Annotated in this window: 44 protein-coding genes (2 of these 44 cut by a window edge); 11 read left to right on the top strand and 33 right to left on the bottom strand. The window is 42.2% G+C overall.

The window, feature by feature from the left end; translation table 11 throughout:
- Both B2746_RS08570 and B2746_RS08565 read left to right on the top strand, forming a co-directional pair.
- A protein-coding gene (locus B2746_RS08570) for a S8 family serine peptidase (protein WP_290792438.1) crosses the window boundary here: on the top strand, positions 1-5,008 show its 3' portion. Its footprint begins 590 nt before the window's first position; 5,008 of the gene's 5,598 nt are visible here — the last part of the coding sequence; its start codon lies off the left edge, out of view; its stop codon occupies positions 5,006-5,008.
- A 180-nt stretch (positions 5,009-5,188) separates the two neighbouring features.
- On the top strand, positions 5,189-7,012 hold the full coding sequence (locus B2746_RS08565) for an adenylate/guanylate cyclase domain-containing protein (protein WP_290792437.1): 1,824 nt from the start codon (positions 5,189-5,191) through the stop codon (positions 7,010-7,012).
- On the opposite strand, the gene B2746_RS08560 is transcribed toward B2746_RS08565, so the two are convergent.
- The 6 genes from B2746_RS08560 to B2746_RS08535 all read right to left on the bottom strand — a co-directional run bounded on the left by B2746_RS08560 (position 6,967) and on the right by B2746_RS08535 (position 13,403).
- Positions 6,967-8,613: a vWA domain-containing protein gene (locus B2746_RS08560; RefSeq protein WP_290792436.1), complete on the bottom strand. Its 1,647-nt coding sequence runs from the start codon at positions 8,611-8,613 to the stop codon at positions 6,967-6,969. The two genes, B2746_RS08565 and B2746_RS08560, sit on opposite strands and share 46 nt — an antisense overlap.
- A gap of 148 nt (positions 8,614-8,761) precedes the next feature.
- A complete protein-coding gene (gene hpt, locus B2746_RS08555; RefSeq protein WP_290792435.1) occupies positions 8,762-9,307 on the bottom strand; it encodes a hypoxanthine phosphoribosyltransferase in 546 nt (181 codons plus the stop codon).
- A gap of 1 nt (position 9,308) precedes the next feature.
- Positions 9,309-10,517, bottom strand: coding sequence for a glucosaminidase domain-containing protein (locus B2746_RS08550; RefSeq protein WP_290792434.1), 1,209 nt, complete (start codon positions 10,515-10,517; stop codon positions 9,309-9,311).
- Positions 10,518-10,520: 3 nt separating this feature from the next.
- Positions 10,521-11,162 (bottom strand): O-methyltransferase, encoded by a 642-nt coding sequence (locus B2746_RS08545; RefSeq protein WP_290792433.1) that lies wholly within the window; start codon positions 11,160-11,162, stop codon positions 10,521-10,523.
- A gap of 35 nt (positions 11,163-11,197) precedes the next feature.
- Positions 11,198-11,893 carry a TIGR00730 family Rossman fold protein gene (locus B2746_RS08540; protein ID WP_290792432.1) on the bottom strand — a complete coding sequence of 232 codons (696 nt, stop codon included), beginning with the start codon at positions 11,891-11,893 and terminating at the stop codon, positions 11,198-11,200.
- 55 nt (positions 11,894-11,948) lie between these two features.
- Positions 11,949-13,403: a sodium:solute symporter gene (locus B2746_RS08535; protein WP_290792431.1), complete on the bottom strand. Its 1,455-nt coding sequence runs from the start codon at positions 13,401-13,403 to the stop codon at positions 11,949-11,951.
- A gap of 66 nt (positions 13,404-13,469) precedes the next feature.
- Here B2746_RS08535 and B2746_RS08530 point away from each other — a divergent pair, with 66 nt between their 5' ends.
- Complete coding sequence (locus B2746_RS08530) at positions 13,470-14,009, top strand: TIGR00730 family Rossman fold protein (RefSeq protein ID WP_290792430.1); 540 nt, start codon at positions 13,470-13,472, stop codon at positions 14,007-14,009.
- Between the two features lie 2 nt (positions 14,010-14,011).
- On the opposite strand, the gene B2746_RS08525 is transcribed toward B2746_RS08530, so the two are convergent.
- The 15 genes from B2746_RS08525 to B2746_RS08455 form a co-directional block, all read right to left on the bottom strand.
- On the bottom strand, positions 14,012-14,614 hold the full coding sequence (locus B2746_RS08525; protein ID WP_290792429.1) for a hypothetical protein: 603 nt from the start codon (positions 14,612-14,614) through the stop codon (positions 14,012-14,014).
- 14 nt (positions 14,615-14,628) lie between these two features.
- A complete protein-coding gene (locus B2746_RS08520; protein ID WP_290792428.1) occupies positions 14,629-15,672 on the bottom strand; it encodes a PorP/SprF family type IX secretion system membrane protein in 1,044 nt (347 codons plus the stop codon).
- Between the two features lie 17 nt (positions 15,673-15,689).
- Complete coding sequence (locus B2746_RS08515; protein WP_290792427.1) at positions 15,690-19,325, bottom strand: PKD domain-containing protein; 3,636 nt, start codon at positions 19,323-19,325, stop codon at positions 15,690-15,692.
- 74 nt (positions 19,326-19,399) lie between these two features.
- Entirely contained in the window at positions 19,400-21,493 is a 2,094-nt protein-coding gene (recG, locus tag B2746_RS08510; RefSeq protein WP_290794058.1) for an ATP-dependent DNA helicase RecG, read from the bottom strand.
- Between the two features lie 53 nt (positions 21,494-21,546).
- Positions 21,547-22,752, bottom strand: coding sequence for a glycosyltransferase (locus tag B2746_RS08505; RefSeq protein WP_290792426.1), 1,206 nt, complete (start codon positions 22,750-22,752; stop codon positions 21,547-21,549).
- A 98-nt stretch (positions 22,753-22,850) separates the two neighbouring features.
- Positions 22,851-24,014, bottom strand: coding sequence for a sugar transferase (locus B2746_RS08500; RefSeq protein ID WP_290792425.1), 1,164 nt, complete (start codon positions 24,012-24,014; stop codon positions 22,851-22,853).
- A 28-nt stretch (positions 24,015-24,042) separates the two neighbouring features.
- On the bottom strand, positions 24,043-24,447 hold the full coding sequence (locus B2746_RS08495) for a response regulator (RefSeq protein ID WP_290792424.1): 405 nt from the start codon (positions 24,445-24,447) through the stop codon (positions 24,043-24,045).
- 298 nt (positions 24,448-24,745) lie between these two features.
- Positions 24,746-25,933: a glycosyltransferase family 2 protein gene (locus B2746_RS08490; RefSeq protein ID WP_290792423.1), complete on the bottom strand. Its 1,188-nt coding sequence runs from the start codon at positions 25,931-25,933 to the stop codon at positions 24,746-24,748.
- 15 nt (positions 25,934-25,948) lie between these two features.
- Positions 25,949-26,866: an ROK family protein gene (locus B2746_RS08485; RefSeq protein WP_290792422.1), complete on the bottom strand. Its 918-nt coding sequence runs from the start codon at positions 26,864-26,866 to the stop codon at positions 25,949-25,951.
- A gap of 26 nt (positions 26,867-26,892) precedes the next feature.
- Entirely contained in the window at positions 26,893-28,188 is a 1,296-nt protein-coding gene (locus tag B2746_RS08480; protein ID WP_290792421.1) for an MFS transporter, read from the bottom strand.
- Between the two features lie 13 nt (positions 28,189-28,201).
- A complete protein-coding gene (locus B2746_RS08475) occupies positions 28,202-28,861 on the bottom strand; it encodes a bifunctional 4-hydroxy-2-oxoglutarate aldolase/2-dehydro-3-deoxy-phosphogluconate aldolase (RefSeq protein WP_290792420.1) in 660 nt (219 codons plus the stop codon).
- Entirely contained in the window at positions 28,854-29,870 is a 1,017-nt protein-coding gene (locus B2746_RS08470; RefSeq protein WP_290792419.1) for a sugar kinase, read from the bottom strand. The genes B2746_RS08475 and B2746_RS08470 overlap by 8 nt, the downstream gene beginning before the upstream one ends.
- A complete protein-coding gene (locus B2746_RS08465) occupies positions 29,870-31,159 on the bottom strand; it encodes a DUF4861 domain-containing protein (RefSeq protein ID WP_290792418.1) in 1,290 nt (429 codons plus the stop codon). Before B2746_RS08465 ends, B2746_RS08470 begins: the two co-directional genes overlap by 1 nt.
- 15 nt (positions 31,160-31,174) lie before the next feature.
- Complete coding sequence (gene kduI / locus B2746_RS08460; RefSeq protein WP_290792417.1) at positions 31,175-32,005, bottom strand: 5-dehydro-4-deoxy-D-glucuronate isomerase; 831 nt, start codon at positions 32,003-32,005, stop codon at positions 31,175-31,177.
- A 101-nt stretch (positions 32,006-32,106) separates the two neighbouring features.
- The gene (locus B2746_RS08455; protein WP_290792416.1) at positions 32,107-33,516 is read right to left on the bottom strand and encodes a sugar porter family MFS transporter; all 1,410 of its coding nucleotides are present in this window, start codon (positions 33,514-33,516) and stop codon (positions 32,107-32,109) included.
- Between B2746_RS08455 and B2746_RS08450 the strand changes: the two genes are divergently transcribed.
- Complete coding sequence (locus B2746_RS08450; RefSeq protein WP_290792415.1) at positions 33,494-34,525, top strand: LacI family DNA-binding transcriptional regulator; 1,032 nt, start codon at positions 33,494-33,496, stop codon at positions 34,523-34,525. The genes B2746_RS08455 and B2746_RS08450 overlap by 23 nt on opposite strands.
- Here B2746_RS08450 and ygiD read toward each other — a convergent pair.
- Entirely contained in the window at positions 34,522-35,355 is an 834-nt protein-coding gene (gene ygiD / locus B2746_RS08445) for a 4,5-DOPA dioxygenase extradiol (RefSeq protein WP_290792414.1), read from the bottom strand. The genes B2746_RS08450 and ygiD overlap by 4 nt on opposite strands.
- 40 nt (positions 35,356-35,395) lie before the next feature.
- On the opposite strand from ygiD, the gene B2746_RS08440 reads away from it, so the two are divergent.
- Positions 35,396-36,067 carry a class I SAM-dependent methyltransferase gene (locus B2746_RS08440; protein ID WP_290792413.1) on the top strand — a complete coding sequence of 224 codons (672 nt, stop codon included), beginning with the start codon at positions 35,396-35,398 and terminating at the stop codon, positions 36,065-36,067.
- Here the strand turns inward: B2746_RS08440 and B2746_RS08435 are convergent.
- Together B2746_RS08435 and B2746_RS08430 are read right to left on the bottom strand one after the other, a co-directional pair.
- The gene (locus tag B2746_RS08435) at positions 36,042-37,460 is read right to left on the bottom strand and encodes a sialate O-acetylesterase (protein WP_290792412.1); all 1,419 of its coding nucleotides are present in this window, start codon (positions 37,458-37,460) and stop codon (positions 36,042-36,044) included. The two genes, B2746_RS08440 and B2746_RS08435, sit on opposite strands and share 26 nt — an antisense overlap.
- Positions 37,461-37,517: 57 nt before the next feature.
- Positions 37,518-37,937: a hypothetical protein gene (locus B2746_RS08430; RefSeq protein WP_290792411.1), complete on the bottom strand. Its 420-nt coding sequence runs from the start codon at positions 37,935-37,937 to the stop codon at positions 37,518-37,520.
- Positions 37,938-38,284: 347 nt separating this feature from the next.
- Between B2746_RS08430 and B2746_RS08425 the strand changes: the two genes are divergently transcribed.
- The 3 genes from B2746_RS08425 (at position 38,285) to B2746_RS08415 (ending at position 41,303) form a co-directional block, all read left to right on the top strand.
- Positions 38,285-39,772 (top strand): S10 family peptidase, encoded by a 1,488-nt coding sequence (locus B2746_RS08425; RefSeq protein ID WP_290792410.1) that lies wholly within the window; start codon positions 38,285-38,287, stop codon positions 39,770-39,772.
- Between the two features lie 5 nt (positions 39,773-39,777).
- The gene (locus B2746_RS08420) at positions 39,778-40,884 is read left to right on the top strand and encodes a family 20 glycosylhydrolase (RefSeq protein ID WP_290792409.1); all 1,107 of its coding nucleotides are present in this window, start codon (positions 39,778-39,780) and stop codon (positions 40,882-40,884) included.
- A 143-nt stretch (positions 40,885-41,027) separates the two neighbouring features.
- Positions 41,028-41,303: an RNA recognition motif domain-containing protein gene (locus tag B2746_RS08415; protein ID WP_290792408.1), complete on the top strand. Its 276-nt coding sequence runs from the start codon at positions 41,028-41,030 to the stop codon at positions 41,301-41,303.
- Positions 41,304-41,316: 13 nt separating this feature from the next.
- On the opposite strand, the gene B2746_RS08410 is transcribed toward B2746_RS08415, so the two are convergent.
- Genes B2746_RS08410 through B2746_RS08385 form a run of 6 tightly spaced genes read right to left on the bottom strand, consistent with a single transcriptional unit; the run spans position 41,317 to position 48,962 of the window.
- Positions 41,317-42,690 carry an aldehyde dehydrogenase family protein gene (locus B2746_RS08410; protein ID WP_290792407.1) on the bottom strand — a complete coding sequence of 458 codons (1,374 nt, stop codon included), beginning with the start codon at positions 42,688-42,690 and terminating at the stop codon, positions 41,317-41,319.
- Positions 42,687-43,394 (bottom strand): gamma-glutamyl-gamma-aminobutyrate hydrolase family protein, encoded by a 708-nt coding sequence (locus B2746_RS08405; RefSeq protein ID WP_290792406.1) that lies wholly within the window; start codon positions 43,392-43,394, stop codon positions 42,687-42,689. The genes B2746_RS08410 and B2746_RS08405 overlap by 4 nt, the downstream gene beginning before the upstream one ends.
- A 5-nt stretch (positions 43,395-43,399) precedes the next feature.
- Entirely contained in the window at positions 43,400-44,551 is a 1,152-nt protein-coding gene (locus B2746_RS08400; protein WP_290792405.1) for an iron-containing alcohol dehydrogenase, read from the bottom strand.
- A 9-nt stretch (positions 44,552-44,560) separates the two neighbouring features.
- Positions 44,561-45,922 carry a glutamine synthetase family protein gene (locus B2746_RS08395; RefSeq protein ID WP_290792404.1) on the bottom strand — a complete coding sequence of 454 codons (1,362 nt, stop codon included), beginning with the start codon at positions 45,920-45,922 and terminating at the stop codon, positions 44,561-44,563.
- A complete protein-coding gene (gene eat / locus B2746_RS08390; RefSeq protein WP_290792403.1) occupies positions 45,873-47,255 on the bottom strand; it encodes an ethanolamine permease in 1,383 nt (460 codons plus the stop codon). The genes B2746_RS08395 and eat overlap by 50 nt, the downstream gene beginning before the upstream one ends.
- 54 nt (positions 47,256-47,309) lie before the next feature.
- Positions 47,310-48,962 carry a sensor histidine kinase gene (locus tag B2746_RS08385; protein WP_290792402.1) on the bottom strand — a complete coding sequence of 551 codons (1,653 nt, stop codon included), beginning with the start codon at positions 48,960-48,962 and terminating at the stop codon, positions 47,310-47,312.
- A 78-nt stretch (positions 48,963-49,040) separates the two neighbouring features.
- Here B2746_RS08385 and B2746_RS08380 point away from each other — a divergent pair, with 78 nt between their 5' ends.
- The 3 genes from B2746_RS08380 (at position 49,041) to B2746_RS08370 (ending at position 52,453) form a co-directional block, all read left to right on the top strand.
- Positions 49,041-49,415: a hypothetical protein gene (locus tag B2746_RS08380; RefSeq protein ID WP_290792401.1), complete on the top strand. Its 375-nt coding sequence runs from the start codon at positions 49,041-49,043 to the stop codon at positions 49,413-49,415.
- 23 nt (positions 49,416-49,438) lie between these two features.
- Positions 49,439-49,732: a hypothetical protein gene (locus B2746_RS08375; RefSeq protein ID WP_290792400.1), complete on the top strand. Its 294-nt coding sequence runs from the start codon at positions 49,439-49,441 to the stop codon at positions 49,730-49,732.
- 147 nt (positions 49,733-49,879) lie between these two features.
- Positions 49,880-52,453, top strand: a complete 2,574-nt coding sequence (locus tag B2746_RS08370; protein ID WP_290792399.1) for a cation-translocating P-type ATPase — start codon at positions 49,880-49,882, stop codon at positions 52,451-52,453.
- Here B2746_RS08370 and B2746_RS08365 read toward each other — a convergent pair.
- From B2746_RS08365 to B2746_RS08355, 3 genes are all read right to left on the bottom strand, one after another.
- The gene (locus B2746_RS08365) at positions 52,438-53,694 is read right to left on the bottom strand and encodes a DUF819 domain-containing protein (RefSeq protein WP_290792398.1); all 1,257 of its coding nucleotides are present in this window, start codon (positions 53,692-53,694) and stop codon (positions 52,438-52,440) included. The genes B2746_RS08370 and B2746_RS08365 overlap by 16 nt on opposite strands.
- Positions 53,695-54,022: 328 nt before the next feature.
- Positions 54,023-54,409 (bottom strand): DUF1801 domain-containing protein, encoded by a 387-nt coding sequence (locus tag B2746_RS08360; protein WP_290792397.1) that lies wholly within the window; start codon positions 54,407-54,409, stop codon positions 54,023-54,025.
- Between the two features lie 57 nt (positions 54,410-54,466).
- Positions 54,467-57,671, bottom strand: the 3' portion of a protein-coding gene (locus tag B2746_RS08355; protein WP_290792396.1) for a PAS domain S-box protein. The gene runs 89 nt beyond the window's last position; the window shows 3,205 of its 3,294 coding nt (coding positions 90-3,294); its start codon lies off the right edge, out of view; it ends in the stop codon at positions 54,467-54,469.

Below are 57,671 nucleotides of genomic sequence, written 5' to 3'. Positions count from 1 at the left end.
AAAGCTGGAACTCAATGGTAATAAAACCATCACCTTCAGCAGTCCGGGTACTTATTATTTAAAAAATATTCGGAACACCGGCAATTTCAACAAATTCATTTTTGATTTTGGAACAAATGCGACTGGAATTTTCCGCCTGATCATAGAGGGAGATGTGGATCTTGGCAAACTGGCTGTAGAAATTAGAGGAACAGGATCAGCTTCCCGAATATATGCAGAAGCACAGGGAAACGGATCCACCTCAAAAGACCGCAAAACAGCCTGGACCCAAAGTAATGGAAGTACTGGTGGAACCATATCCGAATGGATGGGAACCATTTATGTTCCTAATGGAAATGTAGCGATCGGATCAGGGTCCAGTGTTTCCAAAATTACAGGCGCTGTTTGGTCAGGGAAACAAATATTAATTGGAAGCAGTGTTGAGCTGAATCATGTTGCATTGGAAACCTGCCAGGAGCCGCCACTTGCAAATGCAGGGGCCAATACCACGCTTTCCTGTGCAGGAGCCCCCTCCACTATTTTAAAGGCTACCACTGATATTCAGAATGCTCAATTTTCCTGGACTAATGCAGCTGGTGTAGTACTGGGAAATGAGGCAGAATTATCCGTAAACACCATTGGTACTTATACCGTAACAATTACCAATCCGGCAAGTGGATGCAGCAGTTCGGATGCTGTATTGGTTGAAGACAATTCAGATGTATGTCCTTTGTATCAACCTCCAGCCAGTGGAAAAGTGGAAAAAATAATAGGTGCAGAACTTGATTTTCTTTTCAAAAATCCTGGAGCCGGTCCTAATTCAGATCAAATTTTTCTGATCCAGAACAATGGTGTTTATATTGAGATAATTGTTTACGAAGGTAAACGGGCCTATGTACAGGATTTACTAACGCAGCCGGGAAATCCCTATGGACTGGATGATTTAATTTCCAATGGCGTTAATTCACTCATAATAACGGGTAAACTCCCAATCAACAACCTTCAGAAACTCAACACATTTAATGAAGACAACAGACGTAGTCCGGATGAAAAACTCATTAATTTCTGCAGACCCGTTTATCCGGCTATTACCGGATTTGGACAAACTTCCAGCCAGGGAGATACATCTATTGCAACCAATCAGGTAAGAGAAGCCTACCAATTATCAGGTGCCGGTGTAAAAATCGGAGTTTTATCAGACAGCTATAATACAACCGGCTCTATACCCTTGAATCCTCCTGATGGCGGACCTGCAAAAACAGATGTGCAAAACGGAGATTTACCGGGCGAGGAGAACACGAACTTTCAAACGCCGGTAGAAGTACTTAAAGAATTTCCCTATGGACGAAGATCGGATGAAGGAAGGGCCATGTTGCAGATCATTCATGACCTTGCTCCTGGCGCTTCCCTTGCTTTTAGAACCGGATTTGTTAGTCCGGGTGATTTTGCCCAGGGTATCCTTGAACTACAATCTATTGCACAGTGTGATATAATGGTGGATGATATCACTTTTATTACCGAACCATTTTTTAAGGACGGCAAGGTAGCACAGGCAGTAGATATCGTATCTGCAGCTGGTGTAAGTTATTTTTCAGCAGCGGGCAATTATGGAAACAAATCCTATCAGAAAGAATTCAGACCCGTTGCGGCACCTTTAGGCATTATTGGGGAAGCACATGATTTCAGTGGCTCGGGTGATCAGTTTCAACGTTTGAAACTGATACCGGGAACCTATACCATTGTTTTACAATGGCAGGATGATGTGTATTCTATTGGACCGGAAGCACAGGGAACACAGCATGATTTTGATATTTATCTAACCAATGACAATGGTTCAACGCTCTTTGGATTTAATAGAAACAATATTGGTGGTGATCCAATTGAAGTGATGCCATTTTATACAGAGTCCAATACGTTTACGAATGTTTTGATTGTTAAAGCTGGTTCAGCACCTGGTGCAACAACCACACCTGTAAATCTGAAATATATTATTTTCCGGGGTGAAGCAACCATTGAAGAATATTTGGAAGGGAGTAGTACCATTGTTGGACAGGCGAATGCAGCAAGTGCTATGACGGTAGCTGCTGTACGGTATACAAAACCCGACAATAATAGCATACAGGGCCCAATAAATTCCGAACTATTTTCCTCCCTTGGAGGCACTCCTGTAAATGGAAGTTTACGCTCCAAGCCTGATTTTGGAGCACCAAATGGAGTGAATACTACGGTGCAATTGGGAATCAATGATTTTGACGGAGATGGTTTTATTAATTTCTTTGGAACATCTGCAGCTGCTCCGCATGCAGCTGCCTCTGCTGCCTTAGTGATGGAAGCAAGCAGAAAATTTATCAGTCCGGTTACACTTCAACCCGCAGCTCTAAAACAATTATTATCGAATACAGCATTGGATATTGATGAGGGTGGCTTCGATTCGAGATCAGGATATGGACTTATTCAACCTCTTTCTGCTATTGGAAGTTTTGCAGCACCAGTTCCGGTACTGGAAAGTATTACATATAATCAGGAGCCTGGCGCTCCTCTCCCAACCGAACCGGGATTTGAATTTTCTATTAATGGCACCTTTTTCCGACCTACCTCACAGGTATTATTCAGATCGGAGGAATTGGATGCATCTGCCTATACCATAGTAAACTCAACTACAATTTTAGTGAAGCCAGGCGCAGTTACAGGAAATCCAACAATACAGGTTTATACACCTCCTATAAGCTCCAATGGCACAGATGGTGGATTTTCCGAAATCATTCCGCTTTTCAATCTGGTTAAAAAGAATATCACAATTGAAATAGTAGATACAACAAAAAAATTCGGAGAGCCCGTTCCATTGGACAGGTTTAGGGCTTTGATATTTATTGATGGAACTCCAATAGAACAATTGGGAATTACTGCAGCAGAAATCGGACTGGATAACCTGCAGTTTAGTACCAATGCCACCCAGTTTTCACCCATTAATTCGCCCTATTTCATAAGAACAAAAATGAATCCGTTAAATCCGGAAAACCCGGATGACCTAGCTTTAATGGAACTCTACAATTATCCTTCCACCAATCCGGATGGAACATTTTTATCACCAGAAACCGGCGATGGAACATTAAGGGTTTTAAAACTCCCGGTGACCATACAAGTGCTAAACAAAAACCTGGAATATGGACAAAAAATTGCAGACTTTGAATATACGTACGCGCTGGTTGACGGAACGCATGTTATTCAGGCAAATCAACAACAGGCTGTATTGGATGCAGTTCGCACAACACACCAGGAATTCCTGATAAATGATGCAAGTGCTTTGGTAGATGGACAACAATTAAGCGGCGATGAACTGGCCGGATTGGAGGACCTTGGATTCCTGGTAAGCCTAAGAGGGATCGTCAGCCTGCGGGGAATTGTAAGTCTGCGAGGAATTGTGAGTGGTGTACCGATTTATGAAACAACTCAGGTATTAGACCTTGCACCGGGATCGATTACACAATATCTTGGGAATGAGCCGGAGATTACGATGGAATCAGCGGAGGGCATTTCCAACTTAAGAGGAATTGTAAGCCTACGGGGAATTGTAAGTTTACGTGGAATCGTTAGTCTGAGGGGAATTGTAAGTACCTTAACCAATGCTTCTGCCATTGTTTCCAATGAGGGATCCGGTGATGGAAATAAAAACAATATAGCCGTTATTATAGATGAGTCAGACATTGAGGAAGGGGAAGGAATTTTAGAAGCATATCGATCAATTGCCCTGATAACAGGACTTACTGCTGGCAAACATAAAATCATACCTGCTGCATTATTATCAGAAAATTATGAAGCTACTTATATGCCGGCAGAATTGACTATCAGTAAAGCCAGATTAACTATTGGAGTTTCTGATAAGACCTATCCATATGGCACGGTTGATAACGCCTATGATACTACCGTTCAGTGGTTACAGTTTGACGACCAGCTGTCTGATGTGCTGACTGGTGAACTTGGGTTTACGGTACTGGATGCAAACCAACAAACTATAACAGGTTTGGTACCTGGTGGCAATTTCACCGTTGTACCTTCCGGTATAACAGTAAGGGAGCCTTCCAATTATGAATTGGTGGTTGACCCTGGTAATCTGACTGTACTTGCATTAACTGTTCGTGTTGATCCGGATAGCATTATCATAAAGGAAGGAGCTGCCCTACCCACCTATACATATAAGCTGAAGGGATTAAATGCAAATGATCTTCAAAATCTGCAGAATTTACAAATTCAGCCGCCGGTATTTGGAAGTAGTTACATTGCAGGTGGCACCCCTGGCATTTATAAAATTTCCGTTCTGTCGCCAATGGTCTTATCATCGCCATCGAGTTTCACTGTGCTTTATGAAGAAGATTCGCTTTATGTAAATCCATTCAGTAATTCAACCAAAAAAATCAAACCGATACTTAAATGTGTTGAGTTATTAAGAAATCCGGTAAATGGATTTAATTATAAGGCCAATTTTGCATATGAAAATGCGAACGCCTATCCTATTTATATTCCAATAGGAGAAGATAATACCATACTTGCCACAGGTAATTACAGCGGGCAGCAACCTACTTTGTTCATGCCGGGCGGAGGTAGTTTTGAAATTTACTTTGATGGAACGAAATTAACATGGATCGTTTATAGCTTTGAAGTAAATCAAAAAGCATCCGCTACCAGCGAAGCCAGTTCAAGTTCCTCAAAATGTAATGGGAAGGGTAAATCAGAAACAAATAATGAACTCGGTATGGCACCGGTTGATGACCATTCCGTTTTAGTTAACCGTGTTTATCCTAATCCGGCCACCCAGACATTAAATATTGAACTGGATATTGATGAATCGATAACTGCAAGGCAGGTAATTATCATTCACATGAGTGGTCAAAATCAACCAATCAGTACTCTCCATCAGTTGAGTCAAAACAAATGGCAACTTGGAATTAGTCACCTGCCCCCAGGGCAATATCTGATTAGTATCCAGTTGAAAAACACACGAAAAAATTTCAGATTTACAAAACTAAAATAGTCCTGTGACCAGAAACAAAATTGCATGATAGTAAACGGTAAACTTAGAAAAACAATAAAACTACCATACCTGTTACAACTGCTGCCGCTTCTGCTGATTCTTCAAATAGCAGGAGGGCAGCAGCCTGTTTTATCTGACTCTGGCAAAGTTGAGACATTGTTAAACCAAAGTCGTGAATTCATGAGTACATCAGCAGACTCAGCTTTTGAATATGCTCAACGGGCGGTAGAACATTCTGCTAAGACAGGATACAAAAGCGGACAAGCGCTGTCTGTTAAGACACTGGGGAATATCAGGTATGTACAGGGAAATTATATTGAAGCTATCCAATACTGGCAGGAATCGCTTAACCTGTATGATACTATTGGGGACAAAACAGGTGTATCTACCATTCTAAGCAATATTGGAGTGGTTTATTATAATCAGGGAGATAAAATTAAAGCACTTGATTATTATCTGCGATCATTAAAGGTAGCAGAAGAGAATAAACTAAAACTTCGCGAAGCCATTGCATTGAATAATCTGGGAACAGTATACCACGATAATCCGGAAACACATGACAAAGCGCTTGATTATTTCATTAAAGCGTTGCCCATGTTGGAAGAACTGGGTGACAGGGATGCATTTGGCACAACAGCTACCAATCTGGGTGAAATTTATACCGCTCGAAATGATGAAAAAACCGCGCTGCTTTATTTCGAAAAAGCATTGAAAGCATTTGAAGACAGCATCAGCATGTCTTACACCCTGAACAAAATGGGCAATCTGTATTTTCAGAAAAAAAATCCGGAGAAGGCGATCCAATACCATTTGCAGGCTTATAATATGACGCTTAAGCTGGATGCCAAACTGGAAATGGCGGAATCATTAATTGGTCTGGCAGATGCTTATCGGGAACAGGGATTTTTGAAAACAGCCATTTCAACTTATTTACAGGCTGAAGCATTTGCAAGAGAAACGAACTCCTTTGCGCAATTGGAAAAGTTATATAACGGCCTGGCAATTACCTATAAACAGGAAGAGGACTTCCCCAATGCATTAAAGTATCAAAATCTCTATTCTAGTGTAAAAGATTCCCTCTACAATTCTGCTTCCGATCAGAAATTATCAAGACTCATTTTCAATTTTGAAATTGAGAAAAAAGAAAATGAAATTGATCTTCTGACAAAGGATAAGGCGTTAAAAGAACTGGAAATAGCCCGCCAGAAGTTTGCAAAAAACGCCTCACTTATTGGCCTGTTATTAATCATTGCAATAGCTGTAATTTTATACCGTAACTACCGGATGAAAGCTAAAACAAATGCCATACTGGATAAAAAGAATGAAGAAATTGAACGACTGCTGTTGAATATTCTTCCTGCTGAAGTGGCCAATGAATTAAAGACGGAAGGTATGGCAACGCCAAAATACTTTGAGCAGGCATCTGTACTCTTTACTGATTTCAAAAGTTTTACAAAAATGGCGGATGTATTATCGCCACAGGAACTGGTTGCAGAACTGAATGAATGTTTTATGGCATTTGATGATATCATGTCAGCACATAAACTGGAAAAAATCAAGACCATCGGCGATTCCTATATGTGCGCAGGAGGAATTCCCACGCCTGATCCTGACCATGTAAAAAATATTGTAAATGCGGCATTTGATATTATCCGGTATATGGATAAGTGGAATAAAAAAAGGGCAGAAAAGCAGCAGGCACCATGGGAGCTGCGGATTGGAATTCATGTTGGACCAGTGGTAGCAGGTGTGGTTGGTAAAACCAAGTATGCGTATGATATCTGGGGCAGTACGGTGAATATTGCAAGCAGAATGGAAAGCAATGGAGAACCCGGACAGGTTAATGTATCAGAAAATGTATATGATATGATAAAAGGGGAATATCCCTGCACTTACAGAGGTAAAATAACGGCAAAAAATATAGGTGAAATTGACATGTATTTTGTTCACCAGCCGGATTACCAGAACAAGTTCGCTTTAAGCTTGGAAGCCTTGCCTTTGTAATAGATTTTTTTCGCTTTTTCAACTAATCCGATTAATTCCTGCTGCATCAGGTTCTCGGATTTTGAAATTGGCTGAATTATGGTAAGTACATCCTGCAGGTTGGCCGGTTTAACAAAGCGGGATTCTTTGAGTACAGAACCAAACAAGGTAATACCGGCGGCCATCCTATAGGTTTCAGGAAGGATTTGGAATGCATTGATTTTACTATTGTTGACCGTCCTCGTCATTTTATGCCGGATAGAATCTTTAGGTAATTTATAGCTGAGTTCGATAGTGGCGAGGGCTGCAGAAGAATCGTATTTCTCCACCGGAGTCAATTCAAAAATCGCCATCAGGGTATGCCCTGTTCCTACCTCTCCTCCTTCCAACAGACCTTCTCCATCACCGGATAAGGCACTGAATTTATTATCAAACCCGATAAGCCGGTAATGCTTGACATTGGTTGGAAAAAAACTTACATGCAGTAAAGCATCGTCTGCAATAGAATACATGGTTTGTGTCAATTCCTTTACCAGCACTTTTTCAGCTTCTTTTTCATTGTCGAGATAGGCAAAATTTCCGTTTCCTTTTTTGGCAAGTACTTCCAGTTTGGAGTCTTTATAATTTCCCATTCCCACACCCAGACAGGTAAGATAAATTCCTTTCTGTCTTTGCTGAACAATCATACGCTCCAATGCTTCTTCGGATGTTTCACCAACGTTAAAATCTCCATCAGTTGCCAATACTACTCTGTTATTACCATTTGGGATAAACGTACTCTCAGCTAGTCGATAGGCAGCCAGAATGCCTGATTCACCTGCTGTTGATCCACCCGGACTTAACTCTTCAATTGATTTATGAATTTTCTCTTTTTCGCTACCGGAAGTTGGCTGTAACCAGACACCAACAGTGCCCCCATACACTACAATTGAAATGGTATCTACCGGTCGCAGGTTATCCACCATTAATTTAAACGCACTTTTTAGCAAGGGCAGGCGATTGGGCATATCCATGGAGCCTGAAACATCAATAAGAAATACCAGATTGCTGGGAGGTATTTGAGAAAAATCAAGTTTTCGGGCACTGATCTTAACGTAAAACAACTGATTGGCTGGTTTCCAGGGACATTCCGACAAGTTGGTTCGGATATGAAAATCCTCACCAGGTTCAGGTGTTTCATGTTCAAGGGTAAAATAATTGAGCATCTCTTCAATCCGAACTGCATCCGGAGGAACGGTACTTCCCATATTCAGAAATCTCCTGATATTACTATAAGAAGCCTTGTCTGTATTGATGGCAAAATCTATGGTAGGAAATTTTCCCGCATCCATGTAATCGTTTTCGCGCAGGCTTGAATAGGTTTCTCCACCCACAGAAAAACGAGCCAGTTCAGCTGGTTTAAGGTCGCGGGTAATCGACATCAGTCTTTTTTCCGGCTGAGAGGCTTTTTTGACCAGCAGCGGCAGGACAAACGTATTTTCCCTGACACTTTTCATCAAAAAAGTACAGACTTTATATCCATCCAAACTAAGTGTTACGGAATCTTCTGCTTTTGCAGATGTAATACCAAAGCCACCGGAAGTACCGGAATAATAGAGATAGCCGGTAGAATGCATCGTCATTTTTACATTCGGAAGCGGTTTTTGGGTTTCATCCCGAATTTCGCCTCGAAAATAATACTGGCAATCTGCATGGAACCCAGCCAGAACAAGGAATAATATGGCAACTACAGTTTTCAGGACGGGGTAGTTTCATGCCGAAAGTTAGGTTTTATTCAGCACCTTCTTTTAACTTGTAAATCTCCGGAATATTGCGTCCGAGGCCATCATAATCTAATCCATACCCCAAAACAAACTTGTCCGGGATACTAAAACCCAGGTACTTGACAGGTACCGGGTAGCGGGTAGCCTCCGGTTTATGCAGCAATACTGCTAATTCGAGAGAGGCCGGTTGCTGGTGCCGGAGTTGGGGTAAAAACTCATTCAGGGTTTTACCGGTGTCAACAATATCTTCCAAAATAATAACATGACGATCATGTATATCTGTATCTAGACCAATTGCTGTGATAACCTGGCCAGTAGACTTTGTTCCTTTATAGGAGGCCAGCTTTATAAAACAGATTTCAGCTTCAATATGAATGGCCTTAAATAAATCAGATGAAAACATGAAGGAACCATTGAGAATTGCAATAAAAAGCGGCTTTTTACCAGCATAATCGCGATTTATTTCGGCAGCCAGGCGTTGAACCTGGCCATTGATTTCACTGGCTGTTAAATAAGGTTCAAATAGTTTATCTTTTACCTGTATTGCAGACATATCAATTCCTGTAAATGAGTAATTGCTGACCTTTGCGAAGTCCTGATCCACTCAGGCGATTCCAATCTTTCAACTGTTCGATACTCACCCCATATTTTTTACTGATTCCGAACAGCGTTTCTTTATCCCGTACGGTATGCTTAACAGCTTTGGCTGAAAGAGATGTTTGTTGCACATAGGATTCTGCAGGAGCCGGCGTATATACGGTTTCAGTTTTCGTAATTGGGCGTTTTGCCCCGGCCAGTAATGGCTGCCTGGGTGATTTTTCTTTCAGATAAAGCCGCTCTCCTTCTGCCGGTTCCATACCAGGCTGAAGTTGGTTCAGTTCAAGCAGGGAACCGTATCGAATTCCTTCTGCCTGAGCAATATCATACAGATTTTCATCACCTGATACGATATGGAAGAGTCCGGCACCTGTTTTGCGTTTACGTTGCAGGAAAATCAGCTGATCATCCATCAGCAAATCACCTTCACCGGGCGTGATATCATTAAAATCAAGCAGGCGCGATAAAGAAATCCGGTGTTCATCTGCCAATGCCAGCAAACTGCTGCCGGCTTTTGTATACACAACTTTTGTATCATTAATTTCAAAAACGCCTGAAGGATAATTGGTAATTACCGGCGGACCGGAAATTATTATTTCTGATTCTGCAGGAGGTCGAATACCTACCAGTAAATCAGAGGTTGGTGCCTTTTTGCCCAATGCAACCAGGGTATAATCCTGCAAATTATAGGTCTCGATCAGGCGAATCAGTAATTGAGAATATTTTATGTTGGTTGCATAGCCTGCTTTTTTCAGACCAAATGCCCATGCTTCATAATCAGTTGGATCCAGTTTAAACAGGAAAGAATACCGCTGGTTAGTTCGCAAAAAATCGGAATGATCACGGTAGGATTGCGCTGCTTCGCCATAACTTCTGAAACATTCACCGGCGGCATCATCATCATGATAAACTTTTGCTCCGGTCCAGCTTGTTTTACACTTGATTCCAAAATGATTATTGGATCGAAGAACCAGATCACTTCTTCCCGCTTCGGTTTCATGGATCCCCTGCGCCAGCTTGATGGAAGCCGGTACGCCGGTTCGCAACATTTCATCAACAGCCAACTGCTTATATTGCTGAATATAAGCCAGTACGGCTGGATTCTGCTGTGCAGTTAATTTTGACAGCATCAATATGGTCAGAAGCAACAGGATTGGATGTTTCATGCTTTAGTTTTTCCGGATTAATAAAAGTCCGTCCCTCAGTGTCAGCAGGCTGGTATCAACTCTTTTATCGGCCTTTACATGTTCATTGAATGCATGAATGGCTTTCGCATTTTTCCCGGTTATCTCCGATTCCAGTACCTGTCCGTGAAAGAGAACATTATCCGCCAATATCAGGCCACCTTTGCGTAAACGGGGCAGTACCAGTTCATAGTATTCAAGGTAGCCGGTTTTGTCTGCATCAATAAATACAAGGTCCCAGGTAAATGGAAGTTGCGGTATGATCCCGGCAGCCTCACCCAGATGCAGGCGGATTTGATCACCATAAACCGATCGCTTAAAAAACTTCTCAGCTGTTGAGGCATCTTCCTTTCTGATTTCGATGGTGTGTAAGCTGCCTGAAGCCTGGAGACCTTCGGCCAGACAGAGGGCACTGTATCCTGTGAATGTGCCAATCTCCAAAATATAGGCTGGTTGCAGCAGGCGGCTGATCATGGAAAGAAAACGTCCCTGCAATCGTCCGCTCAGCATATGTGCATGCGGATGATTCGCCTGGGTGAATGCGTTGATTTCCGCCAAAAGAGGCGGCTCATCAGAGCTGTATCGCTCTGCATAAAGATTTATCTGCTCGTCTATCAGATCCTGCAATGGGGGACAATTTGTGCAAAAATAGGTCCAAATTATTAGAAATTAGGCTGAAGCGGATGTTTACTGTAGAAATGAAGTACATGTTCTGCCACTTCATCTGCTGTATCAACTATTTTAAGCAGCTCCATATCTTCCGGGGAAATATATCCTTCCGTCAGCATGGTGTTTTGCAACCATTGCATTAGTCCGGTCCAGTAGGCAGTACCAACCAGGATCAATGGAACCTGAAGCATTTTTCCCGTTTGGATGAGGGTAGCAACTTCGAAAAACTCATCCATGGTACCAAATCCTCCGGGCATCATTACAAATCCCTGGGAATATTTGGTAAACATGGTTTTGCGAACAAAGAAGTATTCAAAATTCAGATTAGCATCCCGATCGATATAAGGGTTGGCATGTTGTTCAAAAGGAAGTTCGATATTTAATCCCACTGATTTTCCTCCGCCAAGCTGGGCACCCTTGTTGGCCGCTTCCATGATACCTGGACCGCCGCCGGAAATTATCCCAAATCCATCTTCAGCAAGGCGCTTTGCAACATCCACCGTTAATTCATAGGCCGGATGTCCGGGTTCGGTTCTGGCGGAACCAAAGATGGAGATACAGGGACCAAGTTTGGCCAGTGCTTCAAATCCATCAACAAATTCAGCCATTATCTTGAAAATCTGCCAGCTTGAATGTGCTTTTGACTCACTCCAACGCCTCTGTTTGGTCATTTTGATCGTGTCGTTCATAATTGTATGGCATCGTATGTTTACCTTACAAGAACGTAGATTTTCCTGGTTTAGTTTATGCCAGTGCCGGTTTTTTGGATATGATTAACAGGCCGAGGAAGGTGATCAGACCATTGATAAGCAATAGTTCAATTCCAATCTGATAACCGCCGAATAATTGATCTGCATTCTGACTGATGAAATAGCTGATTACGGGGGATATTAAACAGATCAGGGTTACAGCAAACGTATCGGCGAATTTTCTTTTTGTCAATATCCCAAAAGAAAAGAGACCTAATAACGGACCATAAGTATAGCCTGCAAGGTCCAGAATAACCCCGATGATGGATTTATTATCGATCCATTTAAATATCAGAATACATAACATGAATACAATAGTGAAACTAAGGTGCACCGTCATGCGGATACGTTTCTGACTTTTTTCATTAAGTGTTGGATTACGTTTGATTCCCAGCATATCAATGCAAAAGGAAGACGTCAGGGCTGTTAATGCACCGTCTGCACTGGGGAACAACGCAGAAATTAATGCAATTATAAAGATGACTGCTGTTATCGGTGGCAGGTAAGTAAGTGCTACTGTTGGAAACAGATCATCACCGGTAACACTCAATCCTTTTTGTGCAGCAAAAATATAAAGTAATCCGCCCAGAAGAAGGAAAAGAAAATTCACAAATACTATAATCACACTGAAGGTCATTATATTTTTCTGGGAGTCTTTCAGTGTTTTTACAGATATGTTTTTCTGCATCATTTCCTGATCAAGTCCGGTCATGGCTATCGTAATAAAAGCACCACCTAAGATCTGTTTAAGAAAAAAACCTTTGCTGTTGACATCCATATTGAATACATTGGTATATCCTTTGACAGAGAGGGCTGTCATGGTTTCCCCAAAGTTCATACCGAGGTTATTCATGATATAGATAACGCAAACAACCAGACCGAGTAACATAAAACTTGTTTGCAGGGTGTCTGTGTATACGATGGTTTTAACCCCTCCTTCAAACGTATAAAGCAGGATCATAAGCAGAATAATCAGGGAAGTGACCACAAAAGGGATACCCAGGTCATCCAGAATAAAAAGCTGCAATACATTTATGACGAGGTAAAGCCTTGCGGTAGCTCCGATGGTTCTCGAAATGATAAAAAACAAAGCTCCTGTTTTATAAGCGGTGAAGCCAAATCGTTGTTGCAGATAATTGTAAATGGAAGTAAGGTTCATTTTGTAATAAATGGGCAGTAATACATATGCTATTACTATATACCCAAGCAAATAACCGATAACCACCTGCATATAAGAAAAAGCGCTGGTTTCCACCGTACCGGGAACCGAAACAAAGGTTACGCCGCTCAACGAAGTACCAATCATGCCAAAAGCCACCAGCATCCAGTTGGAATTTTTATTTCCGATGAAAAAACTTTCATTATTGGAATTTCTGGAAGTGATATAGGCAACAACAAGCAAAACAGCGAAATATGCGATCACAAACGTGAAAAGCAGGGTGGAAGACATGCGCTAAAGATTTTATAAAATTGTCACAATGTAAATAGGAATACGCGTACTTTGACACAATTAACTATGAATATAAAAGCTATTGCTGTTTTTTGCGGATCGCAAGCCGGGACTAACCCGGTATTTGCCAAACACACAGCAGAACTGGGCAAATTATTAGCTATGCTCCAGATAAAACTGGTTTATGGCGGAGGCAAAAAGGGATTAATGGGAGTAATTGCCGATTCGGTTCTTGCGAATGGAGGTGAAGTAATGGGTGTTATTCCGAAGGTCTTAACTGAATGGGAACAACAGCATGATGGCATAACAGAATTGGCAGTTGTTCCTGATATGCATACCCGTAAACGGATGATGTATGAAATGAGTGATGCTGCCATCATTCTTCCGGGTGGATTCGGTACTATGGACGAATTCTTTGAAATGCTAACCTGGAATCAGTTAAAAATTCATGATAAGAAAATTTACCTGTTAAATTCCGGTAGTTATTTCCAGCACCTGATTTTGTTTATGCGGCAGGCAGAGAAAGAACAATTCTTATATGAACCGCTGGAAGAACGAATTATTGTATGTGATAATCCGGTTGAATTATTTAATAAGATTCAGTAATCCTATAATCCCATGTTGAAACCGACCGAAAGGAATATATTTTTCCCGTAAGGTGTGCTTGGGTTTGGGTAATAATCACTTTTATTCAGCAAATCATACTGGGCCATTATAATGAACCCTCCTACCCCACCTGCAGGTAAAAAGGCACCCGCACCAGCTAATAAAGAGGGGAGAATTTTGCCGTTTAGAGATGTTTTAGTTTCCTGGGGATTATAATCAATATGGCTTCCCCAGATATAATTCATTTCAGGCTGTAGCTGAATAAAACCCTGTTTAATTGGATAGAGTCGTCCGAAAACGTTCATACCTGCAACACCATACCTGTCTTTTGATTGGATTTCACCTCCAAATCTGTATTTGGTTTGGGAAAACTGTCCGTTAATGCCGATTCCAGCTGCAAAAAAATCATTGAATCGGTATCCAATTTGTGGTGATACGTTTATAAACGTAAAGTTTCCAAAGCTGAGGCCAAAATTCCCCCCTACAAAGAGCCGGCTTCTGTCAAAGCCTTTTGGTCCTTCTTCAGTTTCGCTATCATCCTGAGCAATTACGGATACAATCAATAAGCACTGGCAGATGAATGCCAACAGAATTCTTTTCATCATGGTGCAAATTTACTCTAAAAACTTGGACAGAGTGACTGTCTGAGGTTTCCATTTCCTTCACTGTAAAAACCATGTTTCAACAATGAAAATTCTATTGCGCCCCTTGAACTATTGTATTGTGAAAGCGGAGATGTGGTAACATCATAAGTAAAGCTCATCCGGAATTGTTTCCATTGAAACCCGACCAGCGGAATCAGGGATTCACCTACGCGGTAATACATGCCACCAATAAGTTGTGTTTCTCCATCTCCACTGAGGTTATAGTTAGCACTTAAACCACCAACAAGTTCCGATGCGGAAGCTTGTGATGTATAATAGACCATGGGATTTAAGATTACCTGCTGGTTCAATTTGGCGCTGGCATTAATAAAACCAATATAACGGGGAGAAAGTCGATTATCAAAACCCGCTTCAGTAAAAAAGGTTTCTCTGGGGCGGTTAATATGATGAACAGAAAATCCACCATTCAGGTACATGTCTTCAGTTGGGAAATAGGCATAATTCATTCCAACCTGCATATCCATATAACTGATGCTGGTGGAATTAAATACTACACTGGTAGGAACACCTGCATCAAAAAAACCGGTTGCAGAATTAAACTGATCAGGGAATTTGAGGCGTGTAGGATCGATTCTTTTATTTGCCCATCCAATATTAAAACCGGCTGATAATAAACTTGAAAATCCAAGCATCTGGTGGTAGGCAACAGAACCATACGCTTTGGTTGATGTCAGATTACCACTACCTGCCACATCTCTCAGGATTACCCCACCCACACCTAACCAACCGCTTTCAATCCGATCACGGAAAAGTTGTGCATCACCAAAAACACTGATTGTTTTGTATGGCACTTCCATCACATTGATCCACTGGCTTCTGTAATTGGCACCAATTCTGAAATCAGCATCAGGAATAAATCCCGTGTTTGCCGGATTGGTAGTAAGAGGGGAATTAAACCATTGTGAGAACCGTAAATCCTGAGCGCTTAGTTCATTTAATGAACCAAGAGCAAGCATACAGCTTAACCCAAAGCGCCACATAAGCATACCACGTTTCATCTTCTACTCTTTTTGTGTTATCGGATCAGGGTTATATCACCTTTTTTCGTTGCTTTCGTTCCGTCGGTAAATTCAACATCCAAAACATATGCATATACATCCATTGGTTGCAGGACGCCATTAAAACGACCGTCCCAACCTATTTTCATACTATTCGATTCAAAAACTTTTTGTCCAAGCCGATTAAAAATCATCAATCGCAATCTTCCAATTGCAAAGCCACGAACATTCACTACATTATTAGGAGCATTGCCAAGTGGAGTGAAGGCATTCGGAAGATCAACCCGGGGAGAAACAATTGCATCTACAGGAGCACAGGCGGTATCTATACAACCGGATATATTGACTGCGATGAGGCAGGCCTCAAATTGTCCGGTTCGGTTATACTGGTGTTCAACCGGTAATCTGTTTTGAGTATTGAACGTCTCTCCATCTCCAAAGCTCCAGGAAAACGCAATCGCATCCGGCGAAGATGAATTAAGGAAGGTTGTTGGTGTATTTTCAATAGGCGCAACGGGTGTATAGGTAAATGCTGCAGTTGGAGCTCCCTGCACCAAAACATCGCGGAATGTCTGGTCAACAATGTTACAGGTATTGGGATCCGTTACTGTCAGAGTTACCCGAAAAGTACCAGGGTTCGGGAAAGTTTTTTGCGGAGTTTTATCGGTTGATGTGGTACCATCGCCAAAATCCCACAGATAGGTTCGTCCTGCGATGCTGGTATTTTCAATTACCGGAGTATAAGGTGCACAGCCATTAGGCAATTCAAATCTTGCAACTACCAGAGGAGCCAGATTAAACTCTTTCATTATAGAATCACCGACATTACAGTAAATGGTATCCCGTACAAGTAATCGAATTTTGTAAGTACCGGCAGCCTGGTAACTATGTGTTACGGATTCTGGTCCTGCAATAACCCGGGTACCATCGCCAAAGTCCCAAAGAAAGCTGGTATCAGAAAATGGTTTCGAAGCCGGTGGAGTGGATAAATTATCGAATCGATAGGATAACGACTCACAGGGATCCAGTTTGACCGCATCAAAATCAAGCAGTGCTTCATCGGCTCTCACACGCATATTGATGTAGGCGGTATCTCTGATATTACAGCTATTGGAATCAACTGCAATTAACCGAACACGAAAATCTCCAATTCTTGTATAGGTATGCTGGATTTCAAAATTGGTTGTCCGCACATCGGGTGAACCGTCTCCGAAATTCCATTCATAGGATTGTGCATTGCGGATGGTATCTCTTAAGGTAACAGTTAATGGTACACAACCGGAAGTATCAAAAACACCTCCAATTGCAGCTGTTACACCAGCTCCAACTCCGGCGAAATTAAAGGCGATTTTTAATGCGGCAAGGTTACATTCGGCACCATTTCCTGATTCATGTGCGCCGGCATATCCATTTGAACAACACCATGCACCGGGAGTAACTGGGAACCTGGGTCTTTGCCCCCCGAGTGATTCACCATAGCAATTCGCGCACATGGCCTGGTATATAACACCATTCTGGTCGAAGCGGCTGGTTCCACCATCAACATGTTCGGAGAAATTCCCATTTTGACCAAAAAAGGTAGCATATAATAATTCCGTAGCATCTCTTTTTATAACAATAAAATAAAAATCATTGTTATCGGTATTGCGTTTTATTGCATCAGGTGTTACCGGCATTCCATTGGTTCCCTGCATGGGATATTGGGCAAGATTGGTTCCGCCCCAACCTGATACATACACATTTTCGCATCTGTCAACCAGAAATGCAACGGGTGAAATATTGGGAAGTGGGCTGCTTGTTCCATAGGTGGTGGTATAATACCAGGCCGACAAATCAGGACGAAGTTTTCCAATAAATTGTTTTGCACCGTCAGTTCCATAAATCGCATTTACTTTAGCCCAGTCACCATAGGTAACGCCCATTATATAAGGATCACCATCGCGATCAAAATCAAATCCCAGAATAGCATCTGCACTGGAAGTTCCGATATAGGTTGATTTTCTGTGAATGGTTCCATCATTGGAAAAGATCGAAATAAAGCCATCCGTACGAGCCCCCTGAAATGTTTGTCCGATTGTACCGGATTTATCGCCGGGAAAATCATTGCTCATAGTGGAACCACAAACCCATATATCGCTGGTTATTGGATTGATTCCTAAAACGAATGCAGCATCCATATCAGATCCACCCAGGTAGGTGGACATTAAAACCGTTGACATGGAAGGATTGGTTTTTATAAGCACCGCATCCTGTGTACCACGCAATGCTTTATAAGGTGCGTTGGCAGTTGTATAAAAATTATCAGACATGGTACAGGAAGCCAGGTAAATATTTCCAGCCCGGTCAATATTCACTTCACTCCTTGCATCATCGCCATAAAAATTAATAAGTCCTCTTGGAGAGCCGGTATGACTGTCGCCTGTATTAAATCCATCGCTGCCGTCACCTCCAATCCGGATCGCGCCAATTCTTGCAGTGCCGGTTGGATTCAGCTTTACTAAAACAATATCATGTCCACCCTGTGGACCATAGGATTGAAGGGAAGGAAAATCAGTGGAATTGGTTCTGCCGGCAATAACCAGATCACCCTGAGGGTCCACGATCAGACTATGAGGCTGATCGGTGGAAGATCCGCCAATATAAGTAGCATATAAGCGCTGAGAGCCCGTGGGATCAAATTTCATAATCCCCATATTAAACGGACTTTGCGCACCCTGTGCCCTGAATTGCTGTTGAAACGCGCCGGGAGAAACGGGAAATCCACTACCAAACACGATACCGCCACTATATAAGCTGCCATCCGGTCCATAGGTGGCTGTATAACCCCAATTGTCTGAGGTGCTGCCGGTAAATGTTGAAAATATTAGCGTTGGGTCAATAATCAGTGGGGTAGATTTATCGTAGGTGTCAAGTACAAATTGCACCTGATTACCTTTCAGCGAATACCGGGAAGGAATTTCTGTTCTTCCTTTAGCAGAAGACTGAAAGGAATAGGGTGGCATTTCCCTGACTTCTCCCACACTGGTTTTTAAAACCAGTTCGCCTTTACTGATTGAAAGTTTATCAACGCCATCGTACCGCATCAGGATCTGTGATGGATTTCCGCCTGGGTGTACAATGAATTCGTATTTTAAAAGTCCTTCATCTGTATAATATCTAAGATCAATTTTCGGATATATATCCTTGTATGTAACGGTTCCGTATACCCGACAACCAGCTGCAAATTTGGACGGATCATTTCCTATGAAATAAGAAATATTACCAGGAATTATTTTTTCTGGCAGAACGCTGGCATTGGAATTCATTCCAACCAATTCCATTTTATACGCGTGGGAGCGAAACAGGATGGATTCAGCATCACCTTCAACAGGTGCAGCAACCGCTGCTTTTGATGATTTGGATTTATTTCCTTTTCCTCCACTACCTCCACCACTCTGCAGATTTTCATGATCAAGGTGGGCATGTGCCGCTAGTTTTTTTAAATCATCGGGATGGTGTTGAAGAATAGTAAACCCATTTTTCTGGAGGAAGAAAGCGCCGTTTCCCAGCTCTCCCATAAAAGTTACAGATGGATCCCACTGCCCTTTATTCTCAATGAATTCAAGGCCATTGGTATTCTTTTGGGCCAGGCCGGCAAAAGAAAATAGGGTCAAGATGAATATTTGGATTATGCGTATCAAGGTCTATTGAATTTACGTCAAATTATCTTCATTCTGTTACAGTAGATTTACGAAATTTTGCTCCATGCCAGTTTTCCTTTTTGGGACTGAAGGTAGATTTTTAGTGCATTATTTTCCTGCAATGCCAGATCAGGGTCAATATCCAATAATTTTCCTGTCTGGTATTTGGCTGCATCCAGCCATTGTTTATCCCTTACCAGATCAGCTAATTTGAAATTCAGCAGCCCACTTTGCCTGGTTCCTTCAATATCCCCCGGTCCGCGTAATTCAAGATCTTTTTCAGCAATCAGGAAGCCATCATTGGTTGCACACATTATTTTCAACCGTTCACGGGCCTCATTGGTTAATTGGGTGCCTGTTAATAATATGCAAAAACTCTTTTCACTACCTCTTCCCACCCTTCCCCTTAGCTGATGTAATTGGGATAAGCCGAATTTTTCAGCACTTTCTATGATCATAACGCTTGCATTGGGCACATTTACACCCACTTCAATTACAGTTGTAGCCACCATTATCTGAGTATCATTTTGCACGAATCGTTGCATATTGGCTTCTTTGAGGGCAGGCTGCATTTTTCCATGTACCATACTTATCCAATATTTCGGCTCAGGGAAAAAGGCCTTAACATTTTCATAACCTCGCATCAGATTTTCGAGATCCAGTTTTTCGGATTCTTCGATCAGCGGAAAAATACAATAGGCCTGTCTCCCTTTTTGAATTTCTTCTCTGATAAAATCCATGACATTGGCTCGCGCATAATCATAACGGTGAACCGTGGTAATTGGTTGCCTGCCAGGAGGCAATTCATCGATAACACTATAATCAAGATCGCCGTAAGCGGTCATTGCCAGCGTTCTGGGAATTGGTGTTGCGGTCATAACCAGAACATGGGGAGGAATGGTTGCTTTCTTCCATAACCGGGCTCTTTGTGCTACTCCAAACCGATGTTGTTCATCTATAATGGCCAGTCCGAGTTGTTTGAATTGAACAGGATCTTCCAGTACGGCATGGGTACCAATCAGAAGATCCAATTCACCTGCGGCCAATTCGCTGAGAATTTTTCTTCTGGCAGCAGTTTTGACTGACCCCGTAAGAAGTGCAATTTTCACCGGCATATCCTTTAACAGCTGACTGATGCTGTGGTAATGCTGGGTTGCGAGAATTTCAGTAGGAGCCATCAGGCTTGCCTGAAATCCGTTATCAACTGCCAGCAGCATAGACAAAAGGGCAACCATGGTTTTGCCACTTCCAACATCTCCCTGCAACAGCCTGTTCATTTGTCTGCCCTGCCCCATATCCTGGCGGATTTCTTTCAATACTCTCTTTTGCGCTCCGGTTAATTGAAATGGGAGATGTTTATGGTAGAAGGTGTTGAACTGCTCACCAACCTGTTTGAACACTACGCCTTTAGAGTATCGGTGGCGTTCGAGTTTAATCAGCGCCAGCCTTAGTTGGGCAATGAATAATTCTTCAAATTTTAGTCGGGCAAGTGCTTTTTGATAGGCCGTTTCAGATGTTGGAAAGTGAATTTGCTGGTATGCTTCAAAACGGGAAGGAAACTGGTATTCTTTTAAAATTGCAGAAGGTAAATTTTCAGGCAGGTCTCTTTCCTTAAGTGCTTCGAGCAGGCTAAAACTCAGCCTTCCCAATTGCCGGCCTCCAAGTGATTTTGCTTTTAGTTTTTCCGTACTTGGATAAATTGGTTCCAGAAAGGCTTTACCGCCGGCTTTGGCAGGGGTATAGGTTTCCATTTCCGGGTGTGTTATCTGCAGACTCCCATTGAAATAACCCGCTTTTCCATACACCAGGAATGCCTGCCCCACCTGAATATTTTTTTGGATCCAGGATATTCCCTGAAACCATACAAGGTCCATCGAACCTGTTGCATCTTTTAGTTCTGCCACTAATCTTTTTGCCCGGTTCTGACCAATCAGTTGAACAGACTGTATGATACCGGCAACCTGAATATAATCCTGATTGGATTGTATGGAACCTATCGTCATCACCATGGTTTTATCTATATGGCGAATCGGAAAATGGTCCAGCAGGTCTTTAAAGGTGAAAAGTTGCAGTTCTTTTTTCAGCAGATCGCCCCGCAAAGGTCCCACTCCTTTCAGGAATTCAATTGGGCTGGATAATATTTGAGCATCAAACTGGATGTTGTAAAATTTGGAGCAAAATTAGGGCTCCTGACTTACTTCTGGGATTCTTTCAAACCGGTATAGGTTTTTGGTGTAGGTATAAATTCCTTGCGACTGCGTTTCACTTTAAACAATGCCCGTAGCATGGCAATCATAAGTCCGGGCAAACTTAGTAATGCTTTTATGGTTGGAGATGAATAATATCTTGAGGGCATCGCAATGGCCAGAGTGAGCAGAAAAAACAGCAAGAGACTAAGCCACCAACCTGGTACCGGAAAGAAAAATGCCCAGCCTGTGGTATATCGGATAATGACAAGTAAAATAATCGCTGAGAATACTACCAGGTATAAGGAGCGCGGTAATAATAAATTTTGCACCAGTTTATTGTAATAATGGCGGTCTTTTCTGATGCCGATCATATCAGGTTCCCAGAACATACGTAAATGATACCATTGTGCTTCCAGCCAGCGGAGGCGTTGTTTTTCAAATACATCATGGCTGGCAACTTTTTCGTCCAGGACCCAGGCTTCCGGCAGGTAATGCATTTGAATACCCCTTTTCAGAAGTTGCATGTCTATTTCCCGGTCTTCACCCGGGTTTTCCAGGATCGGTTTCCAGTTAAAAATTGCTTTCAGTAAATGAAATTCAACGGCCATTCCGGAACCGGAGGGCGCTGCAGAAAATCCAAGAGATTGCTGACCGAGTCGAAACAGGTGATTGTTTATTTCTTCACTGATGGCATCGAGTAAAGCCACACTGGTTTGTTCATTTTTTGCCGTGCGATGGCATTGAATAGCAAGATGGCCGGCTTTAAACGCATTATTAACAAGAAGAAGGCAATCCGCTTTCATAATATTATCAGCATCCAGCAACATTACAAGTTCATACTGCCCGGTAGGAAGGGTATCGAGTGCAGCATGTATGGACCTCGATTTCATTCTGGTATTTACTTCAAGTACGTTTGCTCCCATCTTCCTTAAATCTTCAACTGTTCCGGACTGCAGGGTATCCGCCACAACCATTACATTGAAATTAGAGGAAGGATAATTATGGTTCAATGCTTCTTCCACGGTATTTCGGATGATATGATCATCCCGAAAACTGGGTATGAGAATCAGAATCCTGGCATACTCTGTTGCTGCTGGTATTGGTTCATCACGGTACATAAGTCCGGCTATTGCAACAACCAGCAAATAGGTTATGCTGCAAAACAGGTAGATGAACAGAAGTAAACCGGCTATGTATAAAAATGTTACCACATTAAACGGAAAAATATAAAAAAAGAACTGAATTTACCAGTGAACCTAAAAAGCCGGCTAATTGCCGGCTTTTGGGGTTCTTTGTTTGATCAGTTATTTTATGAAATATTTGATTTCTGAATAAGTGCGGGCGGAGTATGCGCAATAATCCAAAGATCAAATAGAAAATTCTGTTTTCTGGCGTAGGTTATGTCCAGTTTAATCCGGTCTTCCACCGACATGCAGTGACGGTCTTTTTTCCGGATCTGCCATAAACCAGTTATCCCTGCCGGGGCCATGAACCGCTGCGACCATTCATCAGTCGTCAACATTGCTGCTTCATACAAGGGTAACGGGCGATTACCAACGATGGACATATCGCCAAGCAGTACATTGAAAAACTGAGGCAACTCATCCAAACTGGAATTCCGTAAAAACCGTCCAAATCGGGTTGCACGCGGGTCATTTGTTATTTTAAAAAACACACATCCATGGTCTTCATTGTATTCATTGCGGTGTTTTACTGCATCTTTCTGTGCTTCTGCATCCATACGCATGGTGCGGAATTTATAGAAATTAAAAATGCGGTAACCGCGACCAGCTCTTTTGGAAATATAAAAAACCGGACCACGACTTTCGAGACGAATCGCGATTGCAATCAACAGCATCAACGGACTCAACACAATCAATGCGATAAGAGAAATCGTTATATCAAATGCACGTCGGCCAAATCCGATGGGTGTCACTCTTGCCTGCTCAGCCAGTTTCTCCATCCGGAAACCAGTACGGGTGCAATTTTTCTTTTTAACTTTAGCAAGAAAATCTACACGTTGAATCAGCTTACCATCAGCCTTGCGGGTATCTATAACATCGTCGAACAAACGCATCAGAATGGATGTGTCTTTTGCATCCACCGAATTACCAGCTGTATCCATGATAACCGGAATCGCCATAAACTTTTCCAATGATTTCAGGTAGGCATTCAGGTTAGCTACTTCAGAAAGATCCAAATTTCCATCAACAATAATAACTTGTGGTATGGTTTTTGATTGCAAATCAATGCGCTGTAAGATTGCGATGGCTTTTGCAACAGATTCTGCTGCATAACCACCTTCAAACAGGCTGATTAGGTAATCAATATTTCGGGTATTCTTTCCAATAAAGAAGAATTCCCTTGAATGCAAAACCGCCACTGGTGCCGTTTCGTTCTCCCTGGTAATTGAATACCGGCGGTAGACGGGCGTTTGTGCGGTTATGGGAGTTAATGGTAAAGTTTGTTCCATTCAGGTAAGATTTTTTACGAGGAAATTATCAGACCACTTTTAACAGCTTTTTCGAGCCGGCTACGGGTGATTTGATCAAAGCTTCCAAGGTTTTTGTAAGGTCAACCGGATTGAAGGGTTTGTGAAAGGCGGCTTCCACACTGTAACGGGTACATACAGTTGCAATTTCTTCCTCTTCCAAAGAAGATATTACCACCATAGGTATATTCTTATAAAGCTCACTGGTTTTAAAATATTCCACAATCTCCCAGGTATTGATATCCGGAAGTTCAGGATCCACCACAATTGCTGCCGGTAATTCAGACTGTGTCAGCCAATACATGGCATCTCCAGCTTCTGATGCAGTGATTGCAGAGAATTGGTCATTTAATACAGTGTGCAGTAAAAATCTGATCGATTTACTTGCTGTGATTACGAGTACTTTTCTTTTCATCCTTGAATAATTAAGTTTTGTTAGAAACTCAATTTTTCAATAGGAATTCAATTGGAACGGTTAGGCTTTCAATGGGTACTTGGAACGATCAACATCAGTCAGCCTGATGACATATCAGAAAAATACTACTAATGGGGTGAGTTCTTAGGATTGTGGAACGGTAAGCAAGCGACCTAAGGGGATGTACTTAGGTTTCGTTGGGTAAAAGTAATATATATTTCCATTTTAAGAAATCTATGGACGTTTTTTTTCAAATTCAGCGTAAAACTACCTGTTTACCACCCAGCTTATTTTGCGCCTATTTAACGGGAACCCTTATGCGGGTTGCTTTTTCCCATTTTGCATCCTGTCTGCCGGACAGAAATCGAAACAGTCCAAGAAGAATTGCCCAGTGCATAAAAACAAAATAATACGGTATAAATACGATCGGCCATTTCGTATTAGTACGTGCCCCTAGCCAGCCCAGAACTGCCAGGCCATAAAAAACCAGCTGTCCCAATGCTGCCAGCTGATAGATACCACCACTATCGCACACAACCAGATAGATGGTTGACAACCCTAAAAGCACCAGGGCAGGCGCTGCCAATACCCATCGGAAAACACGATGAGATAAAAACTGAAAAAATAGTATCGGATTTGCTGACCAGGACCAGCTTTTCCCCAATCTTCCCAATGCCTGAAATCCCCCTGCAGCTATACGGATTTTTCTTTTCTGTTCTTCCTCCAGGTTAAAAGATCCGGTTTCCATTGCTATGGCATCCGGTTCATACCCGATCCGGTATCCCTGTTCGCAAATCCGCATGGACAAAACAAAATCATCCAGTATAGTATCTGGATCCAATGCTTGAAAAAGGACGGTACGAAAAGCAAGCAGTTCGCCGGCTGCTCCAACTATGCTATAGAGCCGGGCATCATTTTTTTTAAGAAAGGATTCATATTTCCAGTACAAGCCCTCCCCTTCTGCTGAAAGTTCTACCCCATCTGCCATCCCAACCTGTTTCTCTCCGGATACAGCTCCAATGGAAGAATCTGAAAAATGTGCTACAAGATATTGAACTGCTTTTTCATTCAGCAGGGCATTTGCATCAGTGAGCAGCACTATGGAAGAGTTTACCAATTCCATCGCCCTGTTTATTGCCGCAGCTTTTCCCAAACGATCTGTTGCGTGCAGGAGCTCCACCTGGGGAAATGCCTTTACAATCTGATCAGTACCATCCGTTGACCCATCGGTTATTACGAGCACCCTAAACTGGCTGCGGGGATAATTCAACTCCAGTGTGTTTCGGATTTTGGCGCCAATGAAACTGGCCTCATTGTAGGCCGGAATCAATACCGTTACCGATGGCCAATCGGCTTCTGCCATGGATGGTACACCATTTTTACTCTTTGCTTTCACAATTAGATAAACGATTATGCCATATCCCATATAAGTATAAATCAGGATTAGCAGGCTGATCCAAAATATTATTTGGCAGAATATTTCCATCAGTAGGAAAACTAATCAATTCTGGTCAGCTACCAGTGCGGCAGCTCCAAAAACACCTGCACTATCACCCAGCAAAGGCGAAAGAATCGGCGTATCAAGCCGGTTATTGAAGATATATTGCTCCAGACTGCTTCTTCCACTGCTATAAATACTGGCTATATTTCCAACTCCTCCTCCAACAATTATGGCATCCGGATCAAGCAAGTTGGTAATAATAGAAACCGCTTTTCCAAAAAATTGATGCAAGCGATCCATTGTTGCTACCGCAGCGGCATCTCCTGCTTCACTTAAGCCAACTATTTCTTTGAGTGTTTTTTTCAAACCGCTTTGAGTAGTATAAAAGCGTTGAAGGGAAGGCCCGCTTAAAATAGTTTCCACACATCCCGCACGTCCACAATAACAGGGTCCGCCGGAATCATCCAGAAAAATATGTCCCCATTCTCCTGCAATTCCATGTCTCCCATTCCAAACCTGCCCATGGTGAACGATTCCACCACCCACACCGGTTCCCATAATGATTCCAAAAACAAGCCGTGCGTCCGGAACATTCTGTTTGATGGCACCCCAATGTGTTTCCGCCAGTGCGAAACAGTTGGCATCATTTGCAAGTACAACCGATATACCTAACTCCTTTTCCAGATCCGCCTGCAGTGGATTTCCATTGAGTGCCGTACTATTGCAGTTTTTCATGGTATGTAATACCGGATCCAATACGCCCGGCGTACCAATACCTATTCTTTCCGGTGTTAAGCCGGATTCTTTACTCATTTGACGTACCAACACACCAATTTGCGAAACAATGTGTTGATAGCCTTTTTCAGCCTCTGTCGGAACCCTTGTTCGAAGAATTGGCGTTGGATCTTCTAAAGATGGCAGGATGACCCCTTCAATTTTTGTGCCCCCCAAATCAATTCCCCATATGGCAGTTTGCATGCTCGTTTATTTGAGAACTAAAATAATCAAACTTTGATCTCTTTCATCCTCGGAACCAATACATGCATAATACACCAGGCTACCAGATAAGCCACGGCACAAACAATAAACAGAATAAAATAACCTACTTCTATCTTGCCTAACGCTTTGTAATGATCAAACAGGAGTCCGGCCATTTTTGCAATCAGAATCCCTCCGATTGCACCCGCCATACCACCTAACCCGGTTACGGAAGCAACGGAAGATTTAGGGAACATATCAGAAACTGTGGTAAAAATATTGGCACTCCAGGCCTGGTGGGCTGCTGCTGCCAGCCCGATAATAAGGACGGCATACCACATATTAATACTTCCCAGCCACTGGGCAGACATAACGGGCAGGGCGCATAATGCATAGATAAACATAGCAGTTTTGCGGCTTCTGAAAACAGGCCATCCCGATTTAATAAACCGCAGTGGTAACCAGCCTCCCAATACACTTCCAACGGTCGACATCAGATAAACCAGTGCAACCGGAAGAGCCATCGCTGTATTTTCTGTCTGGTACTCCGCCTTTAAAAAGGAAGGAAGCCAGAATAAATAGAACCACCAGATCGGATCAGTAAGAAATTTACCCATCACAAATGCCCAGGTTTGGCGAAAACCCAGTAAACTGAACCAGCTCAGTGTAGGTTCTTTTGGCGTATCCACTGCTGTTTCGATGGTATCACTATTGATAAAGGCTAATTCTTCTTTATTCACTTTGGGATGAGTGGCCGGATTACCATAACCTTTAAACCAAAAGAATAGCCAGATCAGTCCGGTTGCTGCAGTAAGTATGAATGCCCATTGCCACCCCCATTCTACAGCGATATATGGTACAGTCAGCGGTGCAAGGATTGCTCCCACATTGGCTCCTGAATTAAATATACCCGTAGCAAGTGCGCGTTCCTTTTTGGGGAACCATTCTGCCACTGTTTTGATGGCAGCCGGAAAGTTACCTGCTTCTGTAATTCCCAATGCGGCCCGGGCCATGATAAAACCAAGCGTTGAACTTACCAATGCATGTCCGACTGCAGCAATACTCCATCCGACAATGGCAAGCGCATATCCCATCCTGGTTCCAATTTTATCTACTAAAGGCCCCATCAATAAAAGACCAACTGCATAAGACAACTGAAAAGCAATTACAATATTGGCATAATCCGATTCTGTCCAGTTAAACTCTTTTTCAAGCGGACCTTTCAATAAACTGATAACCGCCCGATCCAGATAGTTAATCGTAGTAGCAAAAAAAATCAGTCCGCAGATCGTCCACCGATAGTTCGATTTTGAATTTGTCATATGGTCAAGTGCTTTATTTTACCTGCTTTACCAGCTCAAGTGCCGTTCGTGTTTGTTCGGTAATTGCAGTATAGTTACCACTTGCCAGTAATTCCTTTGAAAGGAATTTGCTACCCAAACCAACAGCACTTACACCTGCTCTGAACCAGGCTTGTAAATTTTCAATCGTTAATTCCACGCCTCCTGTAGGCATGAAATAGAGCTCCGGAAATATATCGCGGATTCCTGCCATAAAGGAAGGTCCCAGCAAATTACCCGGAAATAGTTTTATGAATCCTGCGCCGGTTGCCTGTGCCAATAATATTTCTGATACCGTCATTGCGCCGGGTATCCAACATTTTCCTGCTGCATGAACAGTTTCACCAACTTCTTTCACTGTACCCGGACAAATAACAAAATCTGCTCCGGCGTTCAGAAATTGTGTTGCCTGGGCCGGTGTTTTAATGGTACCAATGGCGAGTTGTAAATCCGGCCATGCAGTACTTCTTAGTTGCACAAGCCTGCTGAAATTCGGCAGCGCCTGTTCTCCTCTATTGGTAAACTCAACCAACCGGATGCCTCCTTCATACAAGGCCTGAATAGTTCGCTCACATACCAATGGATCCTGATGATAGAAAAGTGGCAATACTGCCTGTTTGCGGAGCGCCTTATATAGTGCAGTATTGTCAGACATGAGCTTGCATTTTTTTATAAATGGATTCGATGCTTTGTTTTGTAAAGTCACCCTTTTCCTGCAGTTTTCCTACTGCAGCAACTGCAGCCAATTTCACCACCTTATCTGGATTTTCAGCATGATTCCACCCATGTAATAGTCCTGCCATAAAACAATCTCCGCTTCCAACCCGATCAACGATGATTGAAGCATTGAAATCCGGTGAAACATATTGCCCGCTTTCCGTATCCAGTGATGCATAATAATGAATCCCTTCCGGTTGATCAAATCGGAACGTATTTGCCACCCACTTACAGTCAGGTGCCATTTTTCGTATATACGCGGCAGTTATACCCGCCTGCTCAAGGTAGGCAGACTTTGATTTTTTTTCGTGAATTTGTTCATCCAGGGGTGATCCCACCAATTCATGGGCCGACCAGATATTTCCCATTACAATATGGCAATGCTTTACAAGTGCAGGCATAATGAAAACAGGCGAAATACCGTATTTCCATAATTTGTTACGGTAATTAAGATCAACAGAAATAAGCAATCCCATGTCTGCAGCAGCTTCTACCGCCTCCAGGCAAACTGCAGCAGTCTGTTCAGACAAACCGGGACTGATTGCACTGAAATGAAGAATTGCGCAATCCTTCAAAAGTTCTTTCCAGAGTAGTTTTCCAGCTTGAAGGGATGCAAAGGAGGATCCGGCACGGTCATATATGACACCTGCATTTTTCAGGTCTGCGCCTTGTGGAAGGATATACACCCCGATGCGTTCACCAGTGCGTTGAATGGCACTGGTATCCATACCCATCCTTTGAATTTCAGTCAATACATCGTCCGCTACACTATTGGAAGGAAGAGCAGAAATATATTTGACCGGGTTGCCCCAGTTTTGAAGTGCTGCTGCCACATTAAATTCTGCGCCACCCAGGTACACTGGAATAGAGGCCTGATGAATCCAGGTACCGGGCATTTCCGGCGACATCCGTAATAGAAATTCTCCCAGGCAGGCAATTTTTTTCATCAGCGGATTATTAGAGGTTGCTGAAACTGCTGTAGTTCTTTATTCAGGAATTCTTCAAATCCAATCGCTTTCGCATTGGCTGGATGTGATTTTTCCCAAGCTGCATAAAACCGAAAACGGACTGCCTGATTTTCGCTTGTTTTCATCTTTACCAGATAGGTATTCTTTATATCAGTATCAGTATTCTTACTTGTAGTAAACCCAGACAGTTCATTTTCTGACAGAACAATTGCCATCCCCAGTGCATCTTTATTTTCGCTTTGGATATGGTGCGTATATACTGCGCGGGCTGTACCTTGTTTTAGTTCTTTCTTTTCCGCATCATGCAAATTAACGATGCCCGTTACCAACTGAGCCTGTTTGGGCAATTGCTTTACAATTACGCTGGATTCATAAAATAACTGTCCGCCCCAGATTTGAATTACTTCGGTTATAGATACCGGTGAAACAGATGGATGCAGCTTCCAGTCATTATAATGCATACGAAAAATAGCACGTACCGGACCGTCAGCCACCTGCTCGTAAACCGTTTTACCAATATTGGATCCTCCGACCCTAACAAGACTGTCCTTTCCATCCAGATCAGGAATATAAAGTGCCAGCGCACCTGCTCCAAGTGAACTTCCTACTTTTAACAAATCCATCCCCCAGCTATCCAGGTTATGATAACTTTTCGCAGTATCAGTTCCTACTTTATCCAATACCATGTCTGGTATTAACTTACCCCAGATATCCTTCCCGTTACGAACATCGTAATAAAGCCGGAATCCCAACTGGTCGTTTTCCCAGGCTGGTCCCTCTGTTAAAAATGGAGGAAGTTTTTGTTTGGTGAAATCTGTCGCTTTTTGCGTTCCATCAATTGAATCTCTTTCTAAAGAAGGACCAAATTCAGGGCCGTCCAGTTTTCGTTTATGACGAACATGTGCACGTGGAGTAACATTAATTGTATCCGGCTTTTCAATTCCTTCAAGATGAATGGTGATTTTTTCGCCGGCTTTAAAATCCTGCAGAAAAACCAATTCATCCCATTGGCCATCTTTATCAATATCATCAAATTGACAGTCTACCACTTTATCATTCAGCAGTACCTTGTAATAAGGTGAAATTTTTTCTTTTGATTTGTCCTGAATTGCCGCACGGGTAAGCAACACAAGAGCCGCATTCCTGGGTTGATCAGAAGGGTTCTCCAGATAAAAGGAAAGCACAACTGATCCCGGCTTGCAGGCATTCATGCCCAATATGCACAAGAGTACAGAAAAGGATCGGCAAAGGTTGTTTGTTATTAACATGGCAGGCAATACATTTTATTTTAAAGTGTCAACAGGTGCAGGATCCATATCCGTATAGGTATAATTTTCACCGGCCATTCCCCAGATAAAGGAATAATGGGCAGTACCGCAACCGGAGTGAATTGACCAGGGGGGTGAAATCACCGCATCCTGACCGGCCATTACCAGATGTCGGGTTTCAGAGGGTTCACCCATGAAATGGAATACACGCTGGCCGGGCTCGAGATCAAAATAGAAATACGCTTCCATCCGGCGGGTATGCGTATGCGCAGGCATGGTATTCCAAACGCTGCCTTCTGCAAGAATGGTAAGTCCCATTACCAGCTGACAACTCTGAATTCCTTCTTCAAAAATGTATTTGTAGATCGATCGCTGATTGGAACTGGAAGTGGCACCCATATGCACCGGAACAACCTCTTCTTTTTTCATCAGGCGGTTTGGATAGTTCATATGCGCCGGAGCTGAAAGCAGATAAAAGAGTGCAGGATTTGCAGGGTCTGTAGAAACAAACTGTACCGATTTCGTTCCTTTTCCGAGGTAGAGACAATCCATTTTGGACAATTCCCAGTATTGACCATCGGCCTGAATTTTACCTGGGCCACCCACATTGATGATACCGATTTCTCTTCTTTCCAGAAAAAAAGAAGCTCTCAATTCAGGATGGTTGGGCAATTCAAGTGCTTGTGCTGCTGGTTGGGCTCCGCCTATAATTACCCGGTCGTAATGTGAGTAAACAAGTTTTACCTGTCCCGATTGCAGGATGGATTCAATTAAAAAATTTTCTCTGAGTTCTGCTGTACCCATGGCACGGGTTTCCTTCGGACTTTGCTGAAATCTGATCTCCATATCGTTAAGCGTTACCGGCTAAACTAAGGAATCAGGCTTCAATTTGCCGGAATACGTCCTTATTTAATTGTGCAAACGTTTTCACACAGCCTGATTCGGTCTTATTGAATACCAAGCTCCTGCTGGATTTTCTCCAGGCTTTTACCCTTTGTTTCAGGAAGAAATCGCCAGACAAAAATCAGGTGGATTACCATCATAATGGTATAAAAAAGAAAGGAATAATACCCCCCCTGCGGACTGCTTTCCACAATAATGGGGAAAGTCCAGGAGATTATGGCTGCCATAATCCAATGCGTAAAACTTCCCAGTGAACCACCCTGTGAACGCACCGAGTTCGGAAATATTTCAGCAATGAACACCCAGATTACCGCCCCTTGTGAAAAAGCAAAAAATGCAATAAATCCAATTAGGTAAATTAGTACATATTGATTTCCTGCAAGATCTCCTCTGAAGGCGTTGGCGGTGAGTCCAAGAAAAAGAATCATACCAAGTGATCCTATAATCAATAATTTTTTTCTTCCGAACCGGTCAATAACCGTCATGGCAAGCAGGGTAAAAAATAAATTGGCAGCACCAATATAAACAGGTTGCAGATAAGATTCTGCCTGGGAAAAGCCTGCCATTTCAAAAATACGCGGGGCATAATATAAAATGGCATTTATACCGGCCAGCTGGTTGAACATGGCCAATAAGACCGCAAACAGGATGGGCTTTCTGAATTTGCGGGTAAATAATTTTTCCGCTCCTGTTGCATGTTCGGTTGTGGATTCCCGTTGAATCTCCTCCAAAGCAAGCTCATCTCCTGTTTTTTGAAAAATTCCTTTGGCTTCTTCTTCCCTACCATTGATCCATAACCAGCGGGGACTTTCAGGAATGGATCGTAATAAAATAGCAAACAGCAAAGAAGGAACAACCATCACACCAAGCATCCATCTCCAGGAATCTTCTCCCATATCAACAAACAAAAAATTAGTAAGATAGGCTACAAAAATTCCGGCTACAATATTCAGTTGAAAAGAGCCGGCAAGTCGCCCCCGGATGGAAGCAGGCGCTATTTCAGAAATATACATGGGACCAACAACCGAGGAAGCCCCTACCGCCAATCCCCCTACAAAACGAAACAGAATAAATAAACTCCAGATGGAGGTAAGAGAACAGCCAATAGCGGAGACCAGATAAAGCAACGCGATGAATAGCAATACTTTTTTTCTGCCTAGTTTTTGGGCAGGCACACCTGCAATCAGTGACCCTATTACGGTACCAATCAGGCTGGAGGCAACGGTAAATCCCTGCCAGCCCGAACTAAGTGACCATAACGACTGAATTGTTTTTTCTGCACCGGATATTACGGCTGTTTCAAAACCGAAGAGGAATCCACCCAAGGCGGCAATAAGTGAAACACGAACGGCGAAATTAGTTCCGGCCCTATTCTCCATTGGTTGTAATTTTAGGCGAGCAATACTTTCTAAATATACAGTAGAAAAGGTTTTGAATATACAAACGATCACCATAAAAGATATTGCGAAAGCACTTAATCTTTCGTACTCAACCGTTTCGAGGGCATTAAAGGGAAGCTACCAGATAAGTGAACCTGTAAAGGAAAAGGTGTTGGCTTATGCCAAAGAACATAATTATCGCCCCAATCTGCTGGCTCAAAGCCTGAAGAATAAAAACAGCCGGTGCATTGGTGTGGTTTTATGTACCATTCCCAATAGTTTTCTGGGAGAGGTGATCAACGGGATAGAATCCATTGCTTCCTCCAAAGGTTATCTGGTCATTATTACCCAGTCCAATGAATCACTTGAAAAAGAGAAAATGGCGCTGGATCATCTAACTATGCGGTCAATTGATGGTTTGTTGATTTCAGTTTCTACTGAAACGATCAATACGGATCATCTGAAAACCTATCACGACCGGGGACTGCCAATTGTATTTTTTGATCGGGTTTGTGAAGGACTTCCCACCCATATGGTGCAATCTGACAATGAAGGAGGAGCTTATGAACTTACCCGTCACCTGATTCAACAGGGGTATAGACGAATTGCTCATATTACGAGTCCCACGCATCTTCCCATGACCAGGGAACGATTAACCGGGTATCATCGGGCATTAAAGGAAGCCGGATTGGATGCCGACCCTGACCTGCTCAAAAATTGCGCACACGGTGGTGCAATTGTGGAAGAAATTGAAACTGCCATTAATGAATTATTTTCTTTGTCAAAAGTTCCGGATGCGGTATTGGCAGCATCCGACAGGATGACTCAGGCCAGTTTCCAACATTTGCGTGCTTTAGGGAAATCGATTCCCAACCAGGTAGCTTTGGCCGGGTTCAGCAATTTCAGCGCACCGGATCTTTTTTCGCCGGCGCTGACAACGGTTGTACAGGATGCTTTTGAAATGGGTAAACGGGCAGCCGGTTTACTTATTGAGCGGATAGAGCAAAAGCATAAACCATTTACTCCGGAACGAATAATTCTTCCTGTCCAGCTTAAAGCAAGGGCATCTACCGGTTCCGTCTAACCGATTTTTACGGAAGTCATGGTTAGCGATCCACCCACTGCCTGATCATTAAAAAACTCAACGGCCTCCTGCCCCTTTTGCAGGCCCAGTATATACAAAAGCGGATAATAATGATCAGGGGTGGGAATTGCCAGCAATGCTTCTTTACCCATTTTCTGGTACTGAATCAGATTTTCGTGTGTGCCTTCCCGTATATAGGTTTTCATTTTATCATTTATCTGGTGAGCCCAGTCAAATCCATAATTCGTTTCATTCAATTTATCCCAGGCAACCATTCGTAAATTATGCACCATATTTCCGCTCCCTATTATCAGAACGCCTCTTTTTCTGAGTTCAAATAAATCTTCTGCCAGTTGATAATGCCACTGAGCTTCTTTTGCATAATCAATACTTAACTGCAAAACCGGGATATTGGCATTCGGATACATATGCCGAACCACTGACCATGTACCATGGTCCAGCCCCCATTCATGATCTGCTTCTAACTTAGTGGCTTTAACCAGCTTCATTGTTTCCTGTGCCAAAACCGGATCTCCGGGTGCTGCATATTGTACCTGATACAAGGCTTCCGGGAACCCTCCAAAATCGTGGATGGTTCGCGGCTTGTCCATTGCCGTTATGAAACTTCCCCTGGTTAACCAGTGTGCAGAAATTACCAAAACAGCTCTTGGTGCCGGCAGATGGCGAACCGCCTCCTTCCACCCTCTGCTGAAAAGATTGTCCTCAATTCCATTCATGGGAGAACCATGTCCGATAAAGAAAAGTGGCATTAACACCCCATTTTCCGGAAGCGCTTCCTGAATCTTTTTTAGTTGTTGCAAACTATCCATGTTCAAATGTACAATAATTTATGCATATTTGCATATACAAATGACAAATCAACTCCATCCATTTCTCCGATTTGATTTTAATAATGGCAGTTTCCTTGTGCAGGTTCCGGATGAAAAAGCCATACAACAGGCTTATGCTAAAACCAGTGAAAAAGGGATAGTAAGCGAGTTTCCCTTTTGGGCAAGAATCTGGCCTTCTGCTCATGCGATGGTATCATTTCTAGACCGCCACCCTTTCTTGTATCAGGACAGGCGGGTGGTTGAGATTGCAGCGGGATTGGGACTGCCTGCTTTATTTACGGCATTGGGCGCAAAAAAAGTGATCGCCTCTGATTATCAGGCAAAGGCCCTTGCTTGCATGAAGGCCTCTATTGTTGCCAATGGTTATAACAACATGGAAGCCCTCCATTATAACTGGATGGAAGGACTACCTGAATGGGAAACAGACGTACTGCTGCTTAGCGATACCAATTATGCACCTGCAGATCTGATGGCAGTGGAGCAATTAATCCATTGGTATCTGAAAAATGGAAGCCTGGTAGTTTTAACCACTCCGCACCGACTTGCAGCCAGGGAAATGCTGGCAGATTTGGCGGTATTTTGCCAATATACTGAACTACTCGACCAGAAGGGCCAAAGCATTACTGTTTATGTATATGCTGCAGATAACTGCCCTTTGCAAAGTTTTACTTTTCAGGAACCTGTTCAATAGGCAGATGATCGGTACGGAAGGGTGCCAATGGAAGTCCCTGAACCGATTCCATATTACCAATACTGGTATTTCCAAAACCATATCGGATATACATGGGATTTTTAAGATCCGGATGCCAGAGAACAACTGTATTTTTTTCAATTTTCACCTGGGGACTTATCCAATTTATTCCCTCCAGGTCCGAAATCAGCCAACCGGAAGCTTTTGTTCCGTTGATCCGGATTCCTTTTTCAGCGTTCCTGAATTTCACAAGAATTTTACCTTTATCGATGGTGGAAGAGCTATACTCGGGACTTTTATATCCTTCAATGGGTAGCTTATAGGTTTCCGCCAAGGCGTAGTTTGCTAGTCGGTACCCTACCGGTTTCTTTCTGGATGGATGAATATCTGTGACAGTATCAACCAGGTCTGTAATAACAACCATACCGGTGCCTGGATGCCCTGCCGAAGCCTGTTGGGCTTCTCTCAATAATGCCCCAATACCCGTGGTTCCATATTTGAAAGGAGCAATCTGGACAAAATAAAAAGGGAGCTGTTTATTCCATGCACTGCGCCAGCTATCGATCATTTTTGTAAACAGTTGCTGATATGTAGAATAGGTTCCGGTATTACTTTCCCCCTGATACCAGATTACTCCCGCAATAGTATGTTGCAAAATGGGTGCTATCATACCATTAAATGCCTTGCCAGGAGCTGTCGGCCACCAGGCCACTTTATTTTGTTTGGCGGCTGCAGTTTTTAATATGGGGTCTGCAGCAATCACATCTTCGGGCGTCCAGGCTTCAGCGGGAGTACCGCCCCAACTTACATTGATAAGCCCGATTGGTACCTTTAATTCCTCCTGCAATTTTTTTCCAAAAAAATACCCAACTGCGCTGAATGATTTCAGTTGGTTGGAGTCACAGGGCACCCAATTTGCTTTCAAATCCTCCTGCGGATAATCAGCTCCGGTTTTATTGACATGAAATAACCGGATGGATGAATTTTTAGCCTGCGGAAATTCTGTTGCAATATCTTTTACACCGTTCAAAAAGCTCCATTCCATATTGGATTGCCCGGAACAGACCCATACTTCTCCAATAAGCACATCTTCCAATACTATTGTATTTCTGCTGGAGATACTGATTGAATAAGGTCCACCTGCTGCAGGTGTCTGAACTTTTAGTTTCCATTTGGCAAGGTCAGAAGCATTGGTTGAATATTGTTGCTTATTCCAACTTGTAGTTACCGTCACTTTTTCACTGGGTCCTGCCCAACCCCAAAGCAGCACGGAATCTTTCTGTTGTAAAACCATGCCGGATTGCAGAATGGATGGCAATCTCAATTGAGAAAAGCTGTGTATGGACAGGAGTACCAGCAGACCCGGCAATAATCGTTGCAAAAATTTCTTCATAGTTCTAAAATACAAAAAGGGCTCAATTGAGCCCTTTTAATTTTTTTCGGTGGTTCCTTACATTTTAGCAACAACCACATCTTCAACTACCACCCGGTTACGGTTGATCTGGAAAACCTCTGTCTGGATTTTTCCTTTAACAGCAACGGCAACTTTCAGTTGAATAGGCTCCAGACTGTAATTGTCGATCTGGAATTTTTTGGAAATTTTCTTATCAGAGGAAGTAACACTGTACAGCACATAGCCATCCATATCTCTCAATTGAACCGTGATTTCTTCACCAGACTCATTATCAAGGCTAAGTTCAACAACAGGAGATTGATCATTTGAACCGATGTATTTTACTTCAACCGGTACATTTTTGGCTTTTGCTTTTTTCTCTGTGTTTGCAAATGCGGGAACTGCGCTAAGGCTTACCAATACAGCTACACTTAATGCAGCAAGGATAGATTTCAGGTTCATGTTTACGTTTTTCATAACTAATTTTTTGAGGTTAGACAATTAACAAGATCTTTCGGCGGCAATCGAAAAACGGAAGCAATAGTGTTGTATGGAATGGGCAATCGAAAAGTAGAAGTGGCTTAAACAACCGGTAGAATCCCGGGAGCAGTACTGTAATCCTGCTTTCTGACACAAACTTAGTCCGGATTTTTCCGGTCTGCAAGTCAACTTTATTGGTTTTTGCTTATTCTAAAGCTCTTAATATTTTACTAAAATGCACACTGGACAAGGGTTTCATAGAAAAAAACAGATGATCTCCAAGTCAATTTTACTGGTATTCCAACGCAAAAAAGTTTTACATTCAAGTCGTAAAAAAAGCAGTTATGTTGAAAGCATTTTTTTTATATGTAGGGTTTCAGGTGATGTTTTGTACACTTCAGGCTCAAAAAAAATATGACATCCCGTTTAATCCGGATACCAGCAGTACAACAATTCATGAAATTCAACTAAAAGGCCAAAAAGTATCTTATAAAGCGATTGCCGGCACTCTTCCAGTCTGGAATGAGCAGGGAAAAGCTATTGCAGGATTATTTTACACCTATTACGAAAGAACAGATAGTAAAGACAGGGCAAGTCGGCCCTTGGTATTTTCGTTTAATGGAGGACCAGGTTCAGCTTCAGTTTGGATGCACCTCGCTTACACCGGACCAAAAATCCTGCATATTGATGATGAGGGGTATCCGCTTCAGCCTTATGGATTTAAGGACAATCCCCATAGCATATTGGACATTGCAGACATCGTGTTCATTGATCCGGTAAACACGGGCTTCTCCCGTATAGTTGATTCAGCCACTCCTAAAGCTGCATTTTTTGGCGTGCAGGCCGATATAAAATACCTGGCTGGCTGGATCAATAGCTTTTTATCCCGGTACCAGCGATGGGCGTCTCCCAAATACCTGATTGGTGAAAGTTACGGTACTACAAGGGTATCCGGACTGGCGCGTGAATTACAGGAAGCGCAATGGATTTATCTGAACGGGGTAGTTCTGGTTTCTCCTACCGAACTAGGGATTGTAAGGGGTAGTGTAACAGATGCAGCACTTCGGCTTCCTTATTATGCAGCAACTGCCTGGTACCATAAAAAGCTCCCACCCGACCTACAACAAAAAGATCTATTACAGGTATTACCGGAAGTTGAACAATTTACCTTAGAGGAGGTACTGCCTGCTTTACATAAGGGTGGCTTGTTAAGCGGAGAAGAAAAAAAGACGATCGCAGCAAAAATGGCCCGCTATTCAGGTTTATCAGAACAGGTATGGCTACAGCATCAATTGGATCTTCCAGTTTCATATTTCTGGAAAGAGCTGCTGCGAGACAAAGGATACACCATTGGCCGGCTCGATTCAAGATACCTTGGCATTGACAAAACTACTGCGGGAGAAAGCCCCGATTACAATGCTGAATTAAATTCCTGGCTACATTCTTTCACACCGCCAATTAATATGTACCTGCGAGAAACATTGAAATATAAAACCGATTTCAAATACAATGTTTTCGGGAATGTGCATCCCTGGGACAATAAAAATGATAATACAGGGGAAGATTTAAGAAAAGCGATGGCGATGAATCCATATCTCCAGGTGCTGGTTCAATCAGGATACTATGATGGAGCCTGCGATTATTTCAATGCCAAATACAATCTCTGGCAACTGGATGCAGGAAACCGATTTACCAACCGAATCAGCTGGAAAGGCTACAGAAGCGGACATATGATGTATCTTCGGAAGGAGGATCTTGCAAGTAGCAATGAAGATATTCGTCAATTCATTCGCTCAAGTTTACCCGGAACAAATCAACCCGCTAAATACTGATTCGTATGAACCAACAAAAAAAACTGACTGCAGTTATTCTTATTCTTTTGATGACAATCATGCCAGAATTGAATGCCCAGAAACCACTTACTGATTCATTTCCCATAAGAGCTTTTAGCATTGCTGCTCCCGGCTCACAAAATCTGGATTCCTTTATCGTTTTTATGCAGAAGGAACTGGCTCCCCGAAGAATTAACAGGTTGATACTTCGGGTAGATTACCGTTACCAATATCAGTCGCATCCCGAATTAATCGACACGCCATTTCTAAGTAAGGAGGATGTAAAAAAGTTAGTAAAAACAGCAAAGCAAACCGGCATGGAAATCATTCCTCAGATAAATCTGCTTGGGCACCAGTCCTGGTCAACAAAAGAAGAAAAGCTGCTGAAAGTATATCCGCAATTTGATGAAACCCCGTGGATTCCAATGCCGGAAAAATACGAATGGCCAAATAAGGATGGATTGTATTGCAAAAGTTATTGCCCGCTGCACCCGGATGTACATGGAATCGTATTTGCTTTAATGGATGAATTATGTGATGCATTTGAATCCAACGCATTTCATGCAGGAATGGATGAAGTCTTTTTTATAGGTGAAGATAAATGTCCCCGATGTGGTGGTCGTGATAAAGCTGAACTTTTTGCCAATGAGTTAACGTTGATCCGTAATCGATTAGCGTTGAAAAATCGCCAGCTCTGGATTTGGGGTGACCGTCTCATTGATGGGAAAACAACCGGAATAGGTATGTGGGAAGGCAGCTACAACTCAACTCATCGTGCTATTGATCTGATACCTAAAGATGTGGTAATCTGCGACTGGCATTATGAGCGGCCCGATAAAACAGCTGTCTATTTCGCCATGAAAGGCTTCTCTGTAATTACCTGTTCCTGGAATAAACCTGCAATTGCGCAGCAACAGGTGCGTGACATGGCAGAATTCCGGCAATCCGCCACCGGAGCCTTAAAAGGCAGGTTTCTGGGCGTCATGGAAACCGTCTGGTCGGGCGTAACTCCATTTTTTAACGGATATTATGAAAAGAATAAAAACAGCCAGCAGCAGCCCATGGTAAATACCCCCTGGAATACATTCAAAACCATGTTTCAGGAAAAATAGATCAATGATTGTTATTTATTAAGCCTACCTTGGGTGAGTTAACGATTTGAGTCAATCAGCATCTTGTAAAAGAATTCTTTCTCTTCTGCTTTCAATTACCTCCTGCTTTTTTCTCAGAAAATTTTCACAAAAAATTTACTGAAATGAATATTTATGTATCCAACCTTGGATTTGGTGTTCAAAATGAAGACCTGAAAAAGTTATTTACTCCCTATGGAGACGTATCATCCGTAAACGTTATTATGGATAAAGTTACCAATCGCAGCCGTGGATTCGGATTTGTTGATATGCCCAGTGCTGAAGCAGCAGAAACCGCTATCAAGGAACTAAATGGTGTATCAGTTGAAGGAAGATCAATAAAGGTAAATGAAGCAAAGCCGCGCGAAGAACGTAGCTCCGGCGGCAGAAACTATTATTAATAGCATTCTCTAATCAGCCTCGAAGATGCCAGGATTTGGGTTGTACAAATGCCCGTATTCCACTGAAAGACAAGGTTGAGCCAAGACCAGAATCCTTTCTTCCCGACCAGGGCAGATTGGCACTGACACGATCACAACAATTCCAATACACTGTACCGGTATTCATTTGCCGGAGGATTTGTTCGGCTCTCTCCTTATTTGAAGTGTATACTGCAGCTGTTAATCCATAACTGGTATCTTTCATTAGTTCAACTGCTTCCTGATCCGATTCAACTTTCTGAATTCCAATTACCGGCCCGAAACTTTCTTCCTGCATTACGCGCATCGAATGATTTACCTCTCCCAACACAGCAGGCATCATATAATACCCCGGTTGTTGGATTCGAAACCCTCCATACAATAAGTTAGCTCCTTTATTTTGTGCATCCTGCACCTGGTCGAGAATAAATGCCAATTGCTCTTTTCGTGTAAGCGGCCCAATATCTGTTCCCTCAACAAGCGGATCACCCACTTTCAATTCTTTTACCTGTTCCAAAAAAGCAGTCAAAAACTGATCATATACTTTTTCCTGTACATAAATTCTCTCCACAGCACAACAACTCTGTCCATTGTTGTAGATAACACCTTCCAGTGCAGCAGCTGCAACCTGCCTGATATCAGCCACTTCATCTGTAACATATAATGGATCTTTGCCACCCAATTCCAACTGGCAGGGAACCAGCTTTTCTGCAACTCTTTGCGCAATCAGTTTTCCTGTTTTGTTGCTGCCCGTAAAATAATACCCATTCAATGGCAGATCCAACAGATAACTGCCAACACCACCACCGCCAAGTACCACCTGAAATACATTTTCGGGAACCCCTGAACGATAAAGTAAATCACGAATAGCAAGTCCGGTTAAACTGGAATATTCAGAAGGTTTATAAAGAACAGCATTTCCACCAATTAAAGCCGGAATAAAAACATTCACTCCTACCAGGTATGGATAATTCCAGGCAGAGATATTGGCGATTATACCAAGCGGTTCATAACTGATTCGTTCCTGTGTGGATCCCTCTGTTACCAACCACTCGTCCTGTAGCCATTTTTCGGAATGCTGAATAAAAAAAGAGATTCTGCCTCTTGCGCCATTTAACTCATTTTTCGCCTGTTGCAGAGGCTTGCCCACTTCTTCACTTAATATTTGTGCGAGCTTATCCAACTCTTCAGATAGCAACAGATCAAATCTGCGGATACAATCAATACGCTCAGCAACAGGGATCGCAGCCCATGCTTTCTGGCCTTTTCTCACCAGTTCAAATTTTTCCTGAACGGAAGCTGCACTGTCTTCGTCGAGTTGTGCAAGCACCTGTTCATTTGCCGGATTTATAACATTAAATGTACTCATGATACTTGTCGGATAGATTGTAAAAAATGTTCTTTAATATATTGGGATAACGGATTTTCCCCCCTGTTAATCATCCTTTCAGGATGCCATTGAACGGCAATTAAAAAAGGATGATCCTGTCTGTTCTTCCATTCAATTGCTTCTATTATACCAGTTTCATCAACGGCACTAATTTGCCATTGATCAGCTACGGAGTCGGGGTCCAGTGCCTGGTGATGGGCACTGTTTACAGAGCCGTGAATTAATCCAGTCCATTTAAACAATCGGCTGCCTTCCTGAACAATTACTCCGTGTTGTTTATCTTCTTCCGTATCTTTTTTGTGACGCCGGTTTTGATCTCCAAGATCCTGTATCAGCTTACCTCCTTCTTCAACATGCACCAATTGCATACCACGGCAGATAGCAAGTATCGGCTTTTTACTTTCTTTGCCCCACCTGTATATTGCTGATTCGAACCGATCCCTTTCAGGCTGATAAAGATCCGGCTGATTGGGATATACCAGATCTCCCTGATAGAAAATCGGATCGATATCAATACCTCCGGTCAATACATATCCGGCACAGGATTTCATCAGATCCGGATCCGGATTTTCAAAAGAAAGCAACACCAATTCAAGATCTTCTCCCAGGTCTTCATCGTTGAACCAGTTCCAGTAGTTCTGAAAATTAGTTTTTGTAAAACTTATGCCCAGTTTCTTTTTCATCCCAATTACAATGCTTTTTTATAAATGGAAAGAAAGTCCTCCCTGCTCACCGGCTTTGGGTTATTCGGATGGCAGAAATCAGCTTCCGCCAATCCGGAAAGCGTTTCAAGATGCTCTTCCTTCACACCTATAGCATTCAGCTTTGTTGGAAGTTCCAATTGCTCATTTAATTCAAATAAATAAGTAATCAGTGAATCAGCACTTGACCCTGACACTCCCATTGCCTGAGCCATCCGCTCGAAAGGCTGTTCCATCCCGGATGCATTAAACGCCATTCCATAGGGAAGATTCACCGCATTTGCCAATCCATGATGTGTATCAAGTAAGGAAGAAAGCGGATGTGCGAGCGAGTGTACAATCCCCAACCCCTTTTGGAAGGCAACTGCACCCATTAGGGAAGCAATCATCATTTTAGATCTGGATGCCAGATCCGGTGATTTTGTTGCTATTACAATTGCTTCACTGATTAATGCCATTCCCTGCAAGGCAATGCCTTCACACATCGGATGAAACCCTTTGGCAATATAGGCTTCCATATTATGGGTCAATGCATCCATTCCTGTTGCTGCAGTAATAAACGGTGGCAAATCCATTGTCAGAACAGGATCCGCAAACACCATCTTTGCAAGCAGTTTGGGCGAAAACAGGATGCGTTTCCGATGGGTATCATCTTCTGAAATGATCGCACTTCGGCCGACCTCGCTACCTGTTCCACTGGTTGTAGGCAGCGTAACAAAGTAAGGTACATCTTCCGTAACATACTGATCACCGCCAATCAGGTCGTCATAATCAAATAAATCACGATGATGGTGAATACTGAGTGTTATTGCCCTTGCTACATCCATGCCTGCTCCGCCACCAATACCAACGATGCAATCAGAACCGGCAGACTGAAATGCCTGTTTACCTGCCAGCACATCTGATTTTACCGGATTTTTATGAATATCCGAAAATAGTTCCGGTTTAAGCCCCTGCCTTTCAAGATCACTGATGATTTTTTTAAAGAACGGAAGATCCCGGACATTAGGATCTGTGACTACCAGGGGACGACTGAATCCAAGCCCTTTGAGATGAGGAGCCAGTTCACCGGAAGTACCTGCACCAAACCGGATGGTTGTAGGAAAATTATACTGACGAATAACATCAAACTGAATCATATAGTGCTATTAAATTATTTCTAAATAACGTTGGGTTTCCCAATTGGTTACAACTTTAGCAAAAGCTCTCCATTCCCATTCCCGGGAAGCGGTAAAATGTTCTGTAAAGGCAGCTCCAAACAATTCTTTGGCAACCGGAGAATTTTTCATTGCCTGTGTAGCTTCATATAAATTGGTTGGAAGTATACCATGCTTTTTATTCGCATAGCCATTACCAATTGTTTCCGGAATTTCCAGTTTCATTTTGTTTTTGATACCATATAAACCGCTGGCCAAACAGGCAGCCAATGCCAGGTAAGGATTACTGTCGGAACCCACTACCCTTGTTTCAATACGGGTTGAGGATTTGCTGCCCGGCAATGCACGTAATGCAGTGGTTCGGTTGTCAACGGCCCAGGTTAAGGTTGTGGGAGCCCATGCACCTTCCACCAAACGTTTATAGCTATTGATCGTTGGTGCCAGCATGGGTAATATAAATGGAAGGCAATACAATTGTCCGGCCATGTAATTTTCCATCAACTCACTAATCTTGCTCGCCGAACCTGCATCATAGAATAAATTTTCGGATTGATCCAATGTCCATAGACTCTGGTGCACATGTCCACTGCAACCCGGCAGGTGTTCATTTACTTTTGCCATAAAAGTAGCCAGATAGCCATGCCGGTGTGCAATCTCCTTTACGCCGGATTTAAACAACACAGCACGATCAGCCGCTTCCAGAATATTCGAATACAATACAGCTGCTTCATACACACCCGGACCGGTTTCAGTATGAATACCTTCAATCGGAACTCCGAATTTTGTCAGCTGATCAAAAAGATCATGGTAAAAAGCAGACTCCTGAGATGCTCTTAAAACAGAATACCCGAACATTCCCTGGGTTATCGGTTCAAGTGATTGAAAATCCCTAATTTCTGCGGGTCTTTTATAATTGAACCATTCAAACTCCTGCGAAAAGGAAGGATAAAATCCCATTGCCTGCGCTTCCCCTGCAATTTTTTTAAGCAGGCTACGCGGACAAATATCCAGGCCATAACCCTGCTCATTGGTAAAATCTGCCAAAAAAAAGGCACCATCATTTTCCCATGGAATCTGACGAAAGGTATTGATATCAATACAGGCCTGGGCATCCGGATAGCCGCTGTGCCAGCCGGTATAAGGAACATTATCATAGGCTACATCACCGGAATCCCATCCAAATACCACATTGCAAAATCCAAAACCGGATTTGACAACAGACTTAAATTTATCCCAGCTAATAAGTTTACCTCGAAGGATGCCATCCATATCTGTTACGGCAACCTTAACCTTGGTGATTGATTTACTTTCCAGGTAGGTTATCAACTCCTGGACTGTTTGGGTGTTGCTCATCTGCAATATTTTTTACGAAAAAATGAAACCAGGCATATGCAATAGCTAATATACCAAAATAAAAAAGGCTTATTAATGGATAAAGTGTAATCATAGCTATCATACATACAATTCCAATACATAAAGCTATTATTGGAAAATACGGATAGAAAGGAACGTTAAATGGACGGTCCAGATTGGGCTCCTTTTGCCGCAGACGCAAAAGTGTAACCATTGAAATTATGTACAAGGTTACGGCACCAAAACATGCAATGGTAATAATTGCGCCGGTTTCTCCGGTCAACAAAGCAATAATACCAAGGCTCATATTGATTAGTAATGCATTGGCAGGGGTTTTGAATTTGGGATGGATTTTTCCCATTGCTTTGATAAAGTACCCTACACGGCCAAATTCAAAACTGGCCCTTCCTGCTGCCAGAATAATTCCGTGAAAGGAAGCGATCAATCCCAATAAACCGATGGTAATCAACAAATGATACACCCATCCGCTATTACCGGTAACCTGTGCCATTGCCAGAGGTAGCGGAGAATCTGATGGTGCAGCTCCCGGTGATGCATAAACGATGGCTTCCCATCCTGCCACGCCAATGGAAGAAACAAAAACCAGTACACAAAGAATTATAAGCGTTAATAACGCAGATCCAAATCCTTTTAAAATTGTTTTCTGTGGTTGAATTGTTTCTTCGGCAACGTTCGCAATACCTTCCAATCCAAGAAAAAACCAGATGGCAAAGGGAATACATGCCCAAATACCTTTTGTACCATGAGGTAATGAATTTTTCTCAAGATTGGCCCATTCAAAATGCGGTAGGGTAATTCCGGCAAAAATCAATAATTCAACCACCGCCAGTATTGTTATAATCAACTCAAAACTTGCTGCAGCTTTTACTCCTATTATATTAAGAGTTGTAAATACCAGATAGGCAAACATGGCAATTACCACTACCGGAATGCCGGGTAAAAAAATATGAAAATAAGCCCCTATTGCTGCTGCAATTGCAGGTGGTGCAAACACAAATTCGATTACCTGGGCCATACCGGCAAGAAAACCCCATTTTTTACCCAATGCACGATGTGCATAATCAAAGACACCACCTGCTTTAGGTATGGAACAGGCAAGTTCCGTGTAAGAAAAAGTAAAAGTGATATAAAGCAGAATAATAAGACCGGTTGCTATTGCCATTCCAAGGGTTCCTCCTTCTGCCAGTCCAAGATTCCATCCAAAGTACATTCCTGATATAACATATCCAACTCCGAGCCCCCATAGCATTACGGGTCCTAATGACCTGGCTAAATGGGTCCCGGAGGCCTGATTCGGGTTTTCGGCCTCCATTGCTTGCTTTTACGGTGAATTTATGAAAAAACACCATGCAGTAATTTGGAAAATCTATTGTGGAATCAGGATATTTAATTGGCATCCTTGTCCGGGTACACTGTGTACCCTGCATTCACCGCCAAGGTGACTGACTCTTCTGTTTATATTGGAGAGTCCGATACCCGGACTAAAAACTTCCGGATCAAATCCTACTCCGTTATCCTGAATGGTGAGCTGGATGGAATCTGTCAGATACTTTAGATCCACCAGTACCTGGGTAGCTTCTGCATGCTTAACTATATTATTTACCTGCTCCTGAAGAATCCTGTATAAGGCAAGCCGTATTGACGCATCAAGCGTATTCAGCTTCTTTTTGGAAACAAGTTTTAGCTGCACCAGCATCCTGTTATCCGCTTTCAACCGATCCAGTAAGCGCATAATCGCATCCGTTAGTGATTCTGTTTCCAGTCCCGGTACAACCAGACTATGTGATAATTTTCTGGTTTCATGAATCGCAGTGAATACATCATCTCTTGCTTTTTCCAGATGCTCATCCTTCGTTTTTGTTTGACGGATAGCGGTATCAAGCATCATTTTGGCAGAAGCCAGCAATTGGGTTATGTTATCATGCAATTCCATCCCAATTTCCAATCGTTCATTTTCCTGAACAGCCAGTGTATTACGCAATAATTCTTTTTCCTTCGACTCCTGTTGTTTTCGAATCATGTCCGTGAGGTTGGTGAAAATACCAGCAGTAGCATATACCTGACCAAATTTATCCAACAAAGGAAACCGGATAGCATAGAAATGAACCGCCTGTTCATTGATAATTAAATCTTCCTGACTCTCCATTGATTTGCGTGACTCCAGCACGGTTTCATCCGGTGTTTCATTCAGGTGCTCACCAGTTTTTCCATAAAATTCCGTGAATCTCTTATTGGTGAAAATAAAGCGGCCCAGCATATCTTTTACATAAACCAGGGAAGAGCTGTTGTCAATGATTGACTGCAGAATCAGTTTATTATTTTCAAGCTGCTGTTTTGCCTGCAGGGTGGCGAGTTGATTTTTATATAATACATAACCGGCCAGAACAACAAGTAAAACCAATGTTACAAGCAATAATATATAAAGCCGCTGATCAATGCTGTACCCAAGTGTGATATCCGCTTTTCTCATCTCCAGATTACGCTGCTCTTCTGCTTTCATACCATCCAGCAGACTATAGATGGTTTTCCAATCTGCTTGTGATAGTCCGGTTAATGCCTGCTGAGACTGCAGCATCTGCTGAATGGATTTTATTCGATTTTCCTGTACAAGGGAATGTTTCTTTATGGAAGAAATGGCAGACAGTGATTTAGCCAGGGCAGGCTGGAAGGAAGTTATGGATTGAGCAGGCTCCATTTCTTTGAACACAACTCTAAGCTGTTCGGTTTCCATCATAACCAACCTGGACTGGTCCAACTGCGTATAGGCCTGCTGGTAAGTGCGATTATTTTCATATAGTTTTATTCCAAGAAGGGTAATTCCCGCAACAATTATCAAACCCATCAGTAACAAACGTTCTTCCCAGCTAAGTTTCGAATTATTGATTTTTTCCTTAACGTCTTCGCGAATAAATATATCCTTCGCTCTGGTGCGGATGGACTGCAACCAATGGCTAGCGGTTTTGAGAAAACCAGAGGAACCTGTATTCATTCCCCTTGAGCGGGAAATGTGTTTTTTCATGACAGGATGGATTTTTTTAAAAATTACAACAAAATACGGGAACGAGCAAGCTACCCGGAAGATTTCTTAACTTATCGAATGATTTACACAGGAGGATTCCTTATTTGTGCGGTCATCATTTTTTTTTCGGGGAAAAAATTATCGCATTATGGTGATCGGTTAGCCGAACATACTGGCTGGGGAAAAGCCTGGGTGGGGTTAATTCTAATGGCTTCTGTAACCTCCTTACCGGAACTGATGGTAGGAATAAGCTCTGTTGCATTTGTAAAATCAGTGGATCTTGCAGTGGGTGATATTTTGGGAAGTTGTGCGTTTAATCTTGGAATACTCGCCCTACCGGATGCTTTCATCCCAAAAAGAAAACCAATTTTCAGTGAAGCTTCGCCTAATCATATAATTAGTGCTGCATTGGGTATAATTTTACTCACATTAGCCGGACTAGAGCGCTCGTAGTACAGGAAACTCAACTTGAGGAAATGCGACAGCCATTACCGATTGTAATCCGGAATTATATTGGATTTGCCCTGATCATAATAGTTGCGGCACTTGCATTACCTTTTTTTGCCGAACATATTGCAGAATCAGCCGGATTAATTAAATCATTTGTCGGTACATTATTTCTGGCTGCAAGCACCTCCTTACCCGAAATTGCAGTTTCAATTGCAGCTGTCCGCATGGGTGCGCTTGATATGGCAATCGGAGGATTATTAGGAAGCAATATTTTCAATATATTAATTCTATCCATAGATGATTTGTTTTATCCGTCTTAGCAGCTATTATAATGTCTGCAATTGTAATAATTGGGTTAAGTGTCCGACCTTCGGGAAAGCGTTACAAACTTGGCTGGGACGCGTTGCTTATTTTCTTTATGTATGCCCTGAACCTTATTTTACTGTATAATTTATACAACTAATACTATGAACTGGCATAACAAATCTATTGATACCATTTTACAGGAGCTTTCGGCCAGTAAGGATGGCCTGAACAGTTCAACCATCTCCGGCAGACTGGAAGAATTTGGATTGAATCAATTAGTTGAAAAAAAGAAAAAACCGGTATGGTTGCTGTTTGTTCATCAGTTCAACGACTTTATGATCCTGGTACTGATGGCGGCAGCGATTATATCCGGAATTGCCGGAGATCTGACCGATACAATCATCATATTAATCATCGTTCTGCTGAATGCCATTATGGGATTTGTTCAGGAATACAAGGCAGAAAAAGCAATGGATGCACTTAGTCAGCTGGCTACGCCGCAAGCTACAGTAATCCGGGATAAGCAACCCATACAGATTTCATCAAAAGAAATTGTTCCCGGCGATCTGGTAGTACTGGAAGCCGGCAATCTGGTACCTGCGGATATGAGGTTGCTGGAAGTTCATAGTTTACGAATCGAAGAATCTTCTCTCACCGGAGAATCAATTCCTATTGATAAAACAATCAAAACACTGGAGGAAACCGACAGCAGCCTGGGTGACAGGATTAATATGGCCTACAAAGGCACACAGGTAAGCGCCGGAAGAGGTGTCGGAATCGTTGTGCATACGGGAATGAAAACGGAAATCGGTAAAATAGCCGGAATGCTACAAACAGTTGAATCCCAAACACCCCTGCAAAAACGGATGAATGAATTCGGCAAAAAGCTTTCCTATTTAATTCTGCTTATTTGTATTGCTTTGTTTGCAGTAGGGTTATTACGCGGAGAAGAACCAATTGCCATGCTATTGGTGGCCATTTCGCTGGCTGTAGCAGCAATACCGGAAGCATTACCGGCATTGATAACCATCGCATTGGCCAGGGGTGCAAAAAGGCTGGTTGCAAAAAACGCTCTTATACGAAAACTTCCTGCCGTTGAAACACTTGGATCTGTTACCTATATCTGTTCAGATAAGACAGGAACACTTACACAGAATAAAATGACGGTAGTGGAAATCATTCCATATAACGGTACCGATGAACCGAAATTAACTACCGACCTGCTGTCTGTTTGTATGGCTATTAATCAGGATGTAAAAAAATCTTCAAATGGTAACTGGATCGGAGACCCAACTGAAATTGCGCTTGTAGAATATCTTCATAAAGAGGAGTATGCTGGTGTATTTGATCAGGTTAACAGTGATTATCCAAGAGTTGCGGAATTACCTTTTGATTCAGATCGGAAATGCATGACAACTGTTCATAGTTATGAGCAACAATTCCTGGTTGTTTCAAAAGGAGCTACGGAAGCAATTTCCCAGCGATTGAACAATCGGATTGATCCGGTTGAATGGTTAAAAGAAGCCGGACAAATGGCAAAAGAAGGCAAGCGTGTAATTGCCTATGGGTATAAAATAATTGATAAACTTCCCGAGCCGTTTGACTATGAGAATGTGGAAACTGATTTACAACCGGCTGGATTGGCAGGAATGATAGACCCTCCCAGAGATGAGGTGAAAAAAGCAATAAAAGATTGTAAAACTGCCGGTATCCAACCCGTTATGATCACAGGTGACCACCCAGAAACGGCGGCTGCTATTGCCCGGGAAATAGGTTTGTACGGAAATGATGATCTGGCAATAACCGGAAAGGAACTGGCCTTGTTAAGTCCGGATGAATTGGATAATAAAGTTGAGCGCATAAAAGTATATGCAAGAGTATCACCAGAACAGAAGTTGAATATTGTTCAATCGCTGCAAAGAAAGAAACATTTTGTTGCAATGACAGGGGATGGAGTTAATGATGCACCCTCTCTTAAATCTGCTAATATTGGGGTAGCGATGGGGATTACAGGAACTGATGTAAGTAAGGAAGCAGCTCACATGATTTTACTGGATGATAATTTCACCACTATCGTAAAAGCCGTAAAAGAAGGTCGACGGATTTACGATAATATCCGAAAATTTGTAAAGTATATAATGACCTGTAATGGTGCAGAAATCTGGACCATATTTATGGCGCCTTTATTAGGCATGCCCATCCCTTTATTACCCATTCATATACTCTGGATCAACCTTGTAACAGATGGTTTACCTGGCCTGGCACTAAGTGCAGAAAAAGCCGAGAATGATATAATGAAACGTCCGCCAAGAAGAACCGATGAGGGATTGTTTTCGGAAGGTACGGGGTATCATATAGTTTGGGTTGGTCTGTTAATGGCAGTAGTAACCCTGGGAACACAAGCATGGGCCATTCATACCAATCATCCTAATTGGCAAACGATGGTGTTTACTGTTTTATCACTGGCGCAACTGGGTCATGTGCTGGCTATCCGAAGCGACCATAGTTTTATTTATAAAATCGGATTATTTTCCAATCCCTCTCTGGCAATTGCAGTTATTGGCACTTTTTTTATTCAGCTTGGAGTAATCTATCTTCCATTTGCCAATAAACTATTTAAAACAGCTCCTTTAAGTTTGACCGATTTATTGATCTGCATTGGAATTGCAGCCATAATTTTTCATGCGGTTGAACTGGAAAAATTTATTCGGAACCGGTATTATCGAAGGAACTGAAAAACAGCCTGCATCAATAATCCGCTGATATAAGCACCATAGGTTCCTACTGCATATCCAAGCACAGCGAGTAAAACACCAACAGGTGCAAGAAATTTATTAAAAAAACCAGCAACAACAGGAGCAGATGCAGCACCTCCGATATTTGCCTGACTTCCAACGGCAACAAAAAAATAAGGTGCTTTAATCCATTTTGCAACAACCAGTAGAATTGAAATATGAATGAGCATCCAGATTATTCCCGTTATAAAAAATACCGGACTGTTCACGAGTGCTTTCAGGTTCATATTCATACCAATAGTAGCTACCAGAACATATAAAAAAACGGTCCCCAAATCAGAAGCGCCATATTGTTCCAGCTTTCGGAGTGGAGTAAACGAAGCAAACATACCCAGTGTAGTTGCAATTATTACAATCCAGAAAAAAGTACTGGTAAGGGAATAACTGGCAGATTCAGGAATGTTTGCAGCAAACCAGGGAGCCAGCCAATCACCGGCAAGATGTGAGAGTGCAGTAAAAGCAAATGCAATTCCCAAAACCTGAATCCATTCTTTTACGGCAGCCTTATGAACTGTTTGCTCCAGCCTCATTTGTTCCACCCGTTTTTCCAATTCCACAATCGAGCGATCATCTGCCCTTAGCCAGGCATTAATTCGTTTATTCTTGGTGATTCCATAAAGCAGCACTCCGGTCCAGATATTACCGATCAACACATCCACAGCAATCATCTGACCAAAAAGAGATTTACCAGAACCAAAAACTTCCAACATAGCAGCCTGGTTTGCTCCTCCACCAATCCAGCTACCGGCAATGGTAGCCAGTCCCCGCCAGGTCTCCTCTCCTTCAAAATAGAGCGACTCCGGAAAGACGGTTCCCGTAATAGCCAGAGCAACCGGCCCACCGATAATTACACCAACTGTGCCGGCGAAAAATATAAGCACGGCCTTTCCACCTAAGCGTCGCAGACTTTTCATATCAATTCCTATGGTAAGTAAAACAAGGCTTGCCGGTAACAAATACCTGGAAGCCATTCCATAGAGTGCTGATTTTTCACCGGATATAATCGAAAAGGTGTTAAGCAGAGCCGGAATAAAATAACATAGCAGGATGGCGGGAACAACACTATAGAATTTCTTAACCCATTTAATATCCAGACCTGAAGTATAAAAGACCAGGGCAAGTAAGCCCATCAGAATTCCAAAAACAACTGCATCATTCGTAATCAAAGGAGCTCCTGCCATTAAAATCTTATTAAAGGAAATTAATAATTAACCATAAAGAGGAATTTTACCTTTACCCTCACCTATCTGGAAAATAAGCAATTTGAAGTTACGGGAGGCATAGTAATACCGTTTTATTGGGCACCTGATCAAAAAGCTCCAAATATTGACAAAGTCGTTCCACTGTTCCGATTCTGGTAACAATTTTTGTTTGTTCAACCCATCAACCATGTAAAACTCTATCATCAGATTAGATTGGAACAACGTTGGAAAAGAGATTCCAGCCATTGAGGAGTTCCCAATGTTTACGAAAACAGGCACCGGTTATTTTAAGTGAAAATTTCTAAAATCAGGTAGTTAACCTGATCCATTCATTTATTAGTAATGCAACTGATCTTTTCTTCTGCATCACTTCAATCATATCTGAAAATTGTACGACAGCCCGGTCATCTGCAACCCATTCCAGCAATTGCTCTTTATCAGATGAAATTTTATCTTTTATTTTTCTGGCTTTTATTTTGACACCACAATGAAATATCAGCCGGAATTGTTTGGTACCATGCAAATTAAAGGTAATCCTGTCTTCCCCATTGATACAATAACTTGGTGCATTCCATTTAATATGCTCCGTTAAGTGCCTGTTTGTATTCAGAATAATCTGACGCACTTCCATGATTTCCTGCTTCAGTGGATGCGTTAATTCCTCCAGAAAGGTATTCAGGTCAGTGGTTTTCACTATTTATGAATTTATTGAACTGAAAATACTTATTTTTTTTGGAGAAATGAATAGGAATTATGCTATCGAATTTTTACTAATTGTAAAATGAAAGCAACTTCCCTCTCCTTCCTTGGATTCAATCCAAATTTTCCCACCATGTAATTCCACTATTTTCTTACAGGTTGCCAGTCCCATCCCTGTTCCACTATACTTTTCTTTTCCATGCAATCGGCTAAATACCTGAAATACTTTATCATGAAAACTTGCCGGAATTCCGATTCCATTGTCTTCAACAGAAAAGATCCAGCAATCTGTGAGCTCCTGACCGGAAATCCTAATTACTGGTACGGAATCCTGTAACTGATACTTTATACCATTCATTATTAGATTCTGAAACAGCAATTGTATGGGAACTTTCTGTCCTTTAATATGAGGCAATTGGGTCCAGCTTATGTTTGCTGATTTATCTGTTATGTAAGAATCATTCAAGGAAAGAATATCCAACAGCAATAATTCAGGATCAATTTCCTCATAAGGCACCTGTTCACTTCCAACTTGTGCATAATCGAGTAAGTCCGTAATTAAATGACTCATTCGGGTTGATCCATTAATTGCAAAATCAACATATTTATTGGCTGTTGTATCCAACTGGTCGGAATATTTTGATTTCAGGAGGCTCATAAAACTTCCAATCATACGTAAGGGTTCTTTCAAATCATGGGCAGCAGTAGAAGCGAATTGTTCAAGTTCTTCATTTTTTTGTTCAAGCTCTTTTCTTGCATCCACCATTTCCTGTATTAATCTGCCTTCCGGAATGATTGCCATAACCTTTCCGGCATTATCCATAAGCGGTTTTAAACTAAACAAAATGGTTACTGGAAAATTATCTTTATTCAATACTTCTACTTCGTAAACCACCATCTGTCCCGAAGCTGCTTTATGGATAGCCTGTTGCAAATGCTGCTTAACAGCTTCATCCTTTTGCCACCAATGACAATCCCAGAATTTCTTACCCTTCACGTCCTCAATACCAATTCCGGCAAAATCCAACGCTGTTTTATTGGCTTCCAGTAATTCTCCATCCACCTTCAGAAATCCAATAAATTGAAAAGCCGAATTAAAAATACCTTTAAATTTTGCTTCGCTTTCCTCCAGCTGTTGTTGAATAATTCGAATGGGTGTCACATCTGTCATAGAAACCACCGCTCCAATAGAGTGCCCGGAAGAGTCGATAACTTTTGTACCGGTGGCCAATACATCAATCATTTTTCCGGATCGCTGCCGAATAGACATCCCCGTAATAACCGGCTCCTCTCCTTTCCACGCGCGGTAGAGCGGAATTTGTTCCATTGGTAAGGGAGTTTTACGGTCAGCCTGAAAAAGCTGGTAATAATTGCTCCAATTTTCCGCTGCTATATCAGCCTCAGGAACACCATGCATTTCCCGGGTTGCCTTATTAAAGAGTTGTAATCTTCCATCATTATTACAAACTACTACACCTACATTAATGGTTTCGAGAACGGCATCTGTAAAAGCTTTTTGTTCACGAAGCTGGATTTCCAGTTCTTTTGATCGGGTAATATCAAGATGGGTACCAAACATCCAGAGCGGTTTTCCATCTGCTGTCCAACTCATTACTTTACCCCGATCCAACACCCAAACATAATGTCCATCCCGATGCAACATCCTACATTCACACTCATAAAAATCAGCTTCTTTATTAAAACATGCCTGCAGGTGCCGATTGGATTCAAGCAGGTCATCCGGATGTGTGAATTTTATCCAGGTATCAATGGTAATTGGCATCAATTCCTCCAGTGAATAACCAATTATTTCAGCCCATATTTTATTAAACCTTGTTTCCCCGGTTTGCACATTCCATTCCCAGGTCCCGGCATTTGTACCCTCCAATATATTGGTTATCCGATATTGCTGGTCCAATAATTTTCCTTCAATCTCCTTTTGTTCGGTAAGATCCACCAGGGTGCTGCTATGCACCTCCCCGCCATCTTTATCAACGTATGAAATAGAAGAAAGTAACAAGGGAAAGCGAACTCCATTTTTCCTAATTCCGGTAATCTCCCCCTGTGCTTTCCCAAATTCATATTTTGCATTCAGCAACACGGCTAATCTTGGGTCGGTTTTATCAAGCAAAGAATCAATTTTCAGCGTATTTATTTCACCCTTCGTGTAACCAAACAAATTCAGCGCAGACTGATTAATATCTTTTAGAAATCCAGATGAATCATGCAGAACCATGCCATGAAGTGAGTTCTCAAAAAGTGAACGATACTTGATTTCACTTTCTGATAGAGAAAACTGTGCATTTTTCCATTCCGTGATATTTTCAATTTGGGAGATAAAATATTTGGGAGTGCCATCATCCTGTTTAATCATTGATACACTAAGATTGATCCAGATAATCTGACCATTCTTATGAAAATATCGTTTCTCCATTGAATATGTTTCAATCGAACCCTGTATCATCCGATTCACAAAATCAATGTCTGCATTGAGATCATCAGGATGCGTGATGTCCTGAAAATTCAGTGCTTTCAATTCTTTTGCTGAATAACCAAGTGATTTGCACAAACTGCTGTTCACCCGCTTAAACTTTCCATCCAGACCCACCAGCGCCATACCGATGGAAGCATATTCGAAGGCAGAACTGAATTCCTTTTCACTGGCACGAATAGCTGCATTGATCCGCATAGCAGAATCGTTCTGTTGCTTTAATATATCCTGATGCTTGATAGAAAAAAAAGACCATGTCAATAATCCAACTGTCAGCAACAATAAAACGATAAAACTGATATTATTTTGCCTGGCCAATTTTTCTTCCGTATCCGCCAAATCCATACTTCTTGAATGCAAATTGGATTGGAGCCGGGCAAAGCCCTGCTCCCATGCTACTGAAAGTTTTCTGGAAATGGCAAAATTCTCCGCAATCTTTTGATTGGACATTGATTCCGGTAGTGTTTTTATGTATTGAATTTGCAAATCAAGATCTTCATATCTTTTTTTAACCAACAACAACAATGAATCAACCTGGCTATTCAGGGTATCACCGCGAAACTGAATAGCAAGTTTTCTGGCCAGTGAAACAGATTGTTGTTTATTGGCCAGATAAGACATAAGCATATAGTCGGCCCTGTTTATCTGATATCCTCTTTTTTCCTTTATTGCCTTTAACTGCAGCGTATTCAACTCGGCTATGGACGTATACTTTTTTTCGTTGGAAAAAAGAGTTCGATTCAGTTCCTGCTGATATAGCAGATTA

This window comes from Flavihumibacter sp. UBA7668, assembly GCF_002483205.1.
Classification (GTDB): Bacteria; Bacteroidota; Bacteroidia; order Chitinophagales; family Chitinophagaceae; genus Flavihumibacter.
Note: the sequence above shows the minus strand (reverse complement) of the source record. Positions and strands in the feature narration are given on the sequence as shown.

Excerpts from the sequence above, each read along its gene's own strand:
- B2746_RS08565 (WP_290792437.1), top strand. The coding sequence starts at position 5,189 with ATGAGTACATCAGCAGACTCAGCTTTTGAATATGCTCAACGGGCGGTA.
- B2746_RS08560 (WP_290792436.1), bottom strand. The coding sequence starts at position 8,613 with ATGACGATGCATTCTACCGGCTATCTCTATTATTCCGGTACTTCCGGT.
- hpt (WP_290792435.1), bottom strand. The coding sequence starts at position 9,307 with ATGTCTGCAATACAGGTAAAAGATAAACTATTTGAACCTTATTTAACA.
- B2746_RS08550 (WP_290792434.1), bottom strand. The coding sequence starts at position 10,517 with ATGAAACATCCAATCCTGTTGCTTCTGACCATATTGATGCTGTCAAAA.
- B2746_RS08540 (WP_290792432.1), bottom strand. The coding sequence starts at position 11,893 with ATGAACGACACGATCAAAATGACCAAACAGAGGCGTTGGAGTGAGTCA.
- B2746_RS08535 (WP_290792431.1), bottom strand. The coding sequence starts at position 13,403 with ATGTCTTCCACCCTGCTTTTCACGTTTGTGATCGCATATTTCGCTGTT.
- B2746_RS08530 (WP_290792430.1), top strand. The coding sequence starts at position 13,470 with ATGAATATAAAAGCTATTGCTGTTTTTTGCGGATCGCAAGCCGGGACT.
- B2746_RS08525 (WP_290792429.1), bottom strand. The coding sequence starts at position 14,614 with ATGATGAAAAGAATTCTGTTGGCATTCATCTGCCAGTGCTTATTGATT.
- B2746_RS08520 (WP_290792428.1), bottom strand. The coding sequence starts at position 15,672 with ATGAAACGTGGTATGCTTATGTGGCGCTTTGGGTTAAGCTGTATGCTT.
- B2746_RS08500 (WP_290792425.1), bottom strand. The coding sequence starts at position 24,014 with ATGGAACAAACTTTACCATTAACTCCCATAACCGCACAAACGCCCGTC.
- B2746_RS08495 (WP_290792424.1), bottom strand. The coding sequence starts at position 24,447 with ATGAAAAGAAAAGTACTCGTAATCACAGCAAGTAAATCGATCAGATTT.
- B2746_RS08490 (WP_290792423.1), bottom strand. The coding sequence starts at position 25,933 with ATGGAAATATTCTGCCAAATAATATTTTGGATCAGCCTGCTAATCCTG.
- B2746_RS08485 (WP_290792422.1), bottom strand. The coding sequence starts at position 26,866 with ATGCAAACTGCCATATGGGGAATTGATTTGGGGGGCACAAAAATTGAA.
- B2746_RS08480 (WP_290792421.1), bottom strand. The coding sequence starts at position 28,188 with ATGACAAATTCAAAATCGAACTATCGGTGGACGATCTGCGGACTGATT.
- B2746_RS08475 (WP_290792420.1), bottom strand. The coding sequence starts at position 28,861 with ATGTCTGACAATACTGCACTATATAAGGCGCTCCGCAAACAGGCAGTA.
- B2746_RS08470 (WP_290792419.1), bottom strand. The coding sequence starts at position 29,870 with ATGAAAAAAATTGCCTGCCTGGGAGAATTTCTATTACGGATGTCGCCG.
- B2746_RS08465 (WP_290792418.1), bottom strand. The coding sequence starts at position 31,159 with ATGTTAATAACAAACAACCTTTGCCGATCCTTTTCTGTACTCTTGTGC.
- kduI (WP_290792417.1), bottom strand. The coding sequence starts at position 32,005 with ATGGAGATCAGATTTCAGCAAAGTCCGAAGGAAACCCGTGCCATGGGT.
- B2746_RS08455 (WP_290792416.1), bottom strand. The coding sequence starts at position 33,516 with ATGGTGATCGTTTGTATATTCAAAACCTTTTCTACTGTATATTTAGAA.
- ygiD (WP_290792414.1), bottom strand. The coding sequence starts at position 35,355 with ATGGATAGTTTGCAACAACTAAAAAAGATTCAGGAAGCGCTTCCGGAA.
- B2746_RS08440 (WP_290792413.1), top strand. The coding sequence starts at position 35,396 with ATGACAAATCAACTCCATCCATTTCTCCGATTTGATTTTAATAATGGC.
- B2746_RS08435 (WP_290792412.1), bottom strand. The coding sequence starts at position 37,460 with ATGAAGAAATTTTTGCAACGATTATTGCCGGGTCTGCTGGTACTCCTG.
- B2746_RS08430 (WP_290792411.1), bottom strand. The coding sequence starts at position 37,937 with ATGAAAAACGTAAACATGAACCTGAAATCTATCCTTGCTGCATTAAGT.
- B2746_RS08425 (WP_290792410.1), top strand. The coding sequence starts at position 38,285 with ATGTTGAAAGCATTTTTTTTATATGTAGGGTTTCAGGTGATGTTTTGT.
- B2746_RS08420 (WP_290792409.1), top strand. The coding sequence starts at position 39,778 with ATGAACCAACAAAAAAAACTGACTGCAGTTATTCTTATTCTTTTGATG.
- B2746_RS08415 (WP_290792408.1), top strand. The coding sequence starts at position 41,028 with ATGAATATTTATGTATCCAACCTTGGATTTGGTGTTCAAAATGAAGAC.
- B2746_RS08410 (WP_290792407.1), bottom strand. The coding sequence starts at position 42,690 with ATGAGTACATTTAATGTTATAAATCCGGCAAATGAACAGGTGCTTGCA.
- B2746_RS08405 (WP_290792406.1), bottom strand. The coding sequence starts at position 43,394 with ATGAAAAAGAAACTGGGCATAAGTTTTACAAAAACTAATTTTCAGAAC.
- B2746_RS08400 (WP_290792405.1), bottom strand. The coding sequence starts at position 44,551 with ATGATTCAGTTTGATGTTATTCGTCAGTATAATTTTCCTACAACCATC.
- B2746_RS08395 (WP_290792404.1), bottom strand. The coding sequence starts at position 45,922 with ATGAGCAACACCCAAACAGTCCAGGAGTTGATAACCTACCTGGAAAGT.
- eat (WP_290792403.1), bottom strand. The coding sequence starts at position 47,255 with ATGGAGGCCGAAAACCCGAATCAGGCCTCCGGGACCCATTTAGCCAGG.
- B2746_RS08385 (WP_290792402.1), bottom strand. The coding sequence starts at position 48,962 with ATGAAAAAACACATTTCCCGCTCAAGGGGAATGAATACAGGTTCCTCT.
- B2746_RS08380 (WP_290792401.1), top strand. The coding sequence starts at position 49,041 with ATGATTTACACAGGAGGATTCCTTATTTGTGCGGTCATCATTTTTTTT.
- B2746_RS08375 (WP_290792400.1), top strand. The coding sequence starts at position 49,439 with ATGCGACAGCCATTACCGATTGTAATCCGGAATTATATTGGATTTGCC.
- B2746_RS08370 (WP_290792399.1), top strand. The coding sequence starts at position 49,880 with ATGAACTGGCATAACAAATCTATTGATACCATTTTACAGGAGCTTTCG.
- B2746_RS08365 (WP_290792398.1), bottom strand. The coding sequence starts at position 53,694 with ATGGCAGGAGCTCCTTTGATTACGAATGATGCAGTTGTTTTTGGAATT.